Genomic DNA, 56,709 nt, shown 5'->3' with positions numbered 1-56,709 from the left:
CCTCGGCCTCGATGCGAGAACGGAGCAGTGGCTGATAGTCGCGGACAACTGGACCGCCCCGGCCGAACAGGCGGCGTGCTGCGCGGCCGTTTCGACCACGGCCACCGCAGAGGCGGCTTCAGTGCTCAGCCGGCCGCGTGCGTGGCCGGCATCGCCGATCGGATACAGGTGCGCCGGAACAGCCGGCTCGAGCGGCGGGCGGGGAGGTGTCAGGCGGGCAGCGGCATGGGCGGTGTGCAGGTATCACTCCAGCATCCCGCGTGCTGGCCTGATCGGCCCCGCGGGCGTTGAGGCGGGTGGCGCGGGCATGGAGCTGGGCTGCTGCGATCGAGTTCGGCCAGCGCGCCCCAGCCACGACGGCCCGGAGCGCGGATGACGTCGAAGCGACGGCCGACCCGACGAGTCGGGGCAGAACGATGCCGTCCAGCCACACGGGATCGGTGCCCGCACCCCGGGCTGACACCGCCGCAACTTGCCCGGCTCACGCTGGGCCGGCACCTCGGGGAAACCGCCGGCTCGACCGTTCTGGAACCGAATTCCGACGTGTGGGCGATTCGTCTGCGCCGGTCGGCACATCCAGTTCCGGGTGCTGGAAAGAAATATTCCGATCGGATCATCCCTAAACGGCGGTACCGGTCCGCGCACGGTTCTCGCTAGGCTTTCAAACTTAAGCCCAGAGCGGAGACGGGTCATTTCGAATGCCAATCTCCGCTGATGCAGATCAGGCTTATCTCCCGCGGGCGAGCAGGAAAGCCCATGCGCCCGCGCAGGCCTGTGAAATCCGCACAGGAAAGCATTTTCCGAGTTCGCGAATGGAGGTGTGACATGGAGGACAGCGTGGTTGACTTCGAGCAGGCGGCGGACGTCGAGGACGTGTTCGTCGACGAGGCAATCGTTCCCTGAGTTTGCACCGGGCGGAGCCACGGATTCCGTGGCTCCACCTCTTCCGGGTCGGATTGGAGAAACAGATGGTCGCGTCGCAGGCGGCACCGCTGGACATCGTCAGGCTGCCCTTCTCCTACCAGTACAGCAAGCTCAACGTATCCGAGGAACCGATTATCACGTACCTGCTCGGGTATTTCGAGAAGGTCAAGTTCACGAATTACCGGGTATACGATTTCCACCTCGAACGCGACACCGCCCTCGACGACGTCCTGGCCCACGACGCCCGGGGCTACGTTCTGCCGATCCGGGAGACCGGCGAGAACCTGCATTACGTGCGCCGCGTCGCCGCACGCCTTTCCTCCGAAGGGAAACGCGTGTGGATCTACGGCCAGGTGGCGCGTCTGCGCAGGTTCTCCGACTGGCCCAGCGAAGTCGCCATCGTCCGGCACGACGAACGTGCGCTGGCACACGAGCTGGGCCTCCCCGACGACGGTCCCGTTTTCGGCGACGGTCTTGCCGCACGCCCTTACCTGAACGCTCTGCGGCTGCAGCCGTGGCAGGTCAAACGCGCCCGGGCGACGATCGAGACGACTCGAGGCTGCCATTTCGGATGCAAGTTCTGCTTCATCAACCACGGCAAGAACTATCCCGAGCGCTGGCAGGTCCGCCCCAACGACGACATCCTCGCCGATTTGCGGCGCTACTGCGGCCTGGGGATCCGCAATTTCGTCTTCTACGACTCGGAGTTCATCGGCAAGGACGACGCGATCTTTCCCGCCAGGGCTGAGCTGTTGCGGCGCATCACCGCAGAGCTGCCGCCGATCAAGTTCAAGATCTACTGCCGCGCCGACACCCTGCTGCGCTTCGACCGGCTCGACCTGCTCAAGCAGGCCGGTCTGGTGCAGGTGTTCGTCGGCGCGGAGTCCTTCGCCCAGGAAGACCTCGACGCGCTGAACAAGCAGCTGTCGGCGACCACGGTCTTCGACTGCGTCCGCCGCTTGCAGAAACACGACATCTACGCGAATCTGAGCTTCATCGTGTTCAATCGCAACACCTCCACCCGTACCATCCGGCAGAATCTCGATACTCTGGACGAACTTGCCCGAGTGAAACCACGGCTGCTGGGCGTACCCGCCTTCACCTTCTCCTTCGAGAGCGACTGGCGCGCCGACCGGCACCGGTCAGACGGCACCGCATTGTCCGCGCGCACGTATGTCGGCCACGATCTGCGGCAGAAGGAACAGCCGGCCGGGGCGCAGATCTTCAGCAGCGAACTCGAACCGCTGATGGAGCTTTATCGCCTGTTGTCCTACGAGTGGAACAAGAAACTGGTGCGGCTCAACCTCGCCCGCGACACCGCGGAGGCCGCCGATCGGGCCGCGATCAACGCGTGGTTCGCCGGCCTCACCACCTTCTGCCTGGCCGTCCAGCGGCGCTGCCTCGACCTGTTCGAGGCGGGCCGCATCGACCTGGACAACCTTGCCTCCCATCGGGATCGGCTCTTCGCCGAGGTCTCCGACTACTACTCGGGGTTGCCCGCCCCCCTGCGGGACCTGGAGACCTACGCCGAGCACGCGGTGTCGATGGACTACACGACCGAGGCCGAACTCGCCGAGGAGGACGAGTACTGGATGCGCGCTATCCCCCCGTTGGTGCGATGAGCGCCGAGGCCATCGAGGAGTGCTACGCGGAGGCACCCGCCCTCTACGCCGCCGTGGCCCGCGACCGCGATTTCGCCCGCCAAATCGCCGCGCTGGAGAATCTTGTCGCGGTGCCGCCCGGCGGGCGGCGGCTGCTGGAGTTGTTCGCCGGCCCCGGTTACCACGCGATCGAGGCCCTCCGCCGGGGCTGGCGGGCGCACGCGATCGACGTCAGTCCCGGTATGCGCCGGACGGCACTGGAAGCCGGGTTCTCCGACCCTGATCACTACGTGGCAGGCCACTTGCCGGAAGCGCTCGACCTGGTGCGCGACGCGGCGCCGTTCGACTGCGTGCTCGCAGCCCGGTACTCGCTCGGCTACCTCGACCGGCCCGCGGCGGACCGGCTGCTCGCCGGGCTGATGCCGGTGCTGCGCCGCGGCGGGTTCGCCGTGCTCGAACTGCACGACCTGCGCCTGGTCACGGGCGGCTTGGGCGAACTGGGCATCCGCGAGCGCGCTTCGCGGCTGCCCGACGGGAGCGAGGTGCGCTGCCGGTGGCCGGATGGCGAGGTGGAATGGTCCGACCCGGACGACTATGTCGCCGTCATGGGCGTCCGCATCGACATCACGGCCACGGACGGCACCTCGAGGCGCCTGCGCTACCGCTCCCGCGAACACATCTACAGCGCAACGGAAATCACCTGCCTCGCCGCCCGGTACGGCTTGTCGCGGGTGACCCCCGAACAGCTGCCGCAACCGGTGCGCGCGGCGTTCCCCGACGCCGTTCCCTTGGTCCTGGTCAAGGACGACCACACGCCGCCCTCGCGACAGTGAAAGCGCCCGATCGCACAACCGGTTCCGTCAAGGCTGAAGGAGCGTCGTCGCATGTTCGACTACTCGAGGCAGCTACGTCCCGACGAGGCGCAGGTCCACCTCCTGGACCACGAGGGCCACCCCGGCTTCCCCGCTGTGCGCGAGCAGATCGCGGCTGCCGCGCGCGCCTACGGGTTCACCCTGACCGCGGCCGCGTCGCTCGACCCGTGGCCGGCCGACCCCCCGATCACCGGCCACCGGCTGCTGCTCGTCCTCGCCAGCGGCCCCTTCGACCAGCCGCTCGTCGATACGCTGCTCACCGACGGGCTTCGCCGCTACTCGATCATCTCGATCGCCTTCCGCTACCGCGACGAGGGCGAGATGCGGTCCTACGCCGAACTGGTGGACAAGTACAAGCGCCTCGCCGAGGACCGGATCAACTTCTTGCGCCCGTGCCCGCTGCCCGGCGGCGAACTCGTGGTGCCGCCGACCAAGCTGGTGGACAACGCGATCTGCGACAGCGTGCGGATCAAGTACCGGCCGGTCAACCTGGATCCGGCCCCGATCGCGCTCGACGCCGGCCTCGCCGCGTTCTTCACCCGTGCGTCCGATCTGTTCGAGCAGCACCGCCTCTACCATCGGTCGGCCTCGGACGGCTACTTCGCCGCGCGGACACCGGGCGACCCCGGGTTCTACATCACCGCGACCAAGAGCTACAAAGACCCGCTCGACCTGCGCCGTGTGGTCCGTGTCGAACGCTACGACGAGGCGGACAACACCCTGCGTTTCCGCGGCGCGTACCTGCCGTCCTCGGACGCGGTCGAAGCGTCGATAGTGTTCGCTCGCAACCCCGAGGTGGCCAGCGTCGTGCACACCCACGCCAGCACCTGGTTCACCCGCAACCCGCGCTTCCGCGAACGGGTGCTGGTGGGCAGGGAACGGTACGGTGAACCGCGGCTGGGACACCTCGTGCACCAAGCGCTCGACGGGGTCGAGGACGGTTTCGTCATCATGGAAGACCACGGCGAAGTCTTCGCCCACAACGCCCCTGAGGTGTCTCCCACGCTGCTGTCCCACCTGCCTCGACCGTGACGGTCCGGTCCGCGACACCGGAGACGGAGAGCGAGATGAGCAACATCGTCATCGTCGGCGCCAGCCGGGGGCTGGGCCGTGCCTTGGCCGAGGGGATCGTCGGCCCGTCCGACCGCGCCTGGCTGCTTTCCCCGCACGAACCGGCGCCGCGGGCGGGAGCCGAGTGGGTCCCGGCCGACCTCGGGGACGGGCGCGGCTACCGGGAGTCCATCGCCGCTGCCGTCGCGTCAGAGCCGGTGCACACGCTGATCTACAACTCCGGAATCTGGGAGACCGAGCGTTTCGACCGCACGAGCTCGCCGGATCTGGACCGGATCGTCGAGGTCAGCCTGACCGGGGCGATCCAGGTCGTGCACCGGCTGCACGACAACGTGGCCGCGGGGAGAGGCAACATCGTGCTCATCGGCTCCACCTGCGGACTCGACAACGAGGGCGCCACCAGCGTCGCTTACACCTCGGCCAAGTTCGGCCTGCGCGGCGCCGCGCACGCGCTGCGCACCCACTTCCGGCCGGCGGGGGTCCGGGTCACGGTTGTCAACCCGGGGTCCATGGCCACCGACGTCCCGCTCGGCGACCCCGGCGAAGCCCTCGCCCGGCACGACGGCCGCCGCATCCCCGTCGACGACGTCCTGGCCGTCGTCCGCTGCGTGCTCGCCCTCTCCCCTGCCGCCTGCGTCAAGGAAATCGACCTGCCCGCCACCCGCGACACGGACGTCTGATGACCAGCCCCGCCCCGCTGCTCGCCGACCCGGCACACCAGCGCGACTACGACCGAGACGGCTACCTCGTGTCCGGCTCCACGCTGCCGGAGGCCGCGCTCGCCGGACTCGACTCCTTCTACGCCGCGCACGCCGAGCGGTACGCGAGTCCCCGCTACGCCAGTACGCTCGCCTTCGGCGGCGACCACGACCACCGGAGCGCCGCCGACGCGGTGTTCCGGCATGCCACCCGGGACGCGGCGGCCGGGCTGCTCGTGGACTGCCTGCAGTACTACGGCGGGCTCGGCGTGAAGACGCCCTCCGGGGACACCACGACCCTCGAACTGCACCAGGACCTCACGATGGTCCCCTACGACCGGCCCCGGTGCGGGATCACGCTGTGGAGCCCGCTGTGCGACGTGGCCGAGGACAACGGGTGCCTCTATGTCGTCCCCGGCAGCCATCGCATCAACCGGCAGCCCCGCGCCGCGGGAATGCCCTTCGCGTACCAGGGCAGCGCCGACCGCATCCGGCGCGGCCACATCGTCCCGCTTCCCGTGCGCCGCGGGCAGATCGTGCTCATGGACCAAGCCCTGATCCACAGTTCGGGTCCCAACAACAGCCCCAGGGTGCGCGTCGCCGCGATGGGCATGCTCCGGCCCGCCGAGGTCGGCTTGGTCTACTACCATCTCGTCCGCGGGGCCGACGGCCCCGTTCTGCGCCGGTACGCGGTCCCGGACGACTTCTATTTGCGGCAACGCCTCGGCGCCCCGCCCCGCGCCGGGATTCTCGTCCACGAGGTACCCCCGCGCGTGACCCCGCACGTCTGGAGCTAACTCCCAGACCCCCTGCCCACGAGCCAGTCGATCCGCCGGTACGCGCGCGCCAGACCGTCTGGATTCCGACCTGCCGCCAACTCCCACGCCACCGCCGCGATGATTCGTGCCCGCACCATCAGCGCAAGCCCCGGCGAGGCAGGATCCACGCCGTAGGCCAGCACCGCGCGGTCCAGCAACGCGGCCCCCCGGCCTGCCTCGACCCGGGCACCGGCCACCAGCGCGGCCAGATCCCATTCGGGCGGGCCGCACTGCACATCCTCGAAGTCGGTCCACAGAGGACCGCGTGAGGTGTCGAGCAAGTTCCCCAGGTGCGCATCCCCGTGCAGCGCCTGGCAATGCCACGCCTTCCCCGCTATCTCGTCCCGCACCTGCTCGTACCGGTCGCGCACCGCGACCAAGTCGGCCGCGGGCAGATCCCGATCGGCGACGAGCGCGTCCAACCAGCCGCGCGTTTCCCGCAGCACACCCAATTCAGGCAGTCGACCGGGGAAGCCCTCCATCGCCGCGTGCAGCGAACGCAGCGTCGCGCCGACGACTTCCGGGCTGCTCGGCGGATGCCCGCGATGCTCCACGAACCCCAGGAACAGCAACGGAAACCCGTCCTCATGGTGAGGCCCCAGCGGAACCGCCTCGGCAGGTGCGACCGCGCTGCGCCCGCCCAGGTACGCGATCACCGCCGCCTCCCGCTCCAGCCAGGCCATCGCGTCCCGCCCCCGCGCCCTGACCGCGGCTGCCGCAACCCGGGCCACCACCGGATGAGGCCGCAAGTGCACCATCACGTTCGAATACGACCCGATCACCCGGGGATCCGTCACGGCCAGTCCATACCGCCGCGCCACCGCGACAGCGGCGCGGACCGCGGGCCCGAGATCACTATGCACGACGAGACCACCGAAGCTCGGAAGCACGTAGCCCACAGGCTATCGAACACGGCCGTACACCGCCGGGCACAATCCTGAAGACGGTCCACCGGGCCGAGCCGCGGTCGACTCCACCCCGGCTTCTGGCGGGAGAGCACAGGCACCTTTGTTCATCGCGCTCAAGCAAACGGATTCGAGAGCGTCTGGCCCTGCGGGCGGACGTGCCCGATGGCTCAATCCCTGGCGAGGCGGTCGAGCAGGAGGCTGACTCGCGCCGGCTCCTCGGGGCGACTCCTCGGGGCGGCGCTGAGTCCGGTAGTGCTCCAGCGCCGCTTCCCACCGGGAGCGAGCTTGCTCGCGCTGGCACTGGGGGTAGTGCGCTTCGCCGAGGCTCACCTGCGTGTCCGCTTCCTCGGAGGTGTTGCCGAGGCCGTTGAACGCCGTGAGCGCCTGCTCGTAGCAGTGCGTGGCCTGCGCGTAATCGGCGGCGTGCAAGGAGAGGTAGCCGAGGCTGTCCGGGACGACGGCCTCTCCTTCCGGGTCGTCGTGGCACCGGGCCAGGGCCAGTGCCGCTGCGCAGTGCGTGCGCGCCTGGCCGCGGTCGTCGAGCCGGGCCTGATGCCAGCCGATCTGCCCCAGTCTCCAGCCTTCCCACACCGGCATGTCAAGGGCAGGGCGCGCCGCGCGCAGTGCGGCGCCTGCCGGTCGTTCGCCTGCCGGTCGTTCGCACCGGCCATCAGACGGCAGGCGTGCGCCTGGCCAAGGCGATCACCGGCGGCCTCGGCCAGCGACAGTGCTCGGCGCAAGTGTTTCTGCGCGTCGGACCAGCCAGATCGAGCCGGTCGCGTCGACTCCCGTTTCTTCGCCGCCCAATACGTCGACGGCGGCACCTCCCGCACGGCACAGATCGGCTCGACACCGCACTGGTCCCTGTAGGTGTTGACGAACTCGACTAGCGCGGCGGTTTCGGGTCAAGTTCCCGGGTGAAAACGCCGATGCGGCCTTCAGGTTCTCGTTCGCCCGCAGCAGCGTGGTGACGTGGCGGGTGTCGAGGGGGGAGTTTGTCGAGGACGTGCCAGTTTTTTGGGGGCGGCGAAGCGCTTCAGGACGCTGTGGCGAATTCTAGGGTTGTGCGTGCGAGGTCGATGAGGAACGCGTCACGGTCAAACGCCGCGTCGTCGGTCGTGCCTGGCGGAGGCGTGTGCATGAAGCTGAAATGGCCTGCTTTCGGCACAATGTGCAGGTCAACTTCGGCCGGTGCGCTCGTCAGGTGGGTGGCCTGTTCGACCGGCGTGACGGTGTCTAGCTCGCCTGCGTAGACGAGCATCGGCACCGTCACCGCGTCCAAGGCGCCGGGAGCGGCGAACCAGCCGGCAGCGGGTGCGTACAGGGCGAGACGGGCGACGCGTGGCTCCCGCGGCACCTCCAGCGGCTTGCCGTCCCGCCCCCAGGGTGTCGCACCTGCGAGGCAAAGGGCAGCCCACCCGCCGATCGAGTGGCCGACCACCACGACCTGCGCGTCCGGAGAAGCCCATCGCAGGAGCGCCTCGACCAGCCCGAGCGGACGCGCAAGCAACTCAGCCGTGGTGGCCTCCCGCGCGACAAGCCGCTCGAAGTAAGGCGCAATAACCTGGCAATCATGAGCTGCGAGATGCTCCAGGAGCGGACCGTAACGCTCCGGATCGCCACCCCCTCCGGCAGCGAAGAGCACAACTCGCTCGGGCCTCGCCGGACCAAGCATAAGTGCGTTCATCTCGCTCCTTCGCCACGACACCGGCTGTGCAACGCCCGAGGACCACCCACCGGTCCACAGCCTACGGTCCGGATCAGTGCGCAAGCTATCTGACCACAAGCAACCAAGCCGGTGGGTGCCGAAAACTGTGTCACGTCATGCGACCTGCTGATATTCGTGGATCAGTCCACCGAGCCGAGCACGCTGACGAACCCGTCCGACACCAGTCATTCGGACGGGAACCAGCACCTGATCCGGCGCTCGTTGGTCCAACGAGCGATGGGGGCGATGCCGGTTGACATGATCGACGTACGGGAGCCAGCACCTGCTCCAGAGGACGCCCGTTGACGACGAGCATCCGATCCAGACACTCGCGACGCGCGCTGCCCACCCAACGATCGCCTTCGCGCGCGGTGCTAGAACAGTGTTGCGCAGGATGTCAATGCCGACCGGCTCGAACACCGCATCGAAACGCTGCCAATACCGCGCGATCAGCCCAGGACAAACGCGCCCGCCCCACCTGGCGCCGAAGCACGGCACCCCCGACCAAGCCTTCGAAAGACTCGTCGACCAATCCCAGCGCACCAACGTCAAACTCCACACCATCGCACAACAATTCGTCGACCGAGTCTGCCGTCCCGCCACAGACGGACAGAACCCCGCCCAGGAGCCCAATTCTGGGTGAAACCCGGTCAATGCTCGGAAATCCTGCCCGAGAACGGACGAAACCGAGCCGGGGCAAGCGTCGCCATCACGATGCGCGTGACTGTGTCAGCACGGCCGGAATCGACGACGACGCCCGTCCGCGGAGTCCAGGCCGCGGGAGACGCCGGGGTCACCCGGGGAGCATGGAGTCGATGTGGGCGGCCAGTTCCGTCGAGGACGGGTGGGCCCAGACCTCCGCCGGGGTCAGCGCGATGTCCAGGTCTGCCTGGAGCCTGCGGGTCAGGGCCACGGCGAGGAGCGAGTCGAGTCCGACTTCGGTGAACTTGGCGTGCGCCGGCACGGCGGAGGACGAGGTGCCCAGCAGCGCGGCGAGCGTGTGCACCAGCGCCTCGCAGACCAGCTGCGCTCGCCCGGGCCGGTGATCACGTAGGCGCCGCCGGGGCGTACCACGGACTCGCGCGTCGAAGCGCGGACCCGCAAGCGTTGTCCCGGCGGGAAGCGACATCATCGCCGAGGCCGTCGTTTTCGGCATCGGCGCGACGATCGCCGGAAAAGCCGGCTACACCTCCTTTATCGGCGACTACGTCCTCGGTGTCGCGTCCCAGTATTTCGCCATCGCTCCGATGCGCGGGCTGGGATTGCGCAAGGGGCTTCTCGAAGCGCTCGAGGCTGATTCCCTGACCGCGTTCGAAATCGGTCTCTTCGGTTGGAGGGCGCTGATGGCATTCGTGTTCTTTCCAGCACCGCGCAGCAGCAAAGAACCCATGTGACAGTGAGACGCGCGGGAACCGCCAGGCACCGGCACCCGACTGACAGGGCATGAAGTGCGTGCAATGCCGGGAAGCCGTGTCGGCGATGCTCGACGATGCGGCAATCCGTGAGGAGCAGCGACAAGCCCGCGCTCACCTCTCGCGCTGCCGGGCTTGCCGAGACGCCGCCGACCGACTGGCTGCGCTCACCCGACGACTCCGGTTGCGGCCCGCGCCGTCGTGCCCCGACCTGACCGCGTCCATACTCGCCGCGCTCGACAGTCAGCGCACCGGGAAAATCGCGCTCGATTCGGGTGCGCTGCCGCCCCGCCCTGCCTGCGCACCCGCGCGGTCGCCGGTGTGGCGAGTCGGTGCGGCCGCGTGCGGGTGCCCGCCGAAATGCCGATGCGGTTGCCAGCACGGGAAACCGTGCCGCTGCCGCGCCGCGTGAGCGTGGCTCAGAACAGCGTCGACCAGTAATCCCAGAACTCCGCCAGGATCAGCACCACGATCGCGACGTACCAGAGCGCGAGCACTCCACTGTGGACTCGGCGCAGCGCGCCGCCGATCCGAGTACCGGCCAGGTTGTGCAGCGTCGTGTACCAGAAGAGCGCGATCGTCACGACCCACACCACCATGCAGTACGGGCACAGCGCGTGGATGCGGTACAGGCTCTGCCCGATCAGCCAGTGCACGAAGCCGGTGCCGAGCAGGGTGCCGATCTGCAGCCCGGACCATACCCACCGCGGCGGGTCGTATCCGGTCAGGAGCGCGACGCCGATCGTCACCACCACGGGGAACGCCGCCACGCCCAGCAGCGGGTTCGGGAACCCGAACACCGCGGCCTGCGCGCTGTCCATCACCGAACCGCACGACAGCACCGGGTTGATCGAACAGCTCGGCACGTACGAAGGGTCCGTCAGCCGGGCGAGCTTCTCCAGCGTGAGCGTGACCGCGGCGGCCAAGCCCAGCGCGCCGCCGACGAGGTAAAGCCACGCCAGCCCGCGCGAGGCCGTGCGGTTCACTGCGTGAGCGCCTGGTCGAGCTGGCCGCGCAACTGCTGGGCGATCGCGGCGTAGGTGTTGCCGGACGGCTCGAACCTCGTCCCGTTGACGAAAATCGTCGGAGTGCCGGTCACTCCGGCCTTCTGGCCGTCCGCTTTGCCTTGGTCGATCCGTTTCCGCACCGCGGGCGACGCGGCATCGGCATGGAACCTGGCCAGGTCGAGGCCGAGTTCCTTGGCGTAGGCGTCGAACCGGGCCTGTGCCCGCGCGGCGTCCTCGCTGACGTTCTGCCCGTCGGCGGCCAGCGCCCACGTCCGGTAGTCGCCGTACAGCTTGTCGTACATCTCCCGGTATTTGCCCTGCATCGCCGCGGCTTCGGCGGCTTTCGCGGCGGACACCGCGAGCGGGTGCATCGGCAGCGGGAAGTTCCGGGTGACGAACGTGATCTTCCCGGCGTAGTCGTGCTCGATGCTTTTCGTGACGTTCTGGTAGTAGGCCTCGCACACCGGGCACTGGTAGTCGACGAACTCGACGACGGTCACCGCGCCGCCGGGCGCGGTCGAGAGGGTGTTGCTGCCGGGCGGGTTCAGGATCTCGGCGGCGACCGCGCCCGGAGGCGGCGCCGGGGCGTCCTTCCCGTTGAACACCAGGACTCCGCCGATGATCAGCACGGCGGCAGCCACGACCGCGATCGTCGTCCACGCGTTCGCCGACAGGCCCTTCCGCTTGGTCACGGGGTTGCGGGTCGCCTTTTTCGCCGCCATCAGCCGCGTCGTCCTCTCCGGGCAGGGACACCAGCAGAGGCGATGATGGCACCTCTCTTTTCTCTCGAAAAGCCGGGTAGACCACGGGAACCGAATGGGCTTGCGATCCGACTAACTGGATGATCAGTGTGCCGCCGACACCCTTTTGTCTACTGTGGACACAGCATCGGGCGTGCCGTTTTCCTGCTCGAACCGGCGCAGCCGCAGGCTGTTGGACACCACGAACAACGACGACAACGCCATGGCCGCACCGGCGATCAGCGGGTTGAGCAGGCCGGCGGCGGCGAGCGGGAGCGCGGCGATGTTGTAGCCGAACGCCCAGCGCAGATTGCCCCGGATCGTCCGGAGTGTCGCGCGGGCCAGCCGCACCGCGGCCGGGACGACCGCCAGGTCCGTGCGCATCAGGATCAGGTCGCAGGCTCCGACGGCGACGTCGGTGCCGGACACCAGCGCCATCCCGAGGTCGGCGCCGGCGAGCGCGGGCCCGTCGTTGATCCCGTCGCCGACCATCGCGACAACACGGCCTTCGGACCGGAGCCGGGCGATCACCGATGCTTTGTCGGCAGGCAGGACTTCCGCGATGACCTCGTCGACGCCGACCTCGGCGGCGACGGCGCGGGCGGTGGATTCGTTGTCCCCGGTGAGCATCACGGTGCGCAGGCCGAGTGCGCGCAGTTCCGCCACTGCCCCTGCCGCGCTCGGCCGGACGGTGTCGGCGAGCGCGAACACGGCGCACACCTGGTCGTCGACCGCCACCGCCACCGCGGTTTTCCCCTCCGCTTCCCAGTGCTTGCGACGGCTTTCCAAGACCGACGGGATGGCACCGGCTTCCGCGCGGACAAGACGCGCGCTGCCGACCCGCACTTCGCGTCCGTCGACGCGGCCGGACACGCCAAGGCCCGACAGCGCACGGAAATCCTCGACCTCGCCGACCGTGCCGAGTTCGGCCCGCGCCAGTTCGACGATCGCGCGGCCGACGCCGTGTTCGGACGCGTTCTCGACCGCCGCCGCGGCGGCCAGCACCGTCGCACGGGAGTATCCGTCGGCGACTTCCAGCGCGGCCACCGACATCGCCCCCGCGGTCAGGGTTCCCGTTTTGTCCAGCACGACCGTGTCGATCGCTTTCGCCGATTCGAGCGCCTGATGTCCCTTGATGAACACGCCCAGCTGCGCGCCGCGGCCCGACGCCACCAGCAATGCCGTGGGGGTGGCCAGTCCCAGCGCGCACGGGCAGGCGATGATCAGCACGGCCAGCGCGCAGCTCACCGCCTTTTCCGCCGGCGCCCCGCCGAGCAGCCAGCCGCCCAGGGTGAGCAGGGCCAGCACGAGCACGACGGGCACGAACACCGAGGCGATCCGGTCCGCGAGCCGTTGCACCGCGGCCTTGTCGCTCTGCGCCCGCTCGACCAGCCGCACCAGTTGCGCGAGCTGCGTGCCGGCGCCGACCCGCTCGGCCCGCACGACGAGACGGCCGCCCAGCGCGACGGTTCCACCGACGACGGTGTCTCCGGCAGCGACCTCGACCGGCTGGGACTCCCCGGTCATCGCGCTGGCGTCGATCGCGCAAGCGCCGGTCTCCACGACCCCGTCGGTGGCCACCGTGTCCCCGGGGCGCACGACGAACCGGTCCCCGGCCCGGAGCCCGGTGACCGGAATCCGGCGCTCGCCGCCGTTTTCGTCCAGGACAACGACATCGCGCGCGCCGATCCGCGCCAGCGCCCGCAACGCGCCGCCGGCCGTGTGCTTCGCGCGCGCCTCGAACATTCGCCCGGCGAGCACGAAAATGGTCACGCCCGCGGCGACGTCGAGGTACATCGACCCGGCGGGTTGCAGGATCAGCCCCCACACGCCCTCGCTGTGCGCGTCCGCGCTCCGGGCGAACATCGTGTAGACCGACCAGCCCGACGCCGCGACCACGCCCAGCGACACCAGGGTGTCCATCGATCCCGTGCCGTGCCGCGCGGCCCGGAGCGCCTTCGCGTGGAACGGCCAGGCGCACCAGGTCACGACCGGAACCGTCAGCGCGAGCAGAACCCATTGCCAGCCCGGGAAACGCAGCGAAGGCACGAGCGCCAAGGTGATCGAGAGGTCCGCGAGCGGCACTCCGGCCAGCAGCGCGACCACCAGCCGCCGCCACAGCGCGCGGACCCGGTCCGGCCGGTCCCCCGCGTCGTCGTCCCGGGTGATTTCCCGGGCCTGGTAGCCCGCGCTCTCCACCTGGTCGATCAGCCGCCGCACCGGCACCGGCGCGGCGAGCGCGACCGAGGCGTGCTCGGTGGCGTAGTTCACCGTCGCGGTCACGCCTTCGAGCTTGTTGAGCTTGCGCTCGACCCGGGCCGCGCACGCGGCACAGGTCATCCCGCCGATCGCGAGTTCCACGGGTTCGGCGGGGTCCGCCAGCACATCGGTCATCTGCGGATCAACTTCTTCTTCCGTGCGTTTTCCGGAGAATCGGGCCGCCAGGGCTTCCTTGTGGCGCCGTCGAAGCCAGTATCACCCGGTGCCACAATGAAGTTCCGGCAGCCCCGGCGGAGCGGAAGAAAGGCGGGAAAATGCGATCCCCTTTCACCTGGCACACGCCTTTCACCGAATGGGACATGCCGGTCGCCGCCGCGGTCGTGCTGGTGCTGCTCGCGATCGCTTACGCAGCGGGCATCGCACGGGTCCGGAAGTGGAGAATCCGAGACACCGCGGCGTTCTACGGGGGCGTGGCCGTCTGCGCGCTCGCTGTCGGCGGCGGAATCGGCGCGTACAGCACCACCCTTTTCACCGTCCACATGGCACAGCACCTGCTGCTGATCATGGTGGTGCCGACCCTGCTCCTGCTCGGCCGGCCCCTGGAACTGCTGCGCGAAGCCGCGCCGGACCGCGTCCGGCGAGGCTTGGGCCGCGTCAACCGTTCGCGCGTCGCCCGCGTGCTCACGCATCCGTTGCTCGCGTTCCTGTACTACGCCGTCGTGGTGGCCGGCACCCACCTGACGCCCTTCCAGCAGAGCGCCGCGACCTATCCGGTGCTGCACGGGGCGGAACTGCTGCTCTACCTCAGCAGCGGATACCTGTTCCTGCTGCCGATCATCGGCTCGGAACCCGCCGGGCACCGGCTCCCGCCGCTGCTGCGGATGGTGACGCTGCTCGTCGGCATGGTGGTCGACACCGTCGTCGGCGTCACGCTCCTGATGACGGTGGACCCGCCCTTCCCCGCCTATGTCGTTCCCGGCCGGGGCTGGGGACCGGACGCGATCACCGACCTGCACTGGGGCGGGGCGATGATGTGGGTCGGCGGGGATCTGCTGATGGCGGCGCTGGCCATCATCGTGATCACCACGTGGGTGTCGGGCTCGAACGGCAACTCCGATCTCGGCGCCTGGCTGGAGTCGGCGCGGCGCTCGGCGCTGACCGAGCACACCGGCTCGCTCGGTGCGGGCGTGGACGTCGACGACGACGAAGAAGCCCTGCGCGCGTACAACGCGATGCTCACCCGGCTGTCGGACACCGGACGGCGATCGCCGGACCGGCCGGAATAACCCGGGTGTCATTCGGACCGGACCGACGCGCGGCGCTCGCCGAGGTCGCGGGCGAGCCGGTCGTAACCGGCGAAACCCGTTCCGCCGTCCCGGTTCCAGCGCACGAGCAGCGACGCCAGCACGACCGCCAGGGCGACCTCGCCGATCACCAGTGCGATGAGGCCGCCCGCACGCTGGTCCGCGGCGAGGTCCGGCACCCAGGGCAGGGCCAGCGCCTGGTACATGTTCGAGGACTCGGGCCCGTTGCCGACCACCCGGCCCGTGCTGATCAGGAAGGCGCCGAAGACCACGTCGGCGGGCATCGCGGCCAGCAGCAGCCCGAGCCGCGCGATGCCCGGCAACGGCCGAGGGCCCGGATCCTCGCCCGCGACCGCCCAGAAGAACAGGTACCCGATTCCGAGGAACACCGCGTTGATCAGCAAGTGCCCCCAGTGGAACCGGACGAGCACGTCGAACAGATCGGTGAAATAGAGCAGGAAGGGGGCCCCGCAGAACAGCACCAGAATCGCCACCGGATGCGTCAGGGCGCGCACCAACCCGCTCCCGGCGAACCGGTGCAGCAGTTCCGCCGAGTCGGGCAGCCCGCCGGGCGGGCGCGCCCCGGCGGCGACCAGCGTCAGCGGCGCGCCTTGCACCAGCAACGCCGGGGCCAGCATCGACAGCAGCATGTGACTGGCCTGGTGCAGGCTGAACATCCCGGCGGCGTACCGGCCGATGCCCGACGACGTCGCCAGCACCAGCACCAGGCAACCGGCCAGCCACGCCGCGGTCCGCCACCGGGGCCACGCACCGGCGAAGCGGCGCACTCCCGCCAGGTACCACGCCGCGAGCACCAGTGCGAACGGCACGAAGAACAGGTCCGGCCGCCAATCGCCCAGCAGCCGCGCCAACGTCGGCGGGCCGGACAGGTCGTAGCCCAGCACCGTCTGCGCGGTGTCGAGCACTCTGCCGAGAAAATCCGGCAGCGGGAAATGGCTCAGCCCCACGGAAAACCCGAGAACAGCGGACAACAGCAGCGCCTCGGAGGCGAAGAACGCCGCCAGCGGACCGCGAGCCCCCTGCCGAGCCGCGAACCGCCGCGCCGCCCGGCGCGCCCCGAACCGGCCCGCCGCTCCGGCCAGCACCGCGAGCATCGCCTTGGCCAGCAACGTCAGTCCGTAGCCGCTCGTCAGCAGACGATCCGGCGGCACCAGCACGCCCGCGAGCACCAGCCCCGAAAGCGCGAGCGCGACCCAGCACCACGACGCGATCCGGTCGTACCGCCGCACCAGCGCCGCCGGATCGCCGCCCGCCCGGCGCAGCACCGCGAGCAGGAGGCCGAACCAGATCGTCGCGGCCGGGACGTGGACCACCAGCGCCGCGAGCGACAAGTCGTGCCCGAGATCGGACGAACCGTGCGCCGTCATCACCGGCGGCAGCACCGCGAACAGCGCGGTCCCGCACCACAGCGCCGCCGGCTGCCACCGCAGGCTCCCCCGGACGCCGAGAGCCACGACCAGGGCGAGCACAGCTGTGCACGCCCACGCTTTCGGCTGTTCGAGCGCGCCCACCATGCCCGGCAGGTGGGCCAACGTCGTCGTCAGCGGTGCCCCGGCGGCGTCGGCGGCGCTGAAGGGGATCAGCAGCAGCGCCGCTCCCAGCCAGGTCCAGGCAGCGGCCGCGGCCCAGCGAAGCTCTCCGAACCCCGGCGCGCTCACCACGCCCGAATCCGCGGGCCTGGTGCACAGCACCACGAAAACCAGCGAGCCGACGCACACCGTCGCCGATGCGTCCGCCGCCAGCCGCAGCAACGGCGCACCGACCGACACCACCAGACCGGGATCGGCATTGCCGACTTGCGCGTACGGCGCGTCGCCCGCCCACAACGCGAGAACGAGCACCGCGCCGAGCGCCGGGGCAGCACAGCCGAGCGCCCACCAGGAACGCGATTGACCCCGGCGGATCTGGTGGTGCCGCACTGCTCTCTCCTTTGGCATCACGAGGAATCGTCACCCGGACCGCAGCCGCCGGAGGAAGCCGGGTCGGCCGCTTTCCTTTGCCCGCAGCCGGTTCTACGCGTCGTCCTCTCGCGACACGCTGACCCGCCGCTCAAGCCGAACCGTCGAAACGGGCGGGCGGGTTCGCTGCGACGGACCGGAACGGTGCGGCACACTGGAACCATGCCCCGACCTTCGACCACCGCGGAGAACACCGACGTCGACGCGGTCACCGAGGCCGTGCTCACCGCGTCCCGGCTCCTGGTGGCCGTGTCCGCGCGGTCGATCGCGGCCGCGGGCGACCAGGTGACCGTCCCCCAGTTCCGGCTCCTGGTGATTCTCGACTCCCGCGGCCCGATGAAACACGCCCTGCTCGCGGACCTGCTCGGAGTCACCCCGTCGACGGCCAGCCGGATGGTCGACCGCCTGGTCGGCATCAACCTCGTCGAGCGGCAGCACAGTCCCGCCTCGCGCCGGGAGATCGTCGTCAAGCTGACCGCCGAGGGCGCCCGGGTCGTCCGCCGGGTCACCAACCGGCGCCGGCGGGAAATCGCCGACATCGTCGCGAAGATGCCGACCCAGGCGCGCCGCGGCCTGGTCGACGTGCTCGCCGCCTTCGCCAAGGCAGGCGGCGAACCGGCCGCCTCGATCTCGTCCGGCGACATGGTCTGGGACTGACCGATCGTCAGGAAAGCGTCAGGTTCGGCGACGCCGGGCGCGAAGAGAACGGCCGGGCGGACACCGCAGCCCCGAATCCGCCCGCAGGCCGCCCGCGGCGGGTGCGCTGAAGGCGTTACGGACAGCATTGCCCGGTGGCCGACGCGGCCGAGGTGCTCGGCGAACCGTGGACGCTGCTGATCGTGCGGGAACTCCTTCCCGGCTCCGCTGCTCCGGCTTAGCTGGCCGCCGGGCTCTCGCGCAGCCTGCTCGGCAAGCGCCTGCGGCAGCTGTCCGATCTCGGCCTGGCAACCGTCTCGTGCGCAGGCGGAACGCCCGGGCGACACCGGCTCGCCGACGCGGGCCAAGCGCTCGCGCCGGCCGTCGAACTTCTCGGCCGGTGGGCGCGGCAGTGGCTGCCCCCGCATCGCGGCGGGGTCGATGCGGGGGCGCTGCCGCGGGACATCGGACACGGCATCGAGCGCCGCGTGCTGCCGCCGGCCCCGGTGAGCCCGCACTTCAGCTTCGCCGAAACCTGCGGGCCGCGCTGGTGGTGGCTGGCGTTCCGCGAAGGACCCCCGGCTGCCGGTCGCCGCCGGGATCACCTGCACTCCGGCCGCGCTGGCCGACGCCTGGCTCGGCCACCCCAGATGGCTGGACGCGGTCAAGGACCGCATGATCCGCTTCACCGGGGACCGCGAGGCCGTGCGCGCGGCGATCGGCTGGCTGGAGACGAGCCGCTATTGCGAACCCGCGGCTGCACGCGGGTGACCGCGCCCTCGTGCCGGGAAGTCCTGGCCGCGGCCGGACCGCGCCGCTCCGGCGGCGGTTCCGGCCGGTTCGCCCACGAATCGAAGACCAGCAGCAAACCGGCGCACACCGCGCAGCCCAGTCCGACCAGCACCGCGTTCATGGCGATCAGCAGGGCGGCCACCGCCAGCCCGGGCAGCACCGCCAGCCAGCAGTACGGATCGATCCTGCCGAAACGCCGTCGTCTTCCGCCGCTCACGCGGTCATCCCCGAGCTTCTCACCATTGCAGTATGCAACAATTTCCTGATGCATGTGTTTGGCTAATGTGAAGAACGGTCTCGGGACAGCGGAGAGGACCAGTTGCCGGTGCGGGTCTTGCTGGTCGAGGACGACGCCATGATCAGCGAGGCGCTTTCCCTCGCGCCTCTCCCAACTCGCCGCCGCGACCTCCGGGCACCGCACGCAGGCTCCGTCGTTCACCGACCCCCGACAGGATTGAGCGCGGTCAACACCGACTGGTGGGTGATCCACCCGGTCAGCTCATCAGTCCCGGTCAGCACCGGGAGCCCGGTGCCTGGTGCTTGGGTCAGCGCGTCAAGCGCGTCGGCGAGCGTGGAGTCGCAGGTGACCAGCGGCGGCAACTCGGCCAGGTCCCCGACCGGCCCCTCGTGATCGTCCGCCACCGCCTCGGCCACCGCACGAGCGGTCACACAGCCCTGATAGCGACCCTCCTCGTCGACCACCGGCAGGATCCCGTGCCCGGAGATCGCGAGTGCGTGCGCCGCCTGATCCAGCGAAACGTTCTCGCGCAACGGGCCGGGCAGCGGTTCGGTGACGGCGGAGACCTTCGTGCCCGCCAGCCGCCCCGCGGAGGGATGTTTGTCCAGGTCGATGCCGCGGCGGCGGAGCTTGAGCGTGTAGATCGTGTCCCGGCTCAGGGCCCGGCTGATGGCCGTGGCGATCACGATGGCGGTCAGCATCGGCAGGATCACCGTGTATTGCCCGGTCAGCTCGAACAGCACGATCACCGCCGTGATCGGGGCCCGCGCCGCGCCCGCGAACGCCGCGCCCATCCCGATCAGCCCGTACACCCCCGGCGACGCCGTCACCGACGGCAGCCACGCGTGCACCCCGATCCCGAACGCCGTGCCCGCCATCGCGCCGATGAACAACGACGGCGCGAACACCCCGCCCGACCCGCCGATCCCGATCGTCAGGCTGGTCGCCACGATCTTCCCCAGCATCAGCACCAGCAAGAAACCCAGGACGTACTTGCCTTCGACCGCGTTCTGCAGCACCGGGTAACCCACCCCGTACATCTGCGGCAACGCCAGCAACAACCCGCCCAGGAACACCCCGCCCACGGCCGGGCGCAGCCACTCCGGCCCGCGCCACAGCCGGTCGCACAGGTCCTCGATCCAGTACAGCACCCGGGTGAACAGCACCCCGCACGCACCGACCAGCAGGCCCAGCGCCACGAACAGCAGATACTCCACCGGGTTCCGCAGCGTGAACGGCGGCAGGTCCAGGAACGGCGCGTTCCCCAGCACCGCCCGCCCCACCACGCTCGCCGTCACGCTCGCGAGCACCACCGCCCCGAACGACTCCGCCGCGAAATCCCGCAGGATCAGCTCCATCGCGAAAAACGGACCCGCCAGCGGCGCGTTGAACGTCGCCGCGATCCCGCCCGCCGCACCGCACGCCACCAGCACCCGCAACCGCGACTCCGGCAACCGCGCCGCCCGGCCCAGCGCCGACCCCAACGCGGACCCGATCTGCACGATCGGCCCCTCCCGGCCCACCGAACCACCGGACCCGATCGTCAACGCCGAGGCCAGCGCCTTCACCACGCTCACCTGCACCGGAATCCGCCCGCCCCGCTCGGCGACCGCGTACATCACCTCCGGCACCCCGTGCCCGCGCGCCTCGGGCGCGAACCGGTACACCAACGGCCCGTACACCAGACCCGCCAGCACCGGCGCCAACAGCAGGAACCACGGCCCCAACGCCGGAAACCACGAATGCGCCGCCCGCCCGGCATCCGAATAGTCCGCGTGCCCGGAGAACACGTGCGTGAACAACGTGATCAGCCACCGGAACACCACCGCGCCCAACCCAGCGCCCGCGCCGATCAGCACCGCCAGCCCGACCAGCCCCGCCCGGCTCTCCCGCACCCACCGGCCCACCGGCTGCCGGGCAGGAACCGGCAGCACGCGTTTCACCGCACCATCGCCCAAAGTCACCGTTGCAGTATGCAACAGTTTCTTGAAGACAGAGTTGCGGGATTCCTCACACCGATCGCACCGAGGCGTGCGGCCGCGATCCGCCCGCCAGGCGACGGGCCGCGGAGCGCTGCCGGTAGGTGAGCACCGCACTGGTCACGCCGAGCCCGATCAACAGCACGCCGCACACGACGTCGTTCACCACCGCTCGCGACGGATGCCCGGAAGCAGAGAAGAAGAACGCGGTGCCGACCAGCCACGCGCCCGCCGCGGCGTTGAGCAAGCTCAATGCGGGCAGGTCCTTGGGCGCGGTCATCCGGATCATCGCCAGCACCGACACGACGATCGCGAGCACCACATCGTCGACGTCGACGAACCCCGACGGGTCCGCGAGACCGAAGCGCACCACGAACGGAGAGAACCCCAGCCACAGCCCGACCAGCAAGGTCAGCGAACTCGGCAGGCTCGGGGTCATCCGCTCCTCGGTGCCCGGCCCGATCCAGAAATGCCGGCTCGTCGCGACGTCCGTCATGCCTGCCTCCTCGAACGACGAAGACTATTCGACGACACAATTATTGCACTAACCAAAGATCTGCGCGGCAACCGAACCGGGCGCGTGCCGGACGACTCGCGCGTGCTGCTTCGGTCACGGCGTACCGGTTCCGACCCGCACTTCGCCACCGAAATGGCCACGACGCGGGCATCGGGGGCATCAGGCGAGCCAGCGACGCCGACCGCGCCGTCCGGATCCCCGGCACGACACGTCGGGCGTAAAGAAAGCGCTAATCCCGTTCGTCCTCGGCGGTGCGGTGACCAGCGGTCTGTCAGGGTGACCGCCGGAAGTCCCGAAGAGCTTCCGTCAAGACCCGCTCCCACGCCTTGACAACGATCCGACGGAGGTAGCCGGACATGGCTTCGCGCCGCACGTCCGCCCCTGTTCCCGCCAAACGGGCGGTCAAGCGGCCGATCCTGCTGTTCGCGTTCGCCTTCGCGGTGATGGCCGACCCGGTGTCCTCGGTCGCCTACGCGATCGAAGCCGCGCTGCGCGCGCTGCACGGCGACCTCGCGCTGCTGCTGCCCGCCATGACGCTGGTCGTCGCGATCGTCGTGCTGGTGATCGTCAACTACCACCAGCTGGTCGCCCGCTATCCCCAAGGCGGCGGCGCCGCGGCCGCCACCGGCGAGGCCTTCGGCGAAGCCAGCGCGTTCATCCCGATCGGCGCCCTCATCGTCGACTTCGTCCTCACCATCGCCATCAGCTCCGCCGCCGGCGCCTCCGCGGTCATCGCCTTCTTCCCCGGCCTCGCCCCGTTACGCATCCCCATCGCGCTGCTCCTGGTCGCCGCGGTCGCCGGCGGGACCTGGTTCGGGCACATCGGCCGCACCGTCTTCGCGGTGATGACCGTGGGATTCATCCTGCTCGCCGTCGTCGTGCTCGTCTCCGGGCTGTTCGTCGCCCCGGCCCCGACCGGGACCACCAGCCCCGACCCCGGCCACGCGCCGCCCCTGGCCGTCGCGCTCGCGTTCCCGGTGGCGATGGCCCTGGCCACCGGCATCGAAGCACCGTCGTCGGCGATCGCGCAGCTCGGCCAGCTCGACGACCCCGGCCGCCGCCGGTTCGGGCGGATCACGCTGTGGCTGACCCTCGCCGTGGTCGGCACGATCACCCTCGGCCTCACCGCGCAGGCCGTGCACCTCGGCATCGGCATCCCCCACGCGGACACCACCCAGATCGCCGAACTAGCCCGCGCCGCCACGAGCACGCCGGTGTTCGCCGCCTTCCAGCTCGCCACCGCGCTCCTGCTGCTGTCCGCGGCCAGCTCGTCCTTCCAAGCCGGCCCCGGCCTGTTCAAAGCCCTCGCCCGGCACCGGCATCCCGACGGCGCCACGACCGGCATCCTGCCCGCCTGGCTCGGCCGCACCAACAGCCACCACACGCCGTACTGGGGCGTGGTGGCGTTCATGGCCGCCGCCGGACTCGTCACCGCCGCAGCGGGCGGCCGCGACCAGGAACTCGTGCTCTTCTACGCCGCCTCGGTGTTCGTCAGTTTCCTCGCCGGACTCGTCGCCATGTCCCGGTTCTCGTGGCAGGAACGGCGAACGGGCTTCCTCGTCGTCAACCTCGTCGGCGCGGCCGCGGTCGCGTTCACCCTGGCCGTCAATCTCACTCGCGGCGACCCTGTCGTCTCCATCGCCGCCGCCCTCCTCATCGCCGCCGCGCTGTACGCCCTCTGGGTGCGCTCCGGTCGGCCGCGCGGCATCCGCAATGTCGCCGCCGAAGCCGAACAAGAGGTCCCCGAAGTCCACTAAGGACATTCCGCGGTGCGCTTCCGGCTACTGGGCTGGCAAGTCGGTGCCTGCCGCTGAGGAGAGGGCGCGGACGACGGCCGTCTGCTTGCCGGACAGGAATCTGATGAGGAAGCGGTTCAGGCCCGGCAGCCGGAAAAGCCGCAACGCGACGTGGCGGAGCAGCAGCTCCGCGCGCGACCTCGGCAGGAACCACCGAGCGCTCGTGCGAGCGGACGCCTGCTTGTCGGCGACGACCGGACGCCACAGCCGTTCGTATGCCTCCAGCGCCTCCGGCACGGTCGCGGCACGCGCCAGCTGCTCGGCGAGCACGTACGCACCGCCGATGCCGAGCGACGCCCCCATTCCCGCGAGCAGCGAGACCGCGTAGCCTGCGTCGCCGACCAGGACGACACGCCCCTTGCTCCACCTCGGCAGCACAATCTGCGCCACCTGGTCGTAGTAGATCTCGTCGTTGGGCGGGCAGGCAGCGAGCACGCGCGGCGCGACCCAGCCGAGCCCCCGGTATTCGCGCCGGAGCACGGCCGCGCGGTCGTCGGGCAGTGTCGGATCCGCGCTCCGGTGGACGGCGAAGACCGCGACGCCGCCGTCACCGAGCCCGTAGCAGCCGAGCTGCGCGCCGATGCTGTCCGAGAGGCAGAACCGGCCGCGGACCAGGGCCTGCGCCTCTGGGTCGTCGAACGTGTACGCCGCGGTGTGGAAGCCGAGGTACTTCAGACAGTCAGCCTCCGGGCCGAACACCAGCCCGCGGACGGTCGAATGCACGCCGTCGGCCCCGACCAGCAGATCCGCCTCGTAAACGGCCCCGTCTGCCGTGTTCACGCGGACGTTGTGCGCGCCGTCGGAGACGCCGGTGACCTCGGCGCCGAACCTGAGTTCGACGTCGCCGGGCAGGCTCTCCCGCAGCGCCGATTCGAGATCCGGCCGCATGATGCTCAGCAGCCGCCCGCCGACCGGCTTGGCGAACGCGTCGTACCGGATCACCGCACGCTGCCGGCCGGACTCGTCGTAGTAGCCGGCCTCCTCGACCTCGTAAGCGAGTTCGCGCAGCCGCGGGAGGATTCCCATCGCTTCCGCGGCGTCGTATCCGGGGCCCATGAAGTCGATCATGTAGCCCTGCGTGCGCGGGGCCGGTGCGCGCTCGAGCACCACGACCTCCCAGCCGTGCCGCGACAGGCACTGCGCCGCCGCCAGGCCCGCGATCCCCGCACCGCACACGACGGCCTTCACGATCCTGGTCCGTCCAGGCGCAACTCGACCATCGGCAGCTCGGTGTCGCGCTCGCTGATCGCCGTGCCGAGAGTGTTCTCGAGAATCGTCTTGAACTTGCCCCACGCTCGCGGATGCTTGCGCACATAGACCGCGAGCGCGGCGTCCGCCTCCGCGGCGGACAGCCTCCGCGCGGTCGCCGGCGACAAGCCCCGTGCGCCGCTGGCCACCCGCACCCGCGGCTCGGCGACGACGTTGCGGTACCACTGCGCCCGGTCGCCGAACCCGGACGCCACGACGTAGGTGTCCCGGTCCGGGTGCCCGAGGACTTCCAGCACGACGCAGCGCCGGGCGCCGGTCTTGCGGCCGACGTGCTCGAGCAGGAGCAGCCTTGAGCCGAGAAGGAAACCCAGCCGGGCCCGATAAAGCCAGATCGGGGCGCGCATGAGCGCCCGGTTCCGCAGCAGCCGCGCGCCCGTGCGTCCGACCGCGTCCGAAGACGGTGTGGCATTGGACATCTGCGTGCCTCGATTCATTGTCGTGGAAGATTCGTCAGGCTGACCCGGCACCGCCTAGCCCGTCGCGATAGACGGCGAACACCTCGGCACCCCAACGACGCAACCCGTCGGCCGACAACGGATCGACGCCGAGCACCTCACGCAGACGGTCGCGCAGGATCAACACCGCGAGGTCATTGACGAGCAGGAACGCCGCGCGCACCTCCGGATCCGCGCCCGGCTCCGCCATCCCGGCCCCCGCCATGGCCGTGAGCGCGTGCCGGCTCACCGCGTAGAGCCTGCCGAACAACCCGGACGCCGCGGGCCCGCCGCCGACAAGCAGCCACCCGAGATACCCGGGAATAGCAGAGCCCGCAGGGAGATTCCCGGACACCGCCTCGACCAGGCTCGGCACCGCTTCCGGATCGAACGGACCGTCTCCGCTGGGCGCGGTGGCCTCGGCCAGCGTTGCCGCGAACACCCTGGCTACGTGCTCGTCGACCGCGTCCCGAAGCCCGTCTTTGGACCCGTAGTGCCGGATCACCAGCGCCGGCGAAACCCCCGCCGCCGCCGCGACATCGCGAACCGTCACCGCGTCCGGACCACGCTCGCCGAACAGCCGCAGCGCCTCGTCGCGAATCCTCGCCTTCGCCGTGCGATCGTCCGGAAGTGAACTCATGTACATCATTGTAAACAGATGTTCACTCTGCTCGCCACCGCAGCCCCGCACAGATCGCGCCGCGCACCGGAGCGCAGGGGTTTGGGTGGTCACTGTGGGCCGCACCTCGCTGCCCACCGAGATGTGCCAGCTCGACGCGGTTTACCGCACGGCTGCCCGCCCTCACCCGCCTACGGAGATGTGCGAGGTCCACCTCGGCTGGATCAAGCGGTTCATGCCAGACCATGCCCGCGGCCAATCGGAAATCCGGCCCGAGGTCGAGACAGGGTCATGTCGTCGACGGCGATATGACGAGCAGCCCTGTCCTGGCTGCACCTGGCCGCGGTTCGGGACGACGCTCGCATTCGAGAGACTTGCCGGAACCGCGTGCGCCGCTATGCTCGCCGGCTCGGGTGCGTTCTCGGTAGTCGAGCAGTAGCGTGGAATTTTCTATTTCGCCGTTGCAGCAAGGTAAAAAGGATCGTGACCGCGTCCACCCCACGCCCGCATGGCGTAACAATGGCGAGCCAGCGAACGACCCTAGGCAACGGTGACGCACTCCGCGCCACTTATGCAGAGGGTCAGGCCATGAGAGTTTTCCGCGCGGTGGCGGCAATCGTGGCCCGATCGGTATTCTGGAACGAGTTCGGAGCCTTGGTCCCCAATGTCACGTACCAGCCCGCAGAGTGCACGGCGACGGACAACCCGGATACCGCACCGTACGAAGGACGTTCATTCGCCGTGGCCTTCCACACCTTCGAAAGCAAATCCGAGATCCTCAAACCCGACCAAGCCGCGACCGTCGCGCAAGGAACTGTTGACATCAGCACGATCAACGCGAGCGTCGCCCGCTGTGTCACTGTCACCACCAGCGACGGCATTCCGACCCGGTTCTCCGCCGTGCCCAACCCGCAGACAGATCCCGCCCAGATCGGCGCGATCCGCACGACCGTGGGACGGACCGGAGACGTCGTCAAGGTCACCTACCTCGCGCAGGTCAACGGATACACCGTAATGGCTTATGCGTCGTGTTCGAAGGCCGCAACGTGCGAGAAAGCGCTGACACCGGTTTTCCGCAACGGCATCGCCAAGGCGCGGAAGGCCTGATCTTCAAGAACCGGTGCGCGGCGAGGCTCGTCCTTCGGCAGTCGAGCACCACCTTGTTGCCTGCTCCCAGCGTGACGCGGTTCTGCGGCGACGGCAGGTCTTCGCTTTGCAGGAACAGATCAAGCGTGTGGCGGGAGACCGGGTCGAGCCACGAGCACCGCAGTCAGCCGAACCCGCACGCACGGGACTCCGAGAAAGCAGCTCATCGCGCAGGGCGCGACAGGCAGTATGCCTCACCCCGGTGGGTCGTCGAGGAACTCGGCTGTGGGCACGAAGTACAGGCTGCCGGTGACCGCGGTGGAGACGTCGAGGAGAAGGTCCGGCGGTTCGGCAACGAACATCCGCTCCAGCATTTTCTCGGTCACCGCGGGATCGGCCGCGTAGCCGCAAAAGTACGTGCCGTATTCGCCGCGGGCAATGGAGCCGAAGGGCATGTTGTCGCGCAGGATCTTGTGTTCGGTGCCGTCCGGGTCCTCGATGGTGGTGCGCGAGACGTGCGAATCCGGGGCTTTCTGCGCGTCCGGGATTTCGACGTCGTCGGCCAGGTGCCTGCCGACGGACCGGTCGCGTTCCTCCACCGGCATCGCCGTCCACTTCGCGAGGTCGTGGAGGTATTTCTGGACGATCAGGAACGATCCGCCGGTGAACGGACCGTCGCTGATGAGTGCTGCGCGGGCAGCGGCCGCGTCCGCGGGGTTCTCCGTGCCGTCGACGTAACCGAGCAGGTCGCGGCGGTCGAAGTAGCGGAACCCGGGCGTCGCGTCGTACACCGAGACCGCGTCGCCGAGCCGGTTCACTACCCGCCGGGCCAGTTCGAAGCACGGGTACTGCCGGGTCGCGCGGATGTGCAGGAAGACGTCGCCGGGCGTGGCGGGCGCGTGGTGCCGCGAACCGGTCAGTTCCTGGAACGGGTGCAGGCCGGTGGGGCGCGGGCCGGTGAAAAGCCGGTCCCACGCTTGCGAGCCGAAGCCCGTCACGCAGGTGAGGCGTTCTTCCGGCAGCGGGAACGCCACCGAGCGGACCAGCCCGGCAAGGTCGGGCAGCAGGTCACGGACGGCGGCCTCTCCCCCGGGGTTGATCGTGAGCGTCAGGAAGGTCGCGCTTTCGCTCAGCTGGGCGAGAACGGGTTGCGGAGTGGTCACAGAAGTCCTGCCTCGTCCGGGATGACCTCGCAGGTGCGTTCGCGGTCCAGCGGAGCCGACATCGAGGTGACCGTGCCGGTGCCGCAGCCGCGCCAGGCCACGGTGATGCCTTGCGGTTCGTCGTGGCTCGATCCGATCGGGCCCTGGGCGGCGGTTTCGGCGGGGCCGACGTGATACGTGCGGATGCCGTCCTGGTCGGTGCCGTCGACCCTGGTTACTTCGTAGGCGAAGATCGCGACGCGCTGTCCGGCGGCCGGAAAGTCCGGCGGCCACGGGTTGTCGAAGAGCCCTCCGCTCGGGGTGCCGAGGGTTTTCGCGGTGATCTGGTTCATGGTCAATCCCTTTGAGAGTGCGAAAGTTGCCGGGCGGCGGGTGAGTCGAGGCGCAGCGCTTGCATCGCAGTGACAAGCTCGGCCAGGTCACGGGGGTCGGTAAGCGACCGGTCGGTGAGTCCCCGGATCCGCCGCAACCGGTAGCGAATGGTGTTGGCGTGGCAGTGCAAGGTCTCGCCGGCGCGTTCGGAGGAGCCGCCGCCGGAGAAGTACGCCTCGAGCGTCTCCAGGAGCAAATCGCGTTCGTCGGCGGGCAAATCCAAGACCGGGCCGAAGACCTGGTCGCCGAGCCTCCGGCCTTCGTCGGGGTCGTAGGCGACGAGCGCGGCCAGCGGGCTGGGGTCGAACGCGCGGACCTCGACCCGTTCCGGCGGTGTACCGGCCAACGCGGTGCGCGCGAGGTGCAGCGCGCGCGGGGTGTCGGCCAGCGACGCGTACAGCGGGCTGACCCCGGTGCGGGTCAACGCCACCTCGTTGAGCACGGTCAGCACCGCGCGGTATTGCTCGTCGCGCACCGACACGACCCCGGCTTGCAGGACCGGCGTGAGCTGCCACGCCGACACGATGCCGAGCAGGCTGAGCCGTCGTTCGATGCCGACCAGGCTCTCCTCGGCCAGCCCGCGAGTCTCGGCCGCGACGACGGCGAGTTTCCCGTCGAGCGGCAGGCCGAGCAGCCGTCCGGCTTCCCACGGCCCGGTTTCGGAGAGGCGCTGGCCGGTGAACAAGGCTTCGGCCAGCGCGGAACGGCGGCATTGCTGGGCGACGAGAAGTTCCGCGCTCGCCGCCCGGTACGCCTCGGTCACCCGGACCGCGTGCTCGTCCGTGAGCTGCCACAGCAGACTGGCCGCGTCGATCAGCGCGTCGTTGCTGCCGGACTCGCGGGCGTGCGCGGCCAGCAAGTCCCACAGCATCGCGCCGCCGATCCGGTAGACCTGCAGCACCTCCGGCAGCGACGCGCCCTGGTGCGCGCGCCGGTTGCCGGTCTCCTGCGGCGCGCCCTGGTCCGAAGCCTCGACGCCGCCGAGCGCGTCGACCAGGAACCGCACGTTGACCGCGATCGAGCGGTGCAGGTCCGCGCGCGGCACGATCTTCTCGTCCCGGTAGAGGTCGATCCGTTCGCAGACCGCCGCGCAGATTTCGTCGATCAGCCGCGGCAGCCGCGGCCGAACCTCGGCGATGAGTCCGCCTATGGCCATCGGCTCGCGCCGCGGATCATGCCGCTGCCTCGTCCCGACACGTCACCGTGAGCACGCCGTCGTCGAGCCTGACGTCGATGACCGTGTTGTCGTGCGCTTGGCCGCCGAGCAGCGCGCGTCCGATCCGGGTCTCGACTTCGCGAGCGAGGAACCGGCGCAGCGGCCGGGCGCCGTAAACCGGGTCGAAACCCTGTTCCGCGATGAAGCGCAGTGCTTTGTCGGACACCTCCAGGGTCATGTTCTGCTCGGCGAGCCGCGTGCGCAGGTCGCCCAGCATCAGTTCGACGACCCGTTCGATCTCCGGCAGCGTCAGCGGTTTGAACAGGACGATGTCGTCGATGCGGTTGAGGAATTCCGGCCGGAAATGTCCCCGCAGCGCCGCCATGACCTCGCCGCGCGCGGACTCGGCGATCTCGCCTTTGGCGTTGACCCCGTCGAGCAGGAAGTGCGCACCGATGTTGGAGGTCATGATGATGACGGTGTTGCGGAAGTCGACCGTACGGCCTTGCGAATCGGTGAGCCGACCGTCGTCGAGCACCTGCAGCAGTGTGTTGAACACGTCCGCGTGCGCTTTCTCGATCTCGTCGAACAGCACCACCGAATACGGTTTACGCCGCACAGCTTCGGTGAGCTGACCGCCCTCGTCGTAGCCGACGTACCCGGGCGGAGCGCCGACGAGCCGCGAAACCGTGTGCCGCTCCTGGTACTCGCTCATGTCGATCCGGACGATGTTGTCCTCGGTGTCGAACAAATCCGCGGCGAGCGCCTTCGCCAGCTCGGTCTTGCCGACGCCGGTCGGGCCCAGGAACAGGAACGACCCGATCGGGCGGCGCGGGTCCTTGATCCGGGACCGGGCGCGGATGATCGCGTCCGCGACCAGCTGCACCGCCTCGTCCTGCCCGATCACGCGCTCGTGCAGCAGTTCGTCCAGGCGCAGCAGCTTCTCCCGCTCGCCCTCCTGCAGCCGGCTCACCGGAATGCCGGTCCACCGCGACACGACCGCCGCGATCTCCTCTTCCGTGACGACTTCGCGGAGCAGCCGGGTGCCTGCCTGTCGCGTGGCGAGCAGTTCTTCCTCGCCCTCCAGCCGACGCTCCAGTTCCGGCAGACGCCCGTGTCGCAGCTGGGCGGCCGAGTTCAGGTCGTACGCGCGTTCGGCGGCCTCCGCGTCGTGCCGAACCTGCTCGATTTCCTCGCGCAGCGCCTGAACCTTGTGCAGCGCGGCACGTTCGGCCTCCCACTGCGTCCGCATCCCGCCCGCCTCGGCGCGCAGATCGACCAGCTCGCGGCGCAATTCTTCCAGCCGCGCCTTGCTCGCCGCGTCGGTTTCCTTGGCCAGCGCGGCTTCCTCGATCTCGGTGCGGGTCAGCCGCCGGCTCAGCTCGTCCAGTTCGGCGGGCATCGAGTCGATCTCCGTGCGCAGCATCGCGCACGCCTCGTCCACCAGATCGATCGCCTTGTCTGGCAGGAACCGGTCGGAGATGTAGCGATGGCTCAGCACTACGGCCGCGACCAGCGCGCTGTCCTGGATCTTCACGCCGTGGAACACTTCGAGCCGCTCGCGCAGCCCGCGCATGATCGAGATCGCGTCCTCGACCGACGGTTCGTCCACCAGCACCGGCTGGAACCGCCGTTCGAGCGCGGCGTCCTTTTCGATGTACTTGCGGTACTCGTCCGCCGTCGTCGCACCGATCAAGTGCAGTTCGCCGCGCGCGAGCATGGGTTTCAGCATGTTGCCCGCATCCATCGCGCCCTCGGTGGCACCCGCGCCGACGACGGTGTGCAGCTCGTCGACAAACAACAGGATCCGGCCCTCGGCGGCGGTCACCTCGTTGAGCACCGCCTTCAGCCGCTCCTCGAACTCGCCCCGGTACTTCGCGCCCGCGACCAGCGCACCGAGATCGAGCGAGAACACCGTCTTGCCCTTGAGCCCCTCCGGCACGTCGCCGCGGTCGATGCGCTGCGCGAGCCCCTCGACGATCGCGGTCTTGCCCACGCCCGGATCGCCGGTGAGCACCGGATTGTTTTTCGTCTTGCGCGACAGGATCTGGATCACCCGGCGGATCTCCGCGTCGCGTCCGATGACCGGGTCCAGTTTGCCCGCCGCCGCGTCGGCGACGAGGTCGCGGCCGTACTTTTCCAAGGCCTCGTAAGCGGATTCCGGCGTCGCCGACGTGACCCGCTGGTTGCCGCGCACCTTTCGCAGCACCTCCAGGAACTTATCCCGGGTCAGCCCCGCTCCGCGCAACAGCCGTCCGGCCGCGCTCGAACTGCCCTCCTCCAGCAAAGCCGCGACGAGGTGTTCGACGGACACGTAATCGTCCTTCAACCGCCCCGCTTCGCGATCGGCGGCGTCGAGCACCCGGGCGAGCCGAGCGGTCACGCGGGTTTCGCCGGGAGTGACGCCGGGGCCGCTCACTTTGGGGCGGCGTCCGAGTTCGGCTTCCAGCTCTTGTTTGGGGCGGGCCGGGTCCGCGCCCGCCTCTTCGAGTAGCCGCGACGCTAGCCCGCCGGGCTGGTCGAGCAAGGCGAGCAGGAGATGCTCGCCGTCGACCTCCGGCTGGCCGTACCGCAGCGCGGCGGTTTGCGCGTCGTGCAGTGCTTCCTGGGATTTCTGGGTGAGCCGGTTAGGATCCATGATCAGTCTCCGCTGCGTCGAGACCGGAGGTCCGCTTCGAGGTCCGCGATGCGGTCGAGCAGGTCGGCGACCAGGCCGACCGCCGCGTAGTTCAGCGAGAATCCGGCGCGCAACCGCTGGATCCGGGCCGCCGCGGACACCTGCGCGACCGGGTACCACCAGTCGCCGCGCGCGTCCTCGACCGGTTCCAGCAGGCCCAGCACAGTGAATCGGCGGACCAGCTCCGGATGCAGGCCGGTCGCGTGGGCGAACGTCGGCAAGTCCAGATGCGCCGCGCCGGGGCGGCGGCGCACGAGCGCGTAGGTCATCCCGGCCTCCTCGGGTTGTCGTCGGTGGCCGCGGCCAATTCCTCGTAGAGCTTGCGCTGCTCGTCGGTCAGGTCCTTGGGCACGACGATCTTGACCGCGGCGTACAGATCGCCGGGTTTTCCCCGGGAATTCGGGATGCCGCGGCCGCGCAACCGCAGCTTGCGCCCGCTGGACGTGCCCGCCGCGATTTTCAGCTTCGCTTCGCCGCCGCCGGGGAGGTCCATCGCGACTGTCGCGCCCAGCGCCGCTTCCGAAGGCAGCAAAGGAAGATCGACGGTCACGTCCCGTCCTTCCATCTGGTAGCGCTTGTCGGGCACCAAATGCACCACCAGATAGAGGTCACCACGTGGCGCGCCTTCGCCGCTGCCGTACCCGCCCTGCCCGGCCAGCCGGATGCGCTTGCCGTCGATGACTCCGGCCGGGATGTTGACGTCGACGGTGCGCGGGCCTTCCGGGCCGCTGAGGGTGAACGAACGCCGCCCGCCGTGGTACGCCTCGTCCAGGCTGATCTCGACCCCGGCTTCCTGATCGGCACCGGGAATCGGACCGCGCGGCTGACGGCCGAAGCCCCCTTGGAAGCCGCCTCCGAACATGCCGCCGAAGAGGTCTTCGAAGTTGACTCCTTCGGCGCTCTGGAAACCAGGGCCTGCTTTGGCGCGGGCGTAGGTCTCCGGGTCCATGTCCGGAGGCACCTGCCGGAAGTCCTTGCCGAACGCGTCGTAGCGCTTGCGTTTGTCCGGTTCGGAGAGCACGTCGTAGGCCTCGGAAACGGCCTTGAACTTCTCCTCCGCGCCCGGATCCTTGTTCACGTCCGGGTGGTACTTGCGGGCGAGCTTGCGGTACGCCTTCTGGATCTCGTCCTGGCTCGCCGTCCTAGAGACGCCCAGCAGTTGGTAAAAATCCTCGCTATCGCTCATCAATCCGCCTTCGCGACAACGACCGCCGCGGGCCGCAACTGGTTCTCCGCGTCGCCGTAACCGGGGCGCACGACCTGGACCACCGTGCCCGGCTCGACGCCCACGGCCGGAACGACCGACACCGCCTCGTGCAGTTGCGGATCGAACGGTGTCCCCTGTTCGTCCGCGTGCCGGGGAAAGCCGAGGTTGGCCATCGCCGTGTCGGCCTGCGTCCGCACCGCTTCGACGCCGGAAACGATGGACTTGGGGTCTGCCTCGGCGTGCCCGATGGCCAGGTCCAAGTTGTCCAGCACTGCCAGCAGTTCTTTGGCGGCGCGCTTGCGTTCTTGTTGTCGCACCTGGACGGTGTCCCGCACGGTGCGCTTGCGGAGGTTGTCCAGATCGGCCATCGCCGTGCGCCAGTTGTTTTCCAGCTCGGCGACCCTGGACTGGAGCCAGGAGACGTCGGCAGTGCCGTCCGGTTCCGTGGCTGCGTCCTGCTGCTTGTTCTCCATGGCGGTCAGGAGGTGGTGAACTCGGCGTCGACCACGTCGTCACCGTCGTCGCCGTTCCCGGTGGAATGTGCGCCGGTCGCGTCGCCGGCCGTCGACGCGACCGCGGCCAGACCGTGGAACAGCTGCTGGAGTTCCGAGGTCATCGACCGCAGCTTCTCCAGGCTCGGCTCGTCCTGCTTGAGGAGGTCCCGGGCATCCACGGCAAGGTTCTCCGCGCGCGCCTTTTCGTTGACCGGCACCGCGTCGCCGAGTTCCGTGACGCTTTTCTCCACCTGGTAGACGGCGCTGTCCAGCGTGTTGCGGGCGTCGACGACCTCGCGCAGCTTGGCGTCCTCGGCCCGGTGCGCCTCGGCGTCGGCGACCATGCGGTCGACGTCCGCGGAGTCCAAATTGGAGCTTTCCGAGATGGTGATGGCCTGTTCCCGGCCGGAGTTGGTGTCCTTGGCCGAGACGTTGAGGATGCCGTTGGCGTCGATGTCGTAGGTGACCTCGATCTGCGGCACGCCGCGCGGGGCGGGCGGGATGTTCTCCAGCCGGAACCGGCCGAGCACCCGGTTGTCCGCCGCCTTCTCGCGCTCGCCCTGCAGGACGACGATGTCCACTGCGGACTGATTGTCCTCGGCGGTGGAGAAGGTTTCCTTGCGCCGCGCCGGAATCGTGGTGTTGCGGTCGATGACCTTGGTCATCACGCCGCCCATCGTCTCGATCCCCAGCGAAAGCGGGGTGACGTCGAGCAGCAGGACATCCTTGGCCTCGCCCTTGATGATCGCCGCCTGAATCGCCGCGCCAAGGGCGACGACCTCGTCCGGGTTGACCGTCATATTCGGGTCTTTGCCGCCGGTCATCCGCCGCACCAGCGCCTGCACCGCCGGGATGCGCGTCGATCCGCCGACGAGAATGACCTCGTCGATGTCGTTCGCGGTGAGCTTCGCGTCCGAGAGGGCTCGCTCCACCGGCACCTTGCAGCGCTCGACCAGATCGGAGGTGATCTGGTCGAAGGTGGAACGCATGAGCGTGGTGTTGAGGTGCTTCGGCCCGGAGCCGTCCGCGGTGATGAACGGCAGGTTGATCGTGGTCTGCGAGACCGAAGACAGCTCTTCCTTCGCCTTGGACGCGGCCTCGAACAACCGTTGCAGCGCCTGCGGATCCGCCCGCAAGTCGATGCCGTTCTCCTTCTCGAACTGATCCGCGAGGTGATCCACGACCCGCCGGTCGAAGTCATCGCCGCCCAGATGCGTGTCGCCGGCGGTCGAACGCACCTCGACCACGCCGTCGCCGATGTCCAGGACACTGACGTCGAAGGTGCCGCCGCCGAGGTCGAACACCAGAACCGTCTCGTGCTGCTTCTTGTCGAGCCCGTAGGCGAGCGCGGCCGCGGTCGGCTCATTGATGATCCGCAACACCTCAAGCCCAGCAATGCGACCCGCGTCCTTGGTGGCCTGGCGCTGCGCGTCGTTGAAATACGCCGGAACCGTGATGACCGCCTCGGTCACCTTCTCCCCCAGGAACTTCGACGCGTCGTCGACCAGCTTCCGCAACACGAGCGCCGAAACCTCCTCCGGCGCGTACTTCTTGCCGTGCACGTCAAACCGCACCGCGTCGTCCGGCCCCGGCACGACGTCGTAGGACACCGCGTCGATCTCGCTGGCCACCTCGTCGTAGCGGCGCCCGATGAACCGCTTCGCCGACGAAATCGTGCCCTTCGGATTCATGATCGCCTGCCGCCGCGCGAGCTGCCCGACGAGCCGCTCGCCCGAATCGGTGTACGCGACCACCGACGGGGTAGTCCGAGCCCCGTCCGCGTTGGCGATCACCTCAGGCTGGCCGCCCTCCAGCACCGCGATGACCGAATTGGTCGTCCCCAGGTCGATGCCTACCGCTTTCGCCACGACGCGTTCCTCTCCGGGTTTTTTCAGGACAGGTTTCGGGGTCTGGTGTACTGGAGGCAGAAAGCGGCGTCAAGGCAAGATGATCTTTTCCGAAACCGCTACCAGCGCAATTGCCGGGCGATTGTGGGGAGCACCAAAGAATATTGTTCCGCGACACAATCGGCTGGCTTCACCGGGGGGCTCGCGACAAGAATTACCTTGTGTGCGATTAGGTTGCACAGTTTCCATAGCGATGCTGTCTACGCCGTGGCGATCACTTGCCTCATCTCGCTGGCGATCGTCCCCTGCCTCCTGGCCCGCAGCGGCAGTCCTGACACCTGAGTCATTGCCTGGCCGGTCACTTTTTCGCTCATCAGCTGATCGCGACACGGCGAAGCAATCCGGACTCGACGTGCTTGCGGCGGGCGCACTGATCGAGAAATTACGGCCCGCGCGCAGCTATCCGCAGGAGAACGCATGAAGTTCGGCGTCGGCACTTTCGCAACGGACGAGAGCATCCGCACGCGCCGTCGCGGGCCGTTGCTGAACGAGAAACTCGCCGCGCTCAAAGTGATCTGGACCGCCGACGAGGCCGAATTCCACGGCGAGCACCTAGACTTCGACCCGGTTTTCTCTTGGCCGAAGCCGCTGCAATGTCCGCACCCGCCCATCGCGATCGGCGGCGAAAGCCCGGCCGCGCTCGACCGGCTTGCCCGCTACGCCGACGAATGGCTGCCCCGCGCGAAAACCCCGGTCGACGAGCTGCGCCGCGTGGCGTCTTGGCTGGCCGATCAGGGCCGCGCCGACATCCGCACCACCCTCTGTGGAGCCACTTTGGACTCGGACATCGCCGCCTACGCCGACGCCGGAGTGGACCGGGTGACGTTCACGTTGCCGCCCTTGCCGGAACGGGAAACGCTGCACTACCTCGACAAACTGGCGGCACGGCGAAAAGACTGAATGCGGTCACCGCCAGATTCGGCAGTGACCGCATTCAGTTGCTGAAAACTAGATGCCCATGCTTGCGCCGAGCGTGTCCAGCGCCTTGTTGACCATGCCCTGAGCCGCGGCGTTCAGGTTGGCGTTGGTGCCGTTCACGACCCAGTCCGAGCCGGAGAACATCACCACGGTCACACCGTTGTCGACGCCGCCGTCAGTGCCGCTGCTGTTGATGCCCAGCAGCGAAGCCGCCTTCACCGAGGCTTCGCCCAATTCGCGGGAGTCGTTGTCCGAAGTATCCTGGTCGTTCGCGGTCTGCGTGTCGCCGAAGATCGCGCCGATCACCTTGCTCTTGTAGAACATCAGCGCGAACTGGCGGCCCTTGATGCCGTGCTCCTTGTAGAAAAAGTGCGGGCAAGGGCTCTTCTTGTCGTAGCAGTCGTCGCCGAGGACGTAGAACGGCACCTTGTGCGCGCCGAGCGACTTTCCGTTGCTGTCCTTGAAAGTCGTGGTGCCCTGGTGGTCAGGATCGGGGTCGGGGTCGCTGCCGTCGGTGTCGACGGCCAGGCCGGAACCGTAGGCGTAGACGCCCTTCGCCACCTGGTAGACGTTGACGTTCTTGGCCCGCGTCATGGTGTTGATGTGCGGCTGGGTGTTGACCTTGTTCTCGTTCGTGCTGTTCTTTTTGACGCCGGCCAGCACTTCCGCGGCCGTGTACGACTTGGCGGCGGCAGTGTCCGCGGTGGACGCGTGAGCGGAGTTGACAGCGAGCGGCACGGCGAGCGCCAGAGCGGCGCCGACCACAGCGAAACGCCTACGGGAGGATGACATGACCGGGCGACCTCCAGCCTTCATTAGGAAAACTTCCTAACATAGTGAACCATCCGTGACCGCTCGTTGTCACGAGGTGACTTCGAGAAAATTCCGGACGACCGCCTGGTGCTGGGAATCCACGCGGGACAGTTGCCCGCTGAACGGAACTCTGCGGCCGATCGGGCCGCCTAGCGCAGCTCGAAGCTGGCGTAGGCGACGCATCGCGAAGAAGATCGTCTTCATCGCCTGGAGCACTGCCGGATCGCCCGACACGGCAGTGCTCGGCGAAGTCGACCCGAGGCGTGCCGTCGCGCCTCGCCACGTTCTTCGGCTGCGCCGGAAAAACGCCGGAGGAGGCGTCAGAGCTTGGCCGCGTCCACGATCGCTTGCGCGAACGGCCGCGGAGCCTCCTGCGGGACGTTGTGCCCGATGCCGTCGAGGATCCGGTGCTCGTACTTTCCGGTGAACTTGGCGCGGTAGGCCTTGCCGTCCTTGGCCGCGCCGTCGAAGTCGCTGGCCAGGGTGATCGCCGGGACGCCGATGGTCGCGCCCGAGGCGAGTTTCTGTTCGTACGCCTCGTATTGCGGCTCGCCGGGAGCGAGGCTGAGCCGCCAGCGGTAGTTGTGGATGACGATCGCGACGTGGTCCGGATTGTCGAACGCGGCGGCGCTGCGGTCGTACGTCGCGTCGTCGAAACGCCAGCTCGGCGACGCCGTCTTCCAGATCAGCTTGTTGAAATCGTGCCGGTTCGCCGCGTAGCCGGCGCGGCCGCGCTCGGTCGCGAAGTAGTACTGGTACCACCAGCCCAGTTCGGCGGCCGGGGGCAGCGGCTGCAGGTTGGCCTTGAGGTTGGCGACGATATACCCGCTCACCGGGACGACGGCCTGGCACCGCTCGGGCCACAACGCCGCGATGACGGCGGCCGTCCGCGAACCCCAGTCGTATCCGCCGAGGATCGCTTTGTCGATTTTCAACGTGTCCATCAGCGCGACTACGTCTTGCGCGATGGCCGTCTGCTGCCCGTTGCGGACCGTGTCGGCGGACTTGAATACTGTCGGGCCGAACCCGCGCAGGAACGGCACGAGCACCCGGAACCCTTGCGCCACAAGCAAAGGCGCGACGTCGGCGTAGCTGTACGGATCGTACGGCCAGCCGTGCAACAGCAGTACCGGCTTGCCGTTAGCCGGGCCGAATTCCGCGTACGCCATCGAAACGACACCGGCGTCGGCGTGCTTGATCGTGCCCAGCGACGTGTGTTCGCCAGAACCGGCACGCAAATCCACACCAGCGGCGGGCAGCGAGGAGCAGGCGGCGAGAGAGGTCGCCGCCAGACCGGCCGCGAACACCTGGGTGAATCGTCTCCTGCTGATCAACTGAACTCCTGTGCGCAAGACCGTGGGACGGCCTCGACGCTAGGGAGCCCGGCCGCCGCGCGCGCCCGTCAGATGACGCAACCGGCGTAAGTCAGTCGCCGAGCGCCTGCACCGCGTCGGCCAGTTCGGCGCGGGAACTCACGCCGAGCTTCGGGAAGATCCGGTGCAGATGAGTCCCGACGGTCCGATGCGAAAGGTAGAGCCGCTGTCCGATCTCCCGATTCGTCAGCCCTTCGGCGGCCAGCTGCGCGATGCTCAGCTCGTGCGGAGTCAGCTTGTCCCGCGCGTCCGGGCTCCGGTTCGGGCTCGACTCCCCCGCGCTGCGCAACTCCCGCCGCGCCCGCTCGGCCCATGCCGTCAGGCCGAGCGCGTCGAACGTTTCCCGCGCGGTACGCAGGTGCGCCCGCGATTCGACGACCCGGCGCTGTCGCCGCAACCACTCGCCGAACGCCAGGTGGACCCGTCCGCGTTCGGCAGGCCATCCGTTCAGGTCCGCCTGCAAAGCCGCCGTGAACAGGTCTTCGGCAGTGTCCTTCGGCGCGAGCACGGCCCGCGCGTACCGGAGCCCGATGTGCAACGCCGGGGCCGGAGTCGTGGCGGCCAACGGCTCCAGTTCGGCCAGGATTTCCCGCATTGCGTCCGTCTGCCCGGCCCGGACGGCGGCCTCGGTCAACTCCGCGACGCAGTAAGCGCGCAAGGCCAGCTGGTAAGCCGGGTCGGCGGGGTCGAGCAGGCGGCGCAGGTCGGCGAACGCGTCCTCGTACCGGCCCTCGCTCAACGCCACGAGGCCGCGCGCGAGCTGGACGGTAGCCAGCACCGGACGCGCACCCGCGGCCAGCCCGGCGCGTTCGGCCTCGTCGGCGAGTGCGCAGGCCTGCTTGTGGTCGCCACGAAGCGCGGCGATCTCGGCCTGGACCGCGAGCGCCAGCCCGCCCATGAACGGCTGTCCGGTCTCCTGCGCGAGCCGGACGGCCTCCGCGGCGGACGGTGCTGCTCCAGCCAGATCGCCGAGCCGGACCCGGCTCCACGCCTGGACGGCCAACGCCCGCGGCAACAACCCGAGTCGGCCTTGCGCGCGCAAGCCCGGCACCGCGGCTGTCGAGAAGCGGGCGGCCAGGTCGAATGCGCCGACCTGCAGTGAAGCGCTGCCCAGGTAACGGTCGGTTTCCGGATCAGCTCCGGCCACGCCAGCGAGTACCCGAAGCTGCTCCAAGACGGCAGTGCCGCGTTCGAACGGCGCGACGTACGCGGCGACCGCGATCAGCCGCGGATCGTCGTCGGGGATGGGCAGCGCCGAGGCGACGTCCAGCAGCGTCCGGCGAGCCGCAGCGCCGGGTTCGGACCAGAAACACCGCATCGCGGCACCCCACAGGATCCGCATCGCCGCGTCGTTCTGTCCGTTGGCGGCGACGGATTCGGCAAGTGCCGCAAGCACTCCGATTCGCGCGGGATCCTCACGGACGCCGTCCTCGAAACCGCTGAGCAACTGGCTCGCGGTCGCCTGCTGGCGCGGGGAGAACGACCCGCCGCGCACCAAACGTTCGGCTGTCTCCCGACGGCCCGATTCGACCGCCAACTCGGCCGCCCGCAGCAACCGATCCGCCCGCGCCTCCGGGTCTTCGCTGAGCTGCGCCGCCTGCTCCAGCGCAGCGATCGCAGCAGCGGCCCCGCCCCGCCGGCGAGCCCGATCGGCGGCCGATTCCAACGCCACAGCCACGGTTTCGTCCGGACCCGCAGCCGCGCGGGCTTGGTGCCAGGCACGCCGATCGGGCTGTTCACGCACCGTTTCAGCCAACGCGAGCTGCGCCCGCCTCCGGTCGCCGAGCGTCGCGGCAGCGGGGATCGCCGAACGCATCAGCGGATGCCGGAAGGTCACGCAACCGACCGTGAACTCGACCAGCCGCGCGTCGACAGCGGGACTCAACACCTCGGGCTCGACCGGCTTTCCGAGGACAATCCCTGTCGCAGCAAGGGTTTCCGCAATCGAGCCGGTCTCGTTGAGCGCCGCGACCAGCAGCACCGCCCGGGTGGCTTCCGGCAGCGACGCGACCCGGGAGGCGAACGTCCGCTCGAGCCGCTCGGTCAACGGCAGGACCGGGTCGAGCACATCGAGATCGGCCACTGCCGAGGGCAGCTCCGTCAGCGCGAGCGGATGTCCCGCGGACTCGGCGAGCAGCCGCGTCCGGACCATCGGGTCAAGCCGCGGCGCGACGGAGTCCAGCAGTTCCGCGGCAGCGTCGTCGGGAAGACGGTCGAGCGGCATCGGCGAGTGAGCGGCGTCGAGCAGCGGAGTGGAACCGTCCCGGAGCGTCGCGATCAGCGCGACCGGCTCCGTCTCGATCCGCCGGGCGACGAAAGCCAGAACGTCAGCACTGGCGCGATCCAGCCAATGGATGTCCTCCGCGACGACCAGCACCGGTTTCGCAGCGGCGGTATCGAAAAGCAACGTCAACGTGGCGAGCCCGACCAGATACGCGCTGGGCTCTGGCCCGTCTGCGAGCCCGAGCGCGGTCTCCAGCGCTGTCCGTTGCGGCGCGGGCAACTCGGCCACGCCCGCGCGGACGGGGTGCAGCAACTGGTGCAGCCCGGCGTAGGCAAGGTCCTGCTCGGCCTCGGCACCGGTCGTCCGCAGCACCCGCATCCCGCCGACCGAAGCAGCCCTAGCCGCCACAGCCACCAGCGCGGACTTCCCGATGCCAGCCTCGCCCCGGATGAGGACGCCGACGCGTCCTTCCGGGCCGTCCACCAGCTCGGTCAGCTCCTTGAGCTCTGCGTCCCGTCCGTGCAGCGTCATGGTTCTCCCCTCGCCGCTGACGATACCGGGAGACGACGTACAGCGACGACGTCGTCCGACGGGCGCGAAGACCGCCGAGAGCGCCTTAGTTTCAGCCGAAAGCGACCCTCCACAAAGGAAAGCGATGAGACGCACCCGAACACTTCTCTCGGCGTTGCCGCTCGCGGCGCTGCTGGTGACGACCGTCGCCCAGCTCGCGCCCAGCGCCGCCGCGGCGGAGACCACCGCCTGCGCCACCACCGGAGTCACCGCGCCCAGCGGCGCGAAAATCGAATCGGTACAGGCCGAACCGAAGCCCGGCTACTGCGAAATCACCGTCACGCTCACGCACACTGGGGCCAATGACCACGTCAAGGTCGCCGTGGCGCTGCCGCAGACCCGGTGGACCGGACGGCTCCAGGCGGTCGGCGGAAGCGCGTACGCCGCCGGCGACTTCGGCGCACCGCTGGCTCAGGCCGCCAAGGACGGCTACGCGGGCGTGACCACCGACGCCGGCGTCGGCGAGGCTCTCGACACCTCGTGGGCATTGACCGCGCCCGGCAAGGTCAACCGGCCGCTGCTGACGAACTTCGCGACCCGCTCGGTGCACGAGGCCGCGCTGCTCGGCAAGGACGTCACGCAGCGGTTCTACCACCGGCCGGTGACCTATTCGTACTGGAACGGCTGCTCGACCGGCGGCCGTCAGGGCTATTCCGAGGCGCAGAACCACCCTGGCGACTTCGACGGCATCCTGGCGAACGCGCCCGCGGTCCACTGGACGCAGTTCGCGGTCGCGACGCTCTGGCCGCAGATCGTGATGAACCAGGAGCGCGATTTCCCGAGTTCCTGCGTTTTCACCGCGTTCCGGCAGGCCGCGATCAAGGCGTGCGACGCGAACGACGGCGTCAAGAACGGCATCGTCGACCGGCCGGACGAATGCAGTTACGATCCGCGCGGCCTGATCGGCACGAAGGTCGTCTGCGACGGCAAAGAAGTCACCGTCACGGCCAAGGACGCCGACGTCATGCGCAAGATCTGGGCCGGGCCGACCGACGAACGCGGCCGGAAGCTGTGGGACGGCCTCCCGAAGGGCGCCGATTTCGCCTGGCTGGCCGGAACCGGCGACAGTCCCTACGCCACCGGCTTCCCGGTCGCGGTCCAGTGGGTGCAGTCGTTCCTGGCCAAGCAGCCGGACTTCGACGTCTCGAAGCTCACCTACGCCCAGTTCGCCCAGGTGTTCCGCCAGTCGGTGCGGGAATACGACGACGTCATCGGCACCGCTGACCCGGACCTGTCGGCCTTCCGCCGGACCGGCGGCAAGCTGCTGAGCTTCGTCGGCACGGACGACCAGCTCATCCCGCCCGGCGGCACGCTGCGCTACCGCGCGGAGGTCGAACGGGCGATGGGCGGCTCCCACCGGGTGAACGACTTCTACCGGCTGTTCCTGGCCCCCGGCGTCGAACACTGCGGCGGCGGGGCGGGCGCGACGCCCACGAACCCGCTCGGCGCGCTGGTCGACTGGGTCGAACACGGCAAGGCACCGGCCACCTTGGCGGCCGCGACCGCGGACGGGAAGCAGACCCGCGACCTGTGCGCGTACCCGCGGGTCTCGCGGTACCAGGGCTACGGCGACCCGGCCGTCGCGTCCAGCTACCGCTGCCGCTGACCTGTGCCGTGCGTGCCGACCCCCCAACGGCACGCACGGCACTTCCTTGCGAAGTACCGCGATGCGGTCGACTGACGGCCGCGAAGATGAGCAACGTGGGCCTAGTTTTCTTGCTATAACTCACTTCTTTCGCACTGGTACCGTCGGATCGGTTGTCTTGGCGACCGCGTGCTCCACTTCCGCAGCCCCTCCGCCTGCCGCATCTCCGGTAACTGCCCCAGCCTCGGGCTGGCCGATCCGACGCACCACGTCCTGGTCAGCAAAACCGTGCACTTCGTCGTGCCGGTGGGCGGCCACCGCTGAGCGGACCGGCAGAATCGAGCGCATGCGACCGGCTCGACGAGAGGGTTCCCGATGACCGACCGGACCGATCTCGTCGACGGCAGGCTCAAGCTGCGGCATCTGCGGTACGTCGTGGCCATCGCCGAGCACGGGTCGCTGGTCGCCGCGGGCGAACGGCTGCACGTCACCCAACCGGTGCTGACCCGCGGGCTGCGCGAACTCGAGTCGATCCTCGGGGTCGAATTGTTCGAACGCGGCCCGCGCGGGATGGCGGCGACACTGTTCGGCGAGGTGTTCGTCGACCACGCCAAGGCCGTGCTCGCCGAACTCCGCCAGGCCGGGCGGCATCTCGAAGAGCTGGTCGACGGCCACGCCGGCACCGTCACGATCGGCACCTTCCTCGCCGGGGCGAGCGTGCTGCTGCCCCGCGCGGTCGCGCGGGTGAAAGCCGTGGCTCCCGACCTGACCGTCATCATCCGGCACGGCGGCCCCGAAGCGCTGCACGAGGCGCTGCTCGCGGGCGACGTCGACCTCGTCGTCGGCACGCTCGAACCAGCGAACAACGACCGGCTGCGCCAGCACCACCTCTACTACGAACCCGCCCGCGTGGTGGCGCGCAGCCAGCATCCCGCGCACCGGCAGCCCGGGCTCACGATCGCCGACTTGATCGGCGAACTCTGGTCGTTGCCGCCCGCAGACAACCCGCAGCGGCGGCAGCTGGAGGAACACCTCTTGGGCCGCGGCCTCTCGACCCCGGCCAACCGCATCGAATGCGGTTCCTTCCTGGCCGTGCGCGCCATCGCGCTGGAGACCGACACCTTGGTCGTGATGCCGCAACTGGTCGCCGAGACCGAACCGGGCCTGGCCGCGCTGCCGATCGACCTGGGCATCGTGGAATCGGTCGGCGTAACGCTGCCCGCGGGCAGGCAGCTCACCCCGACGATGCTGCTGATGATGCGCAAGCTGGACGAGGCGGCGGCCGAGATCCGGAAGACCATCAGCTATACCCAACAGACATAGCCGAGCGCCAACGCGGCATTGGACGGGCATGGCCACGCCTCCTAGCGTGGGAGTCATGGAAATGAATTCCTCCTGCTGCACCCCTCCCGGTTCCGGTTCGGCGCCCATTGTGCGCCCGGTTCCGACAGCCGGCGGAAGTTTCCGGCTGATCGACGATTCCGGTGCCGCGGTCGCCGAGCGTTCCTATTTCGGCAAATACCTGCTCGACTTTTTCGGCTTCACGCGACGGTCACCAGGTTGACCGGGATCGACGGCGCAGCCGAGGTACTCCGCGCCTGGTACGACCGGGAGAAGTCGCTGCTGGCACTCACTTTGCGCCCCTGGAAACTTTTCCGCGACGACGTGGTTCGCCGCCGATTCCGCCGGGACGGGAACACCGGGTCTGCACACCCGGCGCGAGGGGAACGACCTCGTCGTCAGCCTCCCGCTGCCGGTGCGGACCAATCCGACGCTCTGCTTCTGAGGAGAAAACCGTGAAACTGGCCAATGTGGACGGCCGGGCCGTCCTGCTCACCGCCGAGGACAAAGGAATCGACGTCGCCAAAGCGTCGGGCGGTATCTTCGGCTTCGGCTCCCTCTATCAAAACTGGACCGAATTCCGGGCTTGGGCGAAGAAACTCACCGCCGAGCCTGACGTCGTCTTCACGCGTGCCCAGCTGGGTCCGCCTTCCCCCGCCCCGCGGCAGATCGTCGCGATCGGGCTCAACTACGACGCCCACGCCGCGGAGTCCGGGTTCGCCGCGCCGGACGGTCTTCCCCCGGTGTTCACGAAATTCGTTTCCGCGCTGACCAGCCCGGACGCCGAGGTCGTGTTGCCGCCCGGCGGAAACGTCGACTGGGAGGTGGAGCTGGTCGCGGTCGTCGGGCAAACCACGCATCAGGTCGAGGAATCCGAAGCGTGGGACTACATCGCCGGGGTGACTATCGGGCAAGACCTTTCCGAGCGGGTCTCGCAACTGGCGGGCCCGGCTCCGCAATTCAGCCTCGGCAAGTCGTTCCCGAACTTCGCGCCGGTCGGACCGTGGCTGGTCACGCCGGACGAACTGGCGGATCGAGACGACCTGGCGCTGTCGTGCGCGGTCGACGGCGAGACCGTGCAGGACAGCCGCACTCGCGAGCTGATCTACCCGGTCGGGAAGCTGATTTCCGCTCTGTCGCGGACGATCACGCTGTACCCGGGCGATCTCGTCTTCACCGGAACGCCGTCCGGCGTGGGCGTCGGCCGCACGCCGCAACGATTCCTGCGCGCCGGCGAAGAACTGGTCAGCCGGATCGAAGGCCTCGGCGAAATGCGGCAAACCTTCGTCGCGGACCCGGAGGCCTGACATGGGGATGCATCGGCTGACCCGGGTCACGATGGGTGTCCCGAACGTCGCGGAAACCATTGCCTACTACGCTGATTTCGGCCTCACCCACGTCGGCGACGGGTCCTTCGCCACCCTCGACGGCGGCGAGCAGTTGCGCGTCCGGCACGCGCCTTACCGGCAGTTGCTCGAACTCGGTGTGGGAGTCGACGACGCCGACGACATCGCGCGGACCGCGGCGCGCCTGAACCGGCTCGGCGTAGTCAGCACCGAGACCGGGACCGCCGTCGCGGCGATCGAGCCGGTCTCCGGATTCACTGTCCGGGTCGAGATTTCGCCGCGGATCACGCAGCAGCCCGTGCTGGCCACGCCGTACAACGGACCCGGCCGCATCGAGCGGTCCGGCCGTGCGCCCGGAGTGCTGCGCACCAGCGCGGTCCGGCCCAAGAAACTCGGCCACTGCGTGGTGGGCACCACCGATCTCGACGCCACCATGCGCTTTTTCACCGAGGCGCTCGGCTTCAAGGTCAGCGATTACATCGGGAACAAAGGCGCGTTCATGCGCTGCTCCGTCGATCACCACAACGTGCTGGCGCTCGCGGCCCCGGTGAACTTCCTGCACCACACGTCGTGGCAGGTCGACGACATCGACGACGTCGGCCGCGGCGCCGCGGCGATGCTGAACGGCCATCCCGACCGGCACGTCTGGGGCCTCGGCCGCCATCACGCGGGCTCCAATTTCTTCTGGTATCTCAAAGACCCGGCGGGGAACTTCAGCGAGTACTACTCCGACATGGACTGCGTCCCCGAGGACGAGATCTGGAAGCCGGAGGTTTTCGAAGGCGCACAGGGCCTGTTCAGCTGGGGCCCGCCCCCGCCGCCGTCGTTCCTCGAACCGGACGACCTCGGCGCGCTCATGACCGGACAGCATTCCCCCAGGTAATCCCGAAAAAGGAGAGAAAAAATCATGTCTGAAGCCCTGTACGTTCCGCAGATTCCGGACAACCTCAACATCCGCTTCGTCGAAAACCGCATCGTGGTCAAGCGCCCGGCGCAGGAGGTCTACGACTGGGCGACCACCTGGTCGAACCTGCCGAAATGGCTGCCGATGGCGTCCGGCACCGAAGTGCGGCGCGGCACGGCGGACGTCCCCGCGGAACTCGGCGACGAACTGCTCGAAACCATCGTGCCGGACCTGAACGAAAAGCCGAAGCTGTACACCGTCGTCGCGCGGGTCCCGGGCAAACTCTGGACCGTGGTCGGCCGCGACGTGCTCGACGACGGAACTCTGGCGCCGTCGATGCACGCGATCGCCACCTTCACCACCTTCGACCTCGGCGACGGGACGACCCTGTTCTGCCGCCTGTTCGAGCGGCTGGTCCCGCCCACCGAACCGGCCGGCCCGCACCCGGTCGAGGACTCGGCGCGCATCCAGCCCGGGCTGGAACTGCTGAAGGCGCACATCGAGGGCACCGCGGTGTAGTTCCGCGGTTCGCCGCCACCACGGTCGAGAAAGCATCGTTCCGCTGACTGGCCGCCGGCACTGCGTCGCCTGGCTCAACCCGGCGACGCAGTGCCAGCCGCGTACTACCGCGAGACGGTGATCGTCGGGCCCTCCAACGTCTCGTATGAATAATTGTCTCCGACGAACTGGTGCTCAATTACGTACTGCCCGAGCTGTGCGTTGACGAAAACCCCGATGGTGAAGGTGAAGGTTTTGTTGCCGTTGATCGGAACGTCGCCCACGCCGTAGCGAATAGTGTTTCCGGCCTGGTAGCACAGCGCGCAGGTGCTGACGTCCAGGAGCTGATTGATCGCCCCGTTCGCCACGCCCAGACCCAGTTTTCCGCCTTTCAGCGGATCAGCGTCGGCGTTCGACAGGGTCACCGAGAAGGTCAGGGCCGCGCCTGGCGCAACAGTAGTCGGCGCAATGCTCACGGTGCTCGACGGCGCCGGGTCGGCGCTCGCGGGAACACTCATCCCCAACAAGGCGAGAACACACATCGCCGCGACAATAATTTTTCTCATGACAGCTGATCACCCACTCCATAATCGGACACAACACCGGAAAAGGGGTTGCCCGCCTCGGCCGCGCCGCACGTGCTCACGGCCGTTCGGAGCACAGCTGCTCATTCTTTCGGCCGCACGGAATTCAGTCGCCTTCAAGCCGGATTGACCAAGGGCGGGGAATGCGACCTCCTTCTCGGCCAGACCCCCGACAGGTCGACGTTAGCCCGGAAATGATACCGGGAATCCCGTCGGTTGCGCGAGAACCGTTCTTCGATCGTGGCTATCGTCAGAAGCAAGTCGCCACCGGCAAAAGGGCTAACGGATGGATTCAGTCGCTTTGTCCGGTCTGAACGCGGGACACGCGGCCGATGCGCCATCGCAGCACCGGATAATTCTTGCTCAGCGAGCAAGGCTGCGGAAGAATGACCCAGTCACGGTTGCTGCTGATCGATCGGCACGGCGGAATTCGCGGTCCCGAATCCGAAACCATCCACCACTTACCTTCGCGATTCCGCGGCCTGGCCGAAAACGGCACTCTCCTCGGCGGGCTCTTCCACGCCACAGGCAGCGGCCGCGCGACGGCGGCAATCTCAACGACGACCCGATGAGATACCAGCAGCGCTCAGTGGAAACCGCCATCCAACCTCGCGGCGCCGAGCAACCGCAGCCCTTCCTCCAGCTCAGCCACCCCGGCACCGCCAAGGAAGTGCTCTCGAACCGCGCGAGCGTGGGACGGCAACGCCGCCTCATACGTGCGCGAACCTTCTTCGGTAAGGGAAATCCGCATCAACCGCCCGCGCCCCGCAGCCGCACGGTCGACCAGGCCGCGCCGATGCATGCGGGCGAGTTGATGCGACAGCCGGGTCGCGGTCCAGCCGGTCAGTTCGCCGAGCAGTTTCTGACTCAACTGTCGGTCCTCGGCCTCGTACAGACGCGCCAGGATCTGGAAGTCCGCCCCGGACAACCCCGTCGCGGCGAACAGATCCCGCTCCACCGCGGCGACCGCATCACCGCTGAACTGCACGAACGATCGCCACAGCTGGGTCTCCCGCACGGAAAGCGGCTCGGGGTCGAGGCTCATCGTCTCCCTCACGTCGTCTCTTGCGGTAGTGTCGGACATCTGACTTGATACGTCAAGTTGACACATCAGGAGGGACCTCATGCGAACAGCGGCGGTTCTCGGAACAGGCGACGCGGGTTCCGAGATGGCAAAACGACTCCAGGAGCACGGCTTCGCGGTCCGCGCGTGGAACCGGACCGAATCCCGCGCCCAGCCGTTGGCGGCGCGCGGCGTGGCGGTCTTCCCCACTGCCGCGGAGGCCGCGCGCACAGCCGACATCGTGCTCGTCACGGTGTTTGACACGGCAGCGGTCCTGGACGTGCTGAACCAGATCGCGCCTGCCCTCGGCCCCGAAACGGTCGTGCTGCAGAGCGCGACCGTCGGCGCGGACATCGAGCAAATCGTCCAGACCGCGGAACGGCTCGGCGTCACCCTCCTCGACACGCCGTTCCTCGGCAATCCCCAGCGCGGCGGGCTCACCCTCATGGTCGCGGGAGCGCCCGAAGCCAAGCGACTGGCAAGTCCCGTTCTCGAGGCGCTCGCGTCCACTGTGGTCGATGTCGCGGACCGGCCCGGCGGTGCGAGCCTGCTGAAACTAGCCTGCAACGCCTGGCTTTTCGGCCTGAACGCGATGGCCGCGCAAGCCGCCGTGCTGACCGAATCGTTCGGACTGGACTTCCAGCTCTTCCTCAGCGCCGTCGCCGGTTCGAAGGCCGACAGCCCGTACCTGCACTACCGCGCGGCCCAGCTGACCGGCGAAACCGACGAGGTGCTGAGCCCGGTCCGCGCGGCGGTCAAGGACCTCGCCCGCATCCGCGCCGCCGCGACGTCGGCCGGAGTCCCGGATCTGCTGCTGGACCGGCTCGCCCAGCTCTACACCCAGGCCGCGGACAACGGCCTCGGCGACCACGATCTGGCAGCGGTCCGAGTCGTCCTCGGGAAGCAGTCGGCATGACGAGCCTGGCCGGAGTGCACCACCTGAAGTTCCCGGCGAGCGACCTGGACCGCAGCCTGGATTGGTGGGAACGCGCGTTCGGCGCGACACGGCAGCCGCAATGGGACCATCGCACGCCGGACGGGACGCTGTTCGGATATATCATCGCTCTCCCTGGGATAGCAGAGCCGATCGAACTCAGGCTCGCGCCCGGAACGGCCTCCGCGATGTCCGGCTTCGACCCGGTGACCTTCGCGGTAACCGACCGGTCCGCGGTGGAGGCGTGGGTCACCCGGTTCGACGCGGCGGGCGTGCCGAACTCCGGCGTGTTGCGCGGGTTGCTCGGCTGGCTGGTCGTGGTGCACGATCCGGACGGCGCGTCGATTCGGCTGTACAGCAAGGAAACCCACGACTGGGACGCCCACCGCGCGGACCTCGAATCTCCCTGGATCGCGCCGCTGGCACGCGACCGACCGGCCAATCACCGCACCACGACATAGTCTCCACCGGCCCGGGCCGCAGCGAGATCGGCGTGCGTCGACGCGCTGGTCATGAACCGCCCTTGGACCACCCGGACCCAGGAACCGTCGAGAGGAAAGACCAGCACGAACTTCGTCCCGTCGTTCCCGCTCAGCATTGAACCGTTCCTCAGGTTGCCGAGAAATTCGATGATGTCGCTTTCGATTTCTCCGGCGAATTCGAAGTATTTGTCCTGCGAGATGTTGTACAGATCGGTGTCGATGTCGTAGGTGACGCGTTTGCCGCTCGCCGGATCCCGCGCCGCGAACTCCACCCCGAGCCAGCGCTGTGGATCAACGAGCACCGTGGCCTGCCATGTCAACCCGCTGAGTTGCCATCTCACCGAGGCGTCGTCGGCGACCACTGTCCACGAGGTGGTCTCCGGTAGCTCGCGGAGGAAAGCGAGGAGCTTCTGGCCGGCCATGCGGCCGATTCTATGCCGCGGGCGACTCAGTTCAGCGGACGGTGAACGGCAGATCGAATCGTCCCCACCGCCGGTAGATCGTCACCTCGTGCACACCCGACCGCTCGGACACTTCCCGCACTGACAGCTGTTCGCGCCCCTCGGCGAACAGCTCGCGCGCGGCGTTGTGCACCACCGCGCGCGTACGGGCGGTACGGCCTCCAGGACGAGTGTCTGCCATACGACCAGGCTAGCGTTCGTATCTCAGACTGCTGCCACGTCACGCTCGTCAGCGGGCAACGGCAAGGGGCCGCTTCGGAACAGCAGCGCGGCCAGCACCGCACTGCCGAGGAAAACCGCAGCCGCGATCCAGAACACCAGGTGGTATCCGGCGAACGTCGCCGCGGCGATGGTGTCCGGATGGGTCGCGGTCGCCGGGTGCGCGGCCAGGTACCCCGCGATCGCGGAAGTCGTGAGCGAACTGAACACCGCCGTCCCGATGGAGCCGCCGATCTGCTGGGCGGTCGTCACCAGCGCGGACGCCACCCCGGCGTCGTGCGGCTGGACTCCGCTGGTCGCGGCGTTCTGCACCGGGCCGAAGATGAACCCGAATCCGAGGCCGGTGACGAGGAGAGCGGGCAGGATGTTCGCGGCGTAGCTCGAGTCCGCGCCGATTACGGTGAGGATGACCATGCCGACTGCCGCGAGGAGACATCCCAGGGTGACGATCGGCCGCGGTCCCCAGCGCGGCAGGAGCACCGCACCGGAGAACACCGCTCCGACCATGACCAGGCCGATCATCGGGAGGAACGCCACGCCGGTCTGCACCGGGCTGAACCCCAGCGTGTTCGCGAGATAGAACGTGAGGAACAGGAAGACCGCGAACATCCCGGTCCCGGTGATCCCCAAAGTCAGGTACGCCGCTCCGCGGACCCGGTCGAGGATCACCCGCAGCGGCAGCAGCGGATGAGCGGTGCGGCGTTCGATCACCACGAAGGCGGCGATGAGCGCGACGCCCGCGAGCACTGGCCCGAGCGTCCGGATGTCGTGCCAGCCGTTTCTTTCCGCGGTGCCGAGCCCGAAAACGAGCCCGATCAGGCCGAGCACCACGGCGACCGTGCCCGCGACGTCGAGCCGGACCCGCTGCGGCCGATCGCCGTCGTGCAGGAGAATCAGCCCGCCGGCGAACGCGACCGCCGCGATGATCAGGTTGACGTAGAGACACCACCGCCACGACAGGCTCTGCGTGAGGACGCCGCCCAGCAGCAATCCCACCGCTCCGCCCGCGCCGGAGATCGCGCCGAAGATCCCGAACGCGCGGCCGCGTTCCTTCGCGTCATCGGCGAAAGTGATAGACAGCAACGACAATGCGGCTGGCGCAAGCATCGCGGCGAACGCGCCTTGGCCGATTCGCGCGGCCAGCAGTGTCGCGAAGTTCCCGGCCGCACCGCCGACCGCGGAAGCGAGCGCGAAACCGCCGACGCCGACGAGGAACAGCCGCTTCCGTCCAAAGTAGTCAGAGAGCCGGCCACCGAGGAGCAGGAGACTGCCGAACGCGAGCGCGTAGCCGGTGAGGACCCATTGCCGGTAATCGGCGGGGAATCCGAGGTCGCGCTGCGCGCTCGGGAGGGCGATGTTGACGATGGTGGAGTCGAGGATGTCCATCAGCTGGGCGAGGCTCAGCACGACGAGTGCGAGCCAGCGCTGCTTGTGGCGCACGGCGTTTCCGAGCGCGCTTCGAGGAGCCGACTGGGCAGTCCCGGTCGGCGAGAGGTCAGAATTCATGAGGTTCTCTCGATTGAAGTGAGGGGCCCGTCAGCCGGGCAGCAGCACGAGCTTTCCGCGCACGCGGCCCGATTCGCCGACCCGGTGCGCTTCCGCGACCTCGGTCAGCGGGAAGGTCTGCCCGACGGGCAGGGTGAACTTGCCGGCTTCGATCAACTCGCCGAGCTGAGATATCACGTAGAGCGCGTGTCCGCCGTCGCCGCGGCTGAACCGCACGCCGTACTGCTGGGAGCCAGCGAAATCGGCGATGGTGATGACGTGCTCCGGGCCGCCGGCGAGCTGAATCAGCTCCGGCAGGACGCCGCTTCCGGCGACGTCCAGCGCCAGATCGACACCGTCGGGCGCGAGCGCGCGGACCCGGTCTGACATACCAGGACCGTAGGCGACGGGTTCGGCTCCGAGCGAGCGCAGAAAATCATGTGTGGCAGGGCTTCCCGTGCCGATCGCGCGCGCTCCCCGGGCCACCGCGAGCTGAACCGCAGCACCGCCGACACTGCCGGAGGCACCGTTGACGAGCACCGTGGTGCCGCTCTTGACGCCAAGCTGGTCGAGCGCACGCGCTGCGGTCTCGGTTGCTGCTGGCAGCGCGGCAGCTTCGGCGAAGCTGAGCGACGGCGGGATAGGCGCGTAGCAGAACAGGACGGTCAGTTCTGCTTGTGCGCCACCGGAAGCGGCGAAACCGAACACGCGGTCGCCGATCGCGACATCCGTGACGCCCTCGCCGAGTTCGTCCACGACGCCCGCCGCCTCGTGCCCCATGGTCTGCGGGAGTTCCTGGTCCATCAGGCCCTGGCGCTTCTTCCAGTCGCTGGCGTTGATGCCCGCGGCGCGCACGGAGATCCGCACCTCGCCGGGGCCGGGGTGCGGATCCGGGACGTCCGCGATCTCGAGGACTTCCGGGCCGCCGAAGGTGCTGAACCGGACCGATTTCACGAGGTGCTCCCTTCTCGGCCCGCGGCCGAGGTTCGAAGAGGCAGGCACGGGAAATCGTGACCCGCCCACAGGTTCGCGGACAGTTGTTCCGGATAAGACCGCACGATCGGGTCGGCGCCGATCACCCAGGTCGTCCCCGCGTCGTCGAACTCGCCCCACCCGGGACCCTCGCCGCGAGCGAAGGCGGTCCAGGCCGCTCGCATCTCCGCCGAGAGTGTGGTGAGTTCGGCATTCGGTTGTGGCCCAAGCAGTTTCTCGACCAACGGCCCGGTCAGATTGCCGAACGTCAGCGCGACGTCGGCACCGTGGCAAGCTCCCAGTGCCCCGCCGAAGCCGGGTGCTTCGACGACGAACTCGTACAGGAACGAGCGGCCGGTGTGGTCGCGGGCGAGGTTTGCCGAGGGCATGCGGAAGAGCCAGTCGGAATGGAGGGTTTCGTAGAGCTGCTCGGGCGTCTTTTCCGGGAAGGCCGCGCGGTAGCCGTCCGGCGCTAATGCTCTTAGCGCGTCTTCCGTCATTTCCTCCGTGACCCGCCCGAGCAGCCCGCGCCCGGCGAGCATCTTCCGGAACTCGTCGCGGGTGTGCCCGACGATCAACTCGACGTCGTGCGATGCACCGTTTTTGAGGGCTTTCCAAGGCGTGTCAGGAAGAACCTCGCCGTCGACAACCGGCGAGAACGGCGTCACCCCATAGGCGAAAGCACCCCAGCGATCGGCGTACTCGCGGATATCAAGCGCGTCGACTGCCGTGGCAAGTGCGGCCGGTGAGATCTCACGAAGCCCCTCGACGGTGGCTGTGACTCCGACGCCCGCCGCGATCGTGGCCATGACGTCCGCCGCCAGTTCCGGAGAGACGAAGATTCCCGGCACACTCTGCGCGATCACCCGGCGGAACAGCCCCGCCGCACGCGGCATCGCGAGCAACGCGGCGACCCCGCCCCCGCCCGCGGATTGGCCGAAGACCGTGACCTGCGCCGGATCGCCGCCGAACGCGGCCGCGTTGTCCCGGACCCACTCGAGCGCCGCGACCTGGTCCAGCAGCCCGCGGTTCGCCGGTGCTCCCGCGATCTGCCCGAACCCTTCGGCGCCGACGCGGTAGTTGAACGTCACCACCACGACGCCGCCCTCTTCGGCGAGGACTGCTCCGTCGTACACCGGGTCGGCCGAGCTTCCGGCGAGGTAGCCGCCGCCGTAGATCCACACCATGACCGGACGGTTGCCGGAGAGGTCGGTGGTCCAGACATTCGCGGTGAGGCAGCCGCGCCCGTCGTCCCCTGGGCTCGGCGGCGGCGCCACGGCGGAAGACGGCACTTCCGCCTGGGCCGGGATCGGGCCGAATGCTTCGGCGTCGAGGACTCCCTCCCAGGTGTGCGGCGGCTGGGGTGCCGCGAAGCGCAAGTCGCCCACCGGTGGCGCGGCGAAGGGGATGCCCCGGAAGACGGCGACGTCGCCTTCGACTGTGCCCCGGACCCGGCCGTGGAAGGTCTCCGCCACGGGTCGCCGAGCCGCGGTCGGGGTGCCCGCCGATCCGGCTGAGTGCTGGGCTGTCAGGTTGTCCACGAACACCGTTCTATCAACGAACGGTGTTCCTGTCAACGCGCACGAAACCTGCGGCCGGGTGGGGAGGAGGTGGTTTCGAGCGGGCGCGCGACTGGAAGAATAGGCTCTGACCTGGGTAAACTCGCCATCCGCCAGAGAGCGGGACTGAACCGCGTCGGCGGCGTCACCGACCAGCGGGCGAAACCGCCGGTCATCCGGACGAGGGTGAAATCGAACCGGCCACGCCGCGCACCCTCGGCGGATCCGAGGGCAACGGCGGCCGTCCATCTAACGACGCGTCAACCGTCGGTCGTCCAGATGGCCGCGAATTCGAACCGGCCAAGCCCCGCGCCACCGGTGAGTCCGCGGACAAGGGCGGCGACCGATCACGTAGCGACGCACCAGACCGTCGAGCATCTAGACGACCGCGAAGCCGAACCGGTCAATCCCCGCACCACCGGCGGCCCCACGGGCAAGGGCTACGGCCGATCACCTGACAACGCGTCAAACCGTCGAGCGTCCAGACGACCGCGAAGCCGAACCAGCCAAGCCCCGCACCACCAGCGGGCCCGCAGGCAACGGCGACGGCCAATCACTCAACGACGCGTCAAACCGTCCGTCATCGAGACGACCGCTAAGCCGAACCAGCCAAGCCCCGCACCACCGGCGGGCTCACGGGCAAAGGCTGCGGCCGATCACCTAACGACGCGTCAGAGGATCGAGCATCCAGACAACCACGAAAATCGAGCCAGCCACGCCCCACACCACCAGCGGGCCCACGGACAGGGCTGCGGTTGATCACCTAACGACGCGTCAAACCGTCCATCATCCAGACGACCACGGAATCGAACCAGCCAAACCCCGCACCACCACCGAGTCCGCAGGCTACGGCGGCAACCGATCGGCTACCGACGCGTCAGGCCGTCGATCATCAAAGCCACCGCGAAGTCGAACCGGTCATGTCCCTCACCCGCAGTCAACTCGACAGCATGACTTGCCGTATAAGGAAATTCCTCCTCCGGCAACGAAGCCAGCCGCCGCTGCATCTCGTCTCGCCCGACGACCCACACCGCGTCCTTCTCCTCCACCCGCCGGCGCACGATCGACGCCTCCAGGCAGTAAGCGGCCACGTAAAGCAGCAGGGCGTCAACACCCCAAGCCGCAGCCTGCGCCGTGACGCCGCCGTTCAGCAGGATCGCCAGCATTCCCTCGGTGAGCCGCGCGGTGTCGAGGTCGGTCGGCGCCACCGCGAAGGCGGCGCCGGAGATTCCGGGGTAGGCCAGGTACAGGTCGCGCAGTTGGGCGCAGACGTCGCGAATCTGATTGCGCCAGTTCGCCGCGTCCGGTTTCGGCAGGACGATTTTCGCGCTCAGCCGCGCGATGAGCAGCTCGTCCAGGTCGGTCTTGTTGACTACGTGCGCATAGAGCGAAGCGGGACCCGTGTTCAACGCGTCGGCCACACGGCGCATGGACAACGCCTCGTATCCCTCGGCCGCGATGATCTCCAACGCGGTGTCGACGACCTGCTCGACGGTGATCGGCACCGTGCGTCGCCGGGGTTTGGGGCTGGTTCCGGGTTTCGAGGGCTGGTGCCGTGCCGCGCGCCGTTCCTTGGGGTCCACTGGTGCACTCTATCCCGGAGAGGCGGCTGTTCGTTCGCCGAACACTGTTCGCCCGGGTGGGGCCAGGGCCGGTACCGGAGCACCCGGGACAACGCGGTGCCGCACCCCATTGCCTGCGCCACCACCCCGCACCCCGCACCCCGACCTTCTTGCACGCGAAGCGTGCTGCAACCCGCATCACCTCACACCAC

At 68.9% G+C, this 56,709-nt stretch carries 53 protein-coding genes and 1 pseudogene; 21 read left to right on the top strand and 33 right to left on the bottom strand.

From position 1 onward, the window contains the following. The first annotated feature begins 714 nt into the window (after positions 1-714). The 6 genes from D0D37_RS46680 (at position 715) to D0D37_RS18590 (ending at position 5,963) form a co-directional block, all read left to right on the top strand. Positions 715-903, top strand: coding sequence for a hypothetical protein (locus tag D0D37_RS46680; RefSeq protein WP_162834308.1), 189 nt, complete (start codon positions 715-717; stop codon positions 901-903). Positions 904-968: 65 nt separating this feature from the next. Next, positions 969-2,546 carry a B12-binding domain-containing radical SAM protein gene (locus D0D37_RS18610; protein WP_162834307.1) on the top strand — a complete coding sequence of 526 codons (1,578 nt, stop codon included), beginning with the start codon at positions 969-971 and terminating at the stop codon, positions 2,544-2,546. After that, on the top strand, positions 2,543-3,358 hold the full coding sequence (locus D0D37_RS18605; protein WP_116201821.1) for a class I SAM-dependent methyltransferase: 816 nt from the start codon (positions 2,543-2,545) through the stop codon (positions 3,356-3,358). The genes D0D37_RS18610 and D0D37_RS18605 overlap by 4 nt, the downstream gene beginning before the upstream one ends. Positions 3,359-3,409: 51 nt before the next feature. Further along, complete coding sequence (locus D0D37_RS18600; RefSeq protein ID WP_116201820.1) at positions 3,410-4,429, top strand: class II aldolase/adducin family protein; 1,020 nt, start codon at positions 3,410-3,412, stop codon at positions 4,427-4,429. A 35-nt stretch (positions 4,430-4,464) separates the two neighbouring features. Continuing rightward, on the top strand, positions 4,465-5,148 hold the full coding sequence (locus D0D37_RS18595; RefSeq protein ID WP_116201833.1) for an SDR family oxidoreductase: 684 nt from the start codon (positions 4,465-4,467) through the stop codon (positions 5,146-5,148). Next, complete coding sequence (locus tag D0D37_RS18590) at positions 5,148-5,963, top strand: phytanoyl-CoA dioxygenase family protein (protein ID WP_116201819.1); 816 nt, start codon at positions 5,148-5,150, stop codon at positions 5,961-5,963. The genes D0D37_RS18595 and D0D37_RS18590 overlap by 1 nt, the downstream gene beginning before the upstream one ends. Here D0D37_RS18590 and D0D37_RS18585 read toward each other — a convergent pair. The 3 genes from D0D37_RS18585 to D0D37_RS18580 form a co-directional block, all read right to left on the bottom strand. Then, positions 5,960-6,874: a phosphotransferase enzyme family protein gene (locus D0D37_RS18585; RefSeq protein ID WP_162834306.1), complete on the bottom strand. Its 915-nt coding sequence runs from the start codon at positions 6,872-6,874 to the stop codon at positions 5,960-5,962. The genes D0D37_RS18590 and D0D37_RS18585 overlap by 4 nt on opposite strands. A 12-nt stretch (positions 6,875-6,886) precedes the next feature. Further along, positions 6,887-7,489 carry a hypothetical protein gene (locus D0D37_RS46675; RefSeq protein WP_162834305.1) on the bottom strand — a complete coding sequence of 201 codons (603 nt, stop codon included), beginning with the start codon at positions 7,487-7,489 and terminating at the stop codon, positions 6,887-6,889. Between the two features lie 439 nt (positions 7,490-7,928). Continuing rightward, positions 7,929-8,579, bottom strand: a complete 651-nt coding sequence (locus D0D37_RS18580) for an alpha/beta hydrolase family protein (protein WP_116201817.1) — start codon at positions 8,577-8,579, stop codon at positions 7,929-7,931. Between the two features lie 415 nt (positions 8,580-8,994). Between D0D37_RS18580 and D0D37_RS48840 the strand changes: the two genes are divergently transcribed. After that, positions 8,995-9,243 carry an ANTAR domain-containing protein gene (locus D0D37_RS48840; protein ID WP_116201816.1) on the top strand — a complete coding sequence of 83 codons (249 nt, stop codon included), beginning with the start codon at positions 8,995-8,997 and terminating at the stop codon, positions 9,241-9,243. Positions 9,244-9,393: 150 nt separating this feature from the next. Here D0D37_RS48840 and D0D37_RS18565 read toward each other — a convergent pair whose 3' ends face one another. Further along, on the bottom strand, positions 9,394-9,756 hold the full coding sequence (locus D0D37_RS18565; protein ID WP_116201815.1) for an acyl carrier protein: 363 nt from the start codon (positions 9,754-9,756) through the stop codon (positions 9,394-9,396). Here D0D37_RS18565 and D0D37_RS47990 point away from each other — a divergent pair. Beyond that, entirely contained in the window at positions 9,728-9,994 is a 267-nt protein-coding gene (locus D0D37_RS47990; RefSeq protein ID WP_341867989.1) for a hypothetical protein, read from the top strand. The genes D0D37_RS18565 and D0D37_RS47990 overlap by 29 nt on opposite strands. A 437-nt stretch (positions 9,995-10,431) precedes the next feature. Here D0D37_RS47990 and D0D37_RS18560 read toward each other — a convergent pair whose 3' ends face one another. The 3 genes from D0D37_RS18560 to D0D37_RS18550 form a co-directional block, all read right to left on the bottom strand. Continuing rightward, positions 10,432-10,998 carry a vitamin K epoxide reductase family protein gene (locus D0D37_RS18560; protein WP_116201814.1) on the bottom strand — a complete coding sequence of 189 codons (567 nt, stop codon included), beginning with the start codon at positions 10,996-10,998 and terminating at the stop codon, positions 10,432-10,434. After that, positions 10,995-11,711 carry a DsbA family protein gene (locus tag D0D37_RS18555; protein ID WP_244223570.1) on the bottom strand — a complete coding sequence of 239 codons (717 nt, stop codon included), beginning with the start codon at positions 11,709-11,711 and terminating at the stop codon, positions 10,995-10,997. Before D0D37_RS18555 ends, D0D37_RS18560 begins: the two co-directional genes overlap by 4 nt. A gap of 153 nt (positions 11,712-11,864) precedes the next feature. After that, positions 11,865-14,153 carry a heavy metal translocating P-type ATPase gene (locus tag D0D37_RS18550; protein WP_116201812.1) on the bottom strand — a complete coding sequence of 763 codons (2,289 nt, stop codon included), beginning with the start codon at positions 14,151-14,153 and terminating at the stop codon, positions 11,865-11,867. A 140-nt stretch (positions 14,154-14,293) separates the two neighbouring features. On the opposite strand from D0D37_RS18550, the gene D0D37_RS18545 reads away from it, so the two are divergent. Next, positions 14,294-15,265, top strand: coding sequence for a cytochrome c oxidase assembly protein (locus tag D0D37_RS18545; protein ID WP_116201811.1), 972 nt, complete (start codon positions 14,294-14,296; stop codon positions 15,263-15,265). Between the two features lie 8 nt (positions 15,266-15,273). Here the strand turns inward: D0D37_RS18545 and D0D37_RS18540 are convergent, their stop codons facing one another. After that, positions 15,274-17,223: a bifunctional copper resistance protein CopD/cytochrome c oxidase assembly protein gene (locus tag D0D37_RS18540; protein WP_162834303.1), complete on the bottom strand. Its 1,950-nt coding sequence runs from the start codon at positions 17,221-17,223 to the stop codon at positions 15,274-15,276. Between the two features lie 201 nt (positions 17,224-17,424). Between D0D37_RS18540 and D0D37_RS18535 the strand changes: the two genes are divergently transcribed. Continuing rightward, positions 17,425-17,919 carry a MarR family winged helix-turn-helix transcriptional regulator gene (locus D0D37_RS18535; RefSeq protein WP_116201809.1) on the top strand — a complete coding sequence of 165 codons (495 nt, stop codon included), beginning with the start codon at positions 17,425-17,427 and terminating at the stop codon, positions 17,917-17,919. A gap of 221 nt (positions 17,920-18,140) precedes the next feature. Further along, positions 18,141-18,266, top strand: a pseudogene (locus D0D37_RS48645) (hypothetical protein); the annotation flags it as partial. A gap of 317 nt (positions 18,267-18,583) precedes the next feature. Here D0D37_RS48645 and D0D37_RS46670 read toward each other — a convergent pair. The 3 genes from D0D37_RS46670 to D0D37_RS18515 all read right to left on the bottom strand — a co-directional run bounded on the left by D0D37_RS46670 (position 18,584) and on the right by D0D37_RS18515 (position 21,403). After that, positions 18,584-18,907: a hypothetical protein gene (locus D0D37_RS46670; protein ID WP_162834298.1), complete on the bottom strand. Its 324-nt coding sequence runs from the start codon at positions 18,905-18,907 to the stop codon at positions 18,584-18,586. 218 nt (positions 18,908-19,125) lie between these two features. After that, positions 19,126-20,892, bottom strand: coding sequence for a chloride channel protein (locus tag D0D37_RS18520; protein ID WP_162834302.1), 1,767 nt, complete (start codon positions 20,890-20,892; stop codon positions 19,126-19,128). A gap of 46 nt (positions 20,893-20,938) precedes the next feature. Further along, positions 20,939-21,403 carry an SPW repeat domain-containing protein gene (locus tag D0D37_RS18515; protein WP_116201807.1) on the bottom strand — a complete coding sequence of 155 codons (465 nt, stop codon included), beginning with the start codon at positions 21,401-21,403 and terminating at the stop codon, positions 20,939-20,941. A 377-nt stretch (positions 21,404-21,780) separates the two neighbouring features. On the opposite strand from D0D37_RS18515, the gene D0D37_RS18510 reads away from it, so the two are divergent. Next, positions 21,781-23,181: an APC family permease gene (locus tag D0D37_RS18510; RefSeq protein WP_244223569.1), complete on the top strand. Its 1,401-nt coding sequence runs from the start codon at positions 21,781-21,783 to the stop codon at positions 23,179-23,181. A 24-nt stretch (positions 23,182-23,205) separates the two neighbouring features. On the opposite strand, the gene D0D37_RS18505 is transcribed toward D0D37_RS18510, so the two are convergent. The 3 genes from D0D37_RS18505 to D0D37_RS18495 are packed head-to-tail and all read right to left on the bottom strand — an operon-like array spanning position 23,206 to position 25,563. Further along, complete coding sequence (locus tag D0D37_RS18505) at positions 23,206-24,408, bottom strand: FAD-dependent oxidoreductase (RefSeq protein ID WP_116201806.1); 1,203 nt, start codon at positions 24,406-24,408, stop codon at positions 23,206-23,208. Next, complete coding sequence (locus D0D37_RS18500) at positions 24,405-24,905, bottom strand: nitroreductase family deazaflavin-dependent oxidoreductase (protein ID WP_116201805.1); 501 nt, start codon at positions 24,903-24,905, stop codon at positions 24,405-24,407. The genes D0D37_RS18505 and D0D37_RS18500 overlap by 4 nt, the downstream gene beginning before the upstream one ends. Positions 24,906-24,939: 34 nt before the next feature. After that, the gene (locus D0D37_RS18495; RefSeq protein WP_116201830.1) at positions 24,940-25,563 is read right to left on the bottom strand and encodes a TetR/AcrR family transcriptional regulator; all 624 of its coding nucleotides are present in this window, start codon (positions 25,561-25,563) and stop codon (positions 24,940-24,942) included. A 462-nt stretch (positions 25,564-26,025) separates the two neighbouring features. Here D0D37_RS18495 and D0D37_RS18485 point away from each other — a divergent pair, with 462 nt between their 5' ends. Next, positions 26,026-26,649 carry a hypothetical protein gene (locus tag D0D37_RS18485; protein ID WP_162834301.1) on the top strand — a complete coding sequence of 208 codons (624 nt, stop codon included), beginning with the start codon at positions 26,026-26,028 and terminating at the stop codon, positions 26,647-26,649. Between the two features lie 233 nt (positions 26,650-26,882). Here the strand turns inward: D0D37_RS18485 and D0D37_RS18480 are convergent, their stop codons facing one another. The 8 genes from D0D37_RS18480 to dnaK are packed head-to-tail and all read right to left on the bottom strand — an operon-like array spanning position 26,883 to position 35,565. Continuing rightward, positions 26,883-27,791, bottom strand: coding sequence for a Dyp-type peroxidase (locus tag D0D37_RS18480; protein WP_116201802.1), 909 nt, complete (start codon positions 27,789-27,791; stop codon positions 26,883-26,885). Continuing rightward, positions 27,788-28,123: a hypothetical protein gene (locus D0D37_RS18475; RefSeq protein ID WP_116201801.1), complete on the bottom strand. Its 336-nt coding sequence runs from the start codon at positions 28,121-28,123 to the stop codon at positions 27,788-27,790. Before D0D37_RS18475 ends, D0D37_RS18480 begins: the two co-directional genes overlap by 4 nt. A gap of 2 nt (positions 28,124-28,125) precedes the next feature. After that, positions 28,126-29,319 (bottom strand): PucR family transcriptional regulator, encoded by a 1,194-nt coding sequence (locus tag D0D37_RS18470; RefSeq protein ID WP_116201800.1) that lies wholly within the window; start codon positions 29,317-29,319, stop codon positions 28,126-28,128. Positions 29,320-29,335: 16 nt separating this feature from the next. Continuing rightward, positions 29,336-31,957: an ATP-dependent chaperone ClpB gene (gene clpB, locus D0D37_RS18465; protein ID WP_116201799.1), complete on the bottom strand. Its 2,622-nt coding sequence runs from the start codon at positions 31,955-31,957 to the stop codon at positions 29,336-29,338. 2 nt (positions 31,958-31,959) lie between these two features. Next, the gene (locus D0D37_RS18460; protein WP_208720024.1) at positions 31,960-32,265 is read right to left on the bottom strand and encodes a chaperone modulator CbpM; all 306 of its coding nucleotides are present in this window, start codon (positions 32,263-32,265) and stop codon (positions 31,960-31,962) included. Continuing rightward, positions 32,262-33,182 (bottom strand): DnaJ C-terminal domain-containing protein, encoded by a 921-nt coding sequence (locus D0D37_RS18455; protein WP_116201798.1) that lies wholly within the window; start codon positions 33,180-33,182, stop codon positions 32,262-32,264. Before D0D37_RS18455 ends, D0D37_RS18460 begins: the two co-directional genes overlap by 4 nt. Beyond that, positions 33,182-33,676, bottom strand: a complete 495-nt coding sequence (locus D0D37_RS18450) for a nucleotide exchange factor GrpE (protein WP_116201797.1) — start codon at positions 33,674-33,676, stop codon at positions 33,182-33,184. Before D0D37_RS18450 ends, D0D37_RS18455 begins: the two co-directional genes overlap by 1 nt. A 5-nt stretch (positions 33,677-33,681) precedes the next feature. Further along, complete coding sequence (gene dnaK / locus D0D37_RS18445) at positions 33,682-35,565, bottom strand: molecular chaperone DnaK (protein WP_116201796.1); 1,884 nt, start codon at positions 35,563-35,565, stop codon at positions 33,682-33,684. 456 nt (positions 35,566-36,021) lie between these two features. Between dnaK and D0D37_RS18440 the strand changes: the two genes are divergently transcribed. Beyond that, a complete protein-coding gene (locus tag D0D37_RS18440; RefSeq protein WP_116201795.1) occupies positions 36,022-36,504 on the top strand; it encodes an LLM class flavin-dependent oxidoreductase in 483 nt (160 codons plus the stop codon). Positions 36,505-36,552: 48 nt separating this feature from the next. On the opposite strand, the gene D0D37_RS18435 is transcribed toward D0D37_RS18440, so the two are convergent. The 3 genes from D0D37_RS18435 to D0D37_RS18420 form a co-directional block, all read right to left on the bottom strand. Next, positions 36,553-37,314: a glycoside hydrolase family 75 protein gene (locus tag D0D37_RS18435; RefSeq protein WP_244223568.1), complete on the bottom strand. Its 762-nt coding sequence runs from the start codon at positions 37,312-37,314 to the stop codon at positions 36,553-36,555. Between the two features lie 341 nt (positions 37,315-37,655). Then, a complete protein-coding gene (locus D0D37_RS18425; RefSeq protein ID WP_116201792.1) occupies positions 37,656-38,669 on the bottom strand; it encodes an alpha/beta fold hydrolase in 1,014 nt (337 codons plus the stop codon). A gap of 91 nt (positions 38,670-38,760) precedes the next feature. Further along, a complete protein-coding gene (locus D0D37_RS18420) occupies positions 38,761-41,463 on the bottom strand; it encodes a helix-turn-helix transcriptional regulator (RefSeq protein WP_116201791.1) in 2,703 nt (900 codons plus the stop codon). A 124-nt stretch (positions 41,464-41,587) separates the two neighbouring features. Here D0D37_RS18420 and D0D37_RS18415 point away from each other — a divergent pair, with 124 nt between their 5' ends. The 5 genes from D0D37_RS18415 (at position 41,588) to D0D37_RS18395 (ending at position 47,197) form a co-directional block, all read left to right on the top strand. Next, positions 41,588-43,108 (top strand): tannase/feruloyl esterase family alpha/beta hydrolase, encoded by a 1,521-nt coding sequence (locus tag D0D37_RS18415; RefSeq protein ID WP_116201790.1) that lies wholly within the window; start codon positions 41,588-41,590, stop codon positions 43,106-43,108. Positions 43,109-43,462: 354 nt separating this feature from the next. Next, on the top strand, positions 43,463-44,410 hold the full coding sequence (locus D0D37_RS18410) for a LysR substrate-binding domain-containing protein (protein ID WP_116201789.1): 948 nt from the start codon (positions 43,463-43,465) through the stop codon (positions 44,408-44,410). Positions 44,411-44,883: 473 nt separating this feature from the next. Further along, positions 44,884-45,735, top strand: a complete 852-nt coding sequence (locus D0D37_RS18405; protein ID WP_116201788.1) for a fumarylacetoacetate hydrolase family protein — start codon at positions 44,884-44,886, stop codon at positions 45,733-45,735. A gap of 1 nt (position 45,736) precedes the next feature. Further along, positions 45,737-46,657: a VOC family protein gene (locus D0D37_RS18400; RefSeq protein ID WP_116201787.1), complete on the top strand. Its 921-nt coding sequence runs from the start codon at positions 45,737-45,739 to the stop codon at positions 46,655-46,657. Positions 46,658-46,681: 24 nt separating this feature from the next. Then, positions 46,682-47,197 (top strand): SRPBCC family protein, encoded by a 516-nt coding sequence (locus D0D37_RS18395; RefSeq protein ID WP_116201786.1) that lies wholly within the window; start codon positions 46,682-46,684, stop codon positions 47,195-47,197. Between the two features lie 104 nt (positions 47,198-47,301). Here D0D37_RS18395 and D0D37_RS18390 read toward each other — a convergent pair whose 3' ends face one another. Both D0D37_RS18390 and D0D37_RS18385 read right to left on the bottom strand, forming a co-directional pair. Beyond that, positions 47,302-47,718, bottom strand: a complete 417-nt coding sequence (locus tag D0D37_RS18390; RefSeq protein WP_162834300.1) for a hypothetical protein — start codon at positions 47,716-47,718, stop codon at positions 47,302-47,304. 628 nt (positions 47,719-48,346) lie between these two features. Next, positions 48,347-48,817 (bottom strand): MarR family winged helix-turn-helix transcriptional regulator, encoded by a 471-nt coding sequence (locus tag D0D37_RS18385; RefSeq protein ID WP_208720023.1) that lies wholly within the window; start codon positions 48,815-48,817, stop codon positions 48,347-48,349. Between the two features lie 67 nt (positions 48,818-48,884). Between D0D37_RS18385 and D0D37_RS18380 the strand changes: the two genes are divergently transcribed. Together D0D37_RS18380 and D0D37_RS18375 are read left to right on the top strand one after the other, a co-directional pair. Beyond that, the gene (locus tag D0D37_RS18380; RefSeq protein WP_116201784.1) at positions 48,885-49,739 is read left to right on the top strand and encodes an NAD(P)-dependent oxidoreductase; all 855 of its coding nucleotides are present in this window, start codon (positions 48,885-48,887) and stop codon (positions 49,737-49,739) included. Then, positions 49,736-50,218, top strand: a complete 483-nt coding sequence (locus tag D0D37_RS18375) for a VOC family protein (protein WP_116201783.1) — start codon at positions 49,736-49,738, stop codon at positions 50,216-50,218. The genes D0D37_RS18380 and D0D37_RS18375 overlap by 4 nt, the downstream gene beginning before the upstream one ends. Here the strand turns inward: D0D37_RS18375 and D0D37_RS46665 are convergent. The 6 genes from D0D37_RS46665 to D0D37_RS18345 all read right to left on the bottom strand — a co-directional run bounded on the left by D0D37_RS46665 (position 50,200) and on the right by D0D37_RS18345 (position 56,518). After that, a complete protein-coding gene (locus tag D0D37_RS46665) occupies positions 50,200-50,661 on the bottom strand; it encodes a hypothetical protein (RefSeq protein WP_162834297.1) in 462 nt (153 codons plus the stop codon). The two genes, D0D37_RS18375 and D0D37_RS46665, sit on opposite strands and share 19 nt — an antisense overlap. A gap of 31 nt (positions 50,662-50,692) precedes the next feature. Next, entirely contained in the window at positions 50,693-50,881 is a 189-nt protein-coding gene (locus tag D0D37_RS18365) for a TetR family transcriptional regulator (RefSeq protein WP_244223567.1), read from the bottom strand. A gap of 23 nt (positions 50,882-50,904) precedes the next feature. Beyond that, entirely contained in the window at positions 50,905-52,425 is a 1,521-nt protein-coding gene (locus D0D37_RS18360; protein ID WP_116201782.1) for a DHA2 family efflux MFS transporter permease subunit, read from the bottom strand. A 30-nt stretch (positions 52,426-52,455) separates the two neighbouring features. Then, complete coding sequence (locus D0D37_RS18355) at positions 52,456-53,358, bottom strand: NADP-dependent oxidoreductase (protein WP_116201781.1); 903 nt, start codon at positions 53,356-53,358, stop codon at positions 52,456-52,458. After that, entirely contained in the window at positions 53,355-54,953 is a 1,599-nt protein-coding gene (locus D0D37_RS18350) for a carboxylesterase/lipase family protein (protein WP_244223566.1), read from the bottom strand. The genes D0D37_RS18355 and D0D37_RS18350 overlap by 4 nt, the downstream gene beginning before the upstream one ends. Positions 54,954-55,801: 848 nt before the next feature. Further along, positions 55,802-56,518, bottom strand: a complete 717-nt coding sequence (locus D0D37_RS18345; RefSeq protein WP_116201779.1) for a TetR/AcrR family transcriptional regulator — start codon at positions 56,516-56,518, stop codon at positions 55,802-55,804. Positions 56,519-56,709 lie beyond the last annotated feature (191 nt).

The organism is Amycolatopsis circi, from assembly GCF_003385235.1.
GTDB lineage: Bacteria > Actinomycetota > Actinomycetes > Mycobacteriales > Pseudonocardiaceae > Amycolatopsis > Amycolatopsis circi.
Note: the sequence above shows the minus strand (reverse complement) of the source record. Positions and strands in the feature narration are given on the sequence as shown.

Coding starts and splice junctions, on each gene's coding strand:
- D0D37_RS46680 (WP_162834308.1), top strand. CDS start 715: ATGCAGATCAGGCTTATCTCCCGCGGGCGAGCAGGAAAGCCCATGCGC.
- D0D37_RS18610 (WP_162834307.1), top strand. CDS start 969: ATGGTCGCGTCGCAGGCGGCACCGCTGGACATCGTCAGGCTGCCCTTC.
- D0D37_RS18605 (WP_116201821.1), top strand. CDS start 2,543: ATGAGCGCCGAGGCCATCGAGGAGTGCTACGCGGAGGCACCCGCCCTC.
- D0D37_RS18600 (WP_116201820.1), top strand. CDS start 3,410: ATGTTCGACTACTCGAGGCAGCTACGTCCCGACGAGGCGCAGGTCCAC.
- D0D37_RS18595 (WP_116201833.1), top strand. CDS start 4,465: ATGAGCAACATCGTCATCGTCGGCGCCAGCCGGGGGCTGGGCCGTGCC.
- D0D37_RS18590 (WP_116201819.1), top strand. CDS start 5,148: ATGACCAGCCCCGCCCCGCTGCTCGCCGACCCGGCACACCAGCGCGAC.
- D0D37_RS46675 (WP_162834305.1), bottom strand. CDS start 7,489: ATGCCGGTGTGGGAAGGCTGGAGACTGGGGCAGATCGGCTGGCATCAG.
- D0D37_RS18580 (WP_116201817.1), bottom strand. CDS start 8,579: ATGAACGCACTTATGCTTGGTCCGGCGAGGCCCGAGCGAGTTGTGCTC.
- D0D37_RS48840 (WP_116201816.1), top strand. CDS start 8,995: ATGTCAATGCCGACCGGCTCGAACACCGCATCGAAACGCTGCCAATAC.
- D0D37_RS18565 (WP_116201815.1), bottom strand. CDS start 9,756: ATGCCGAAAACGACGGCCTCGGCGATGATGTCGCTTCCCGCCGGGACA.
- D0D37_RS18550 (WP_116201812.1), bottom strand. CDS start 14,153: ATGACCGATGTGCTGGCGGACCCCGCCGAACCCGTGGAACTCGCGATC.
- D0D37_RS18545 (WP_116201811.1), top strand. CDS start 14,294: ATGCGATCCCCTTTCACCTGGCACACGCCTTTCACCGAATGGGACATG.
- D0D37_RS18535 (WP_116201809.1), top strand. CDS start 17,425: ATGCCCCGACCTTCGACCACCGCGGAGAACACCGACGTCGACGCGGTC.
- D0D37_RS18515 (WP_116201807.1), bottom strand. CDS start 21,403: ATGACGGACGTCGCGACGAGCCGGCATTTCTGGATCGGGCCGGGCACC.
- D0D37_RS18510 (WP_244223569.1), top strand. CDS start 21,781: ATGGCTTCGCGCCGCACGTCCGCCCCTGTTCCCGCCAAACGGGCGGTC.
- D0D37_RS18500 (WP_116201805.1), bottom strand. CDS start 24,905: ATGTCCAATGCCACACCGTCTTCGGACGCGGTCGGACGCACGGGCGCG.
- D0D37_RS18495 (WP_116201830.1), bottom strand. CDS start 25,563: ATGAGTTCACTTCCGGACGATCGCACGGCGAAGGCGAGGATTCGCGAC.
- D0D37_RS18475 (WP_116201801.1), bottom strand. CDS start 28,123: ATGAACCAGATCACCGCGAAAACCCTCGGCACCCCGAGCGGAGGGCTC.
- D0D37_RS18470 (WP_116201800.1), bottom strand. CDS start 29,319: ATGGCCATAGGCGGACTCATCGCCGAGGTTCGGCCGCGGCTGCCGCGG.
- clpB (WP_116201799.1), bottom strand. CDS start 31,957: ATGGATCCTAACCGGCTCACCCAGAAATCCCAGGAAGCACTGCACGAC.
- D0D37_RS18460 (WP_208720024.1), bottom strand. CDS start 32,265: ATGACCTACGCGCTCGTGCGCCGCCGCCCCGGCGCGGCGCATCTGGAC.
- D0D37_RS18455 (WP_116201798.1), bottom strand. CDS start 33,182: ATGAGCGATAGCGAGGATTTTTACCAACTGCTGGGCGTCTCTAGGACG.
- D0D37_RS18450 (WP_116201797.1), bottom strand. CDS start 33,676: ATGGAGAACAAGCAGCAGGACGCAGCCACGGAACCGGACGGCACTGCC.
- D0D37_RS18440 (WP_116201795.1), top strand. CDS start 36,022: ATGAAGTTCGGCGTCGGCACTTTCGCAACGGACGAGAGCATCCGCACG.
- D0D37_RS18435 (WP_244223568.1), bottom strand. CDS start 37,314: ATGTCATCCTCCCGTAGGCGTTTCGCTGTGGTCGGCGCCGCTCTGGCG.
- D0D37_RS18420 (WP_116201791.1), bottom strand. CDS start 41,463: ATGACGCTGCACGGACGGGACGCAGAGCTCAAGGAGCTGACCGAGCTG.
- D0D37_RS18415 (WP_116201790.1), top strand. CDS start 41,588: ATGAGACGCACCCGAACACTTCTCTCGGCGTTGCCGCTCGCGGCGCTG.
- D0D37_RS18410 (WP_116201789.1), top strand. CDS start 43,463: ATGACCGACCGGACCGATCTCGTCGACGGCAGGCTCAAGCTGCGGCAT.
- D0D37_RS18400 (WP_116201787.1), top strand. CDS start 45,737: ATGGGGATGCATCGGCTGACCCGGGTCACGATGGGTGTCCCGAACGTC.
- D0D37_RS18395 (WP_116201786.1), top strand. CDS start 46,682: ATGTCTGAAGCCCTGTACGTTCCGCAGATTCCGGACAACCTCAACATC.
- D0D37_RS18390 (WP_162834300.1), bottom strand. CDS start 47,718: ATGTGTGTTCTCGCCTTGTTGGGGATGAGTGTTCCCGCGAGCGCCGAC.
- D0D37_RS18380 (WP_116201784.1), top strand. CDS start 48,885: ATGCGAACAGCGGCGGTTCTCGGAACAGGCGACGCGGGTTCCGAGATG.
- D0D37_RS18375 (WP_116201783.1), top strand. CDS start 49,736: ATGACGAGCCTGGCCGGAGTGCACCACCTGAAGTTCCCGGCGAGCGAC.
- D0D37_RS46665 (WP_162834297.1), bottom strand. CDS start 50,661: ATGGCCGGCCAGAAGCTCCTCGCTTTCCTCCGCGAGCTACCGGAGACC.
- D0D37_RS18365 (WP_244223567.1), bottom strand. CDS start 50,881: ATGGCAGACACTCGTCCTGGAGGCCGTACCGCCCGTACGCGCGCGGTG.
- D0D37_RS18360 (WP_116201782.1), bottom strand. CDS start 52,425: ATGAATTCTGACCTCTCGCCGACCGGGACTGCCCAGTCGGCTCCTCGA.